The following is a 54,440-nucleotide window of genomic DNA, read 5'->3' as shown; positions in this document are numbered from 1 at the left end:
GTGCCGCGCTACGCGCAGGCGCTCCAGGCGCTGGGCCCGGCAGCGATCAAGCTCGGCCAGACGCTGGCGACTCGTCCCGATCTGGTCGGCGAGGGTCCGGCGCACGACCTGCTCGCGCTGCAGGATGCGCTGCCGCCGCTGCCGTGGGGCGTGATCCGCCCGGCGATCGAAGCGGGCCTCGGCCGGCCCATCGAAAGCGTGTTCGCGTCCATCGAGGAAGTGCCGGTGGGCGCCGCCTCGATCGCGCAGGTCCATCGCGCCGTCACCACCGACGGCCGCACGGTTGCGGTCAAGGTGCTGCGCCCGGGCGTCGAGCAGGACTTCAACCAGGCGATCGACACCTATGAATGGGCCGCCGCCCAGCTCGAAGCCTATGGTGGCGAGCTGAAGCGGCTGCGTCCGCGCCTGGTCATCGAGACGATGAAGCGCTGGACCGCGCGCGAGCTCGACCTGCGGCGCGAGGCGGCATCGGCTTCCGAACTCGCCGAGGCGATGCAGGCGGAGCCGGACTTCACCGTACCCGCCATCGACTGGCAGCGCACCACCAGCCGCGTGCTCACCACCGAATGGATCGACGGCATCAAGCTGTCGAAGCGCGCCGAGCTGATCGCGGCGGGCCACGACCTGCCTGCAATGGCGAGGAAGCTGGTGCAGGCCTTCCTGCGCCAGGCGATCGCCGAGGGCTTCTTCCACGCGGACATGCACCAGGGCAACCTGTTCGCACTGCCGGACGGGCGGATCTGCGCGATCGACTTCGGCATCATGGGCCGCATCGACCGGCGCGCACGCGTGTGGCTGGCCGAAATCCTCTATGGCCTGATCACCGCCAATTACCGCCGCGTCGCCGAGATCCATTTCGAAGCCGGCTATGTGCCCGCGCACCACAATGTCGCGGAGTTCGCGACGGCGCTGCGCGCGGTGGGCGAGCCGATGCGCGGGCTGGCGGTCAAGGACATGTCGGTCGGCATGATGCTGGAGAGCCTCTTCAACATCACGCGCGACTTCGACATGCAGACCCAGCCGCACCTGCTGCTGCTGCAAAAGACGATGGTGATGGTGGAGGGCGTGGCCACTGCGCTCGATCCCGACATCAACCTGTGGGAAACGGCGGCGCCGTTCGTGCGCAACTGGATCCGCGACGAGCTTGGACCGGAGGCGGCGATCGCCGATCGTATCGTCACCGACCTACGCACCTTTGCCCGGCTGCCGCAGCTGATCCGCAACCTGGAAGCACGCTATCCGACGCCGGGTGGCGCCCCCCCCGCCCCGCCGCTGCGCGAGATCGAGGTCATCCGGGTCGGCGGCGGCTGGCGCTACCTGGTGGTGGCAGCGGGCAGCGCCGCGGTCGCGGTAGCGGCGACGCTGCTCGCCAGCTGATGGCGCGGCCCGCCCGCCCGCTGTGGCTGGTCCGTCCGAGCCGCATCACCGGCCTGTCGGCCAATCAGGCGGTGGCGGTCGTGCTGTTCCTGCTGCTGATCCTGGCCGGCGCGCTTGCAGGCGTCGGCGGCGGCGCAGCCCCTGGCCCGCGGGCGGCGATCGAGCAGAGCGACGTCAACGTCCATGACGGCGTGGTCGGCGCGCTAAGGGGTAGCGAGGCCTATTATCCGGCCACGGCGCGGATCCTGCGCGCAGGCGACTATCCGCTCAAACCCTTTCTGGCGTTTCGCCTGCCGACGCTTCCGGTGATCCTCGCCCCGCTGCCCGACGTGCTGCCGATCCTGCTGCTCCTCTTGCTGGCGGTGGGTACTGCCTATGCGTGGTGGCGTCGGCTGCGGGATGCGCTCGCCCGCCCGCTGCCGGTCGTCGGCGGCATGCTGCTGCTGAGCGGGGGCATGGTCTCGCTGCTGGCGCCCGACGTCGCTTTCTTTCCCGAGAGCTGGGCCGGCATGCTGATCGCGCTGTCGCTGGCGGTCCGGCGCGACGATCGCTGGGTGGAGGCGGTCGCGATCGCCACCGCCGCCATGCTGATCCGCGAGACGGCTGCCTTCTACGCCGTCGCAATGGCGCTGCTCGCGCTTGCCGAGGGGCGCCGCCGCGAGGCGCTGGGCTGGGCCGCAGGGCTGGCCGTGTTCGTCGTGGTGCTGGTATTCCACGCCCAGGCCGTGGCGCAGGTGGTCGGCCCGCTCGATCCGGCCGCGAGCGATGCCGCCGGCCTGCACGGCTTCGGCTTCTTCGTGCGCGGGGTGCTCACCGCCACTGCGCTTCACCTTCTGCCCCTTGCATTGGGGACAGGGCTTGTGGCGCTTGCCCTGTTCGGCTGGGCGATGTGGGACGATGGCGTGGCGCTGCGCGTGACGGTGACGCTGGCCGTCTATGCCGCTGCGACATCCGTATTCGCGCGGGCGGACAGCTTCTACTGGGCGTTTCTCGTCTCGCCGCTGCTGCTGGTCGGCCTTGCCTTTGTGCCCGATGGGCTGCGCGACCTCGCGCGGGCGCTGCTCGACAGGCGACGCGTTCGGGTGCAGAGAATCACGCGATGAAGCGCGTCCTGCTGATCGTGGGTGGCGGCATCGCGGCCTACAAGGCATGCGAGCTGATCCGCCTGTGCCGCAAGGCCGGGATCGCGGTGCGCTGCGTGCTGACCGATGGCGGCGCGCATTTCGTGACGCCCATGACCCTTGCTGCGCTGTCCGAGGCGCCGGTCCACACCAGCCTGTGGGACCTGAAGGACGAGGCAGAGATGGGCCATATCCAGCTCAGCCGAGAGGCGGACCTGGTGGTGGTCGCCCCCGCCACGGCGGACCTGCTGGCCAGGATGGCGGCCGGCATGGCCAATGATCTGGCAACCACGCTGCTGCTCGCTACCGACAAGCCCGTGCTGGCCGCGCCCGCCATGAACGTCCGCATGTGGCAGCATGCCGCAACCGTCCGCAACGTCGCCCAGCTCCGGCGCGACGGCGTGACGGTGCTGGAGCCCGACGAGGGCAGCATGGCCTGCGGGGAATACGGCCCCGGCCGCTTGCCCGAGCCTGCGGCGATCCTGGCCGCCATCCATCGCGCGCTGGCCCCCGCCTCCACCCCGCTCGCCGGCCGCCATGTGCTGGTGACCGCGGGTCCGACGCATGAGGCGATCGACCCCGTGCGCTACATCGCCAACCGCTCCTCGGGGCGGCAGGGCTATGCGATCGCCGGCGCGCTGGCGAAGCTGGGGGCGCGGGTGACGCTGGTATCCGGACCGACCGCGCTTGGCAGCCCGGCCGGCGTCACCAGGGTCGATGTGGAAAGCGCGCAGCAGATGGCCGATGCGGTCGAGGCTGCGCTGCCCGCGGACGCGGCAGTGATGGTCGCAGCGGTTGCGGACTGGCGCGTAGACCCGGCGCCTCGCAAGCGTGCCAAGGCGGAGATGGGCGACCGGCTGATGCTCGTCCCCAACCCGGATATTCTTGCCACGCTGGGCCACAGCGCGCGCCGTCCGCGGCTGCTGGTCGGGTTTGCGGCGGAAACGCACGACATACTCGAACATGCCGCCGACAAGCGCGCACGGAAGGGCGCAGACTGGATTGTCGCCAATGATGTATCGGGGGACGTGATGGGCGGGACCGCCAATGCGATCCATCTGGTGACGGGAGACGGCGTGGAAAGCTGGGAGCGAATGGACAAGGACTTGGTAGCCGAGCGGCTCGCGGAGCGGATCGCACATGCACTGGCGTAAGCTGCTCCCGGTCGCGCTGGGGCTTGCGGTGGCAGGCTGCGCCGGCAACGGCGCGCGGCCGGCATCCGACAGTGCCGCCGCCGCGCAGATCCGCGAGCAGGCGTTCGGCAGCAAGGGTCGGCGTTCCGTCAAGGCGCTCGTCTATGTGCTGCACCGGGACGAGCGCACGGCGGAAGCGGACGACAACCACCGCTTTGCGCGAGATCTGGTGGCGGCTGCCCCCGGCGTGCGTGTCGTCGCCCTTACCCAGCCGTTTCCGCAAGATGACGTCGGCACTGCCGGCCGCGGCTTCGGCCGGGATCGTGTTGCCAGCTTTGCCGACCGCATCGAGGCCGGTCGCCGGCGGTATCCGGACGTGCCGACCCTGGTGGTCGGTGACGGTGTCGGGGCGGCGTTGGCGGCAGATCTCACCGGACTTCGCCCCAAGCTGGTCGACGGCATGGTACTCGCCGCCTGCCCCTGCATGCTGCCCGAATGGCGCAAGCACATGGAAAAGCAGACCGCGGCGACATGGCGGACCCCCGCGTCCGACAGCCTGGACCCGTTGATGACCGTCGGCGGCGTACGGCCGCAGACCAAGGCGGCGTTGCTTGTCGGCTCCGACGATCCGATCACCCCGCCGAAATTCTCGCGCGGCTATGCCGAGGCGCTGGTGCTGCGCGGCATCGCGACCGATTTCCGCGTCCTGCCCGGCCGCGGCAACGATATCCTGAGCGATCCGGAGGTGCTGTCGGCCACCACCCGGATGCTCACCGCGTTGCAGGCACCCCGGTGAGCGCCGGATCGATCCGGATCGCGGTCCTGCGCCTGGACCATGGGCGCGACTTGCCGCTGCCCGCCTATGCCACGGCCGGTGCCGCGGGCATGGACGTCGTCGCGGCAGAGGATTGCACGCTGGCACCGGGAACGCGCCATGCGGTGGCCACCGGTTTCGCCCTCGCCATTCCGGAGGGGTATGAGGTGCAGGTGCGCCCCCGCTCGGGCCTGGCGCTCAAGCATGGCATTACCTGCCTCAACACGCCGGGCACCATCGACAGCGATTATCGCGGCGAGGTGAAGGTCATCCTCGCCAACCTGGGCCGGGAGCCCTTTGCGGTCCGCCGTGGCGAGCGGATCGCGCAGCTGGTGCCCGCGCCGGTGCTGCGCGCCACTCTCGACGAGGTCGCGAGCCTGGACGAAACCGCGCGTGGCAGCGGCGGCTTCGGGTCGACGGGACGATGACCGCGCTCGGCGCCCTGCTGCTGGCGCTCGCGCCCCAGTTCGTGGCCGCGCCGCCCCCGGCCGAGCCGGACCGGCTGCGGGCATCGCCGATCGATTGGGAGGCGCTGGATCCCCTGCCCTACCGCATCCAGCCGCAGGTGACGCCCCAAATGGCGAGCTTTGTCGCGGACGAGATGCGCGAGGGCCGCTGCACGCCGCCCGCCCCGCTCGGCGGCAAGCGCCGCGTGCACGCCGATGTGGCGGTCTTGGTAGGGGCTGCGGCCAGCGTGCGCGCGACCATCCCGCGGGCGATCAACTGCCCCACCGTCGAGCAATATGCTGCTGGGCTGGTGATGGGTTTCGCGCGCGACAACCTCAGCCGGCGCTTCGCCGTCGAAGGCACGTGGTACCGCGCCAGCATGACCTTCGACCTGCCCGAATGATGCTCTCCGACGCGGAGCTGGAGCGCTATGCGCGCCACATCGTGCTGAAGGAAGTCGGCGGTGCCGGACAGGCCAGGCTCGCCCAGGCCCAGGTCTGCATCGTCGGCGCAGGCGGGATCGGCTCCCCGGTAATCCAGTATCTCGCGGCGGCCGGCGTCGGTCGCCTGACCCTGATCGACGATGACCACATCGAACTGTCGAACCTTCAGCGCCAGACGCTGTTCGGAACCGGGGACGTGGGGCGCCCCAAGGCAGAAGTCGCGCGCGACGCGGTGGCCCGGCTCAACCCACATGTGACCGTCACCGTACACCGCACCCGGATCGGTCCGGGCAACGCGTCGTCGCTGGTCGCCGGCTCGGACGTGGTGGTCGACGGCACCGATAATTTCGCAACTCGCCTTGCCGTCGCCGATGCGGCACTTGCCGCCCGCGTGCCGCTGGTGGCGGCCGCGGTCGGCGAGTTCGAGGGCCAATTGGGCGTCTTCCGCGGCTGGGAGGCGGACAAGCCCTGCTACCGCTGCTTCGTCGGCGCCGATCCCGAACGCCCGGATCGCAGCTGTGCGGACACTGGCGTGCTGGGGGCGCTGACCGGCATCGTCGGCAGCCTGGCCGCGATGGAGGCAATCCGCGCCATCACCCGCTTCGGGGAAGACAGCGCAGGCAAGCTGCTGCTGATCGACACGCTGGCGCTGCGTTTCCGGACGCTGCAGCTGCCCAAGGACCCCGGATGCCCGGCATGCGCGGGCTGACAATCCTCGTCGCGACCGACGACACCGCCAGATTTCGTGCCGCACTTGCGACTGCCGCCGCAGCCGCCGCGCTGGGGGCGCGAGCCCGCGTGTTCCTGCACGAGGCGGCGGCAGACCTGTTGGTGGCCAGGCCGGACGCAGACGCGGCGCGGCTGGCGGCCGCCGGCGTACCGACGCAGGAGCAGTTGCTGGAAATCGCGCGCGAAAGCGGCGTGGCGCTGATCGTCTGCCAGACCGGCCTGGCGCGCGCCGGCCTGTCGATGGAGACGCTTTCCGCGGGCGCGGAGGCCGGCGGGCTTGTCAGCCTCCTGGGAACCCTCGGCGAGGATCGCCTGCTGGCGTTCTAGGTCGTGAACCGATGAACGACGGCTTCTGGAGCGAGCGCTGAATGTCCGAGTTTGATGGGAAGCGGACGTTGCTATCACATAGTGCGAGGACAGCGACTAGCGTCTTCGCTGTAAGCGCAGACATGGCTCTGCACGACCTGCACCTTTGCTTCGCGCAAGCTTAGGGCCTTCCCAGCCGCAAATCTTAGTTTCGAAGCCTTGGCTGCAAGGTCGTCGCAACCGTGTGCAAAACGCTCGGCCTCGTCAAAGGTCGGCCGCCTGCCAAGCTGAACTGCTTGGTCTCGCATACAATGGCGGAATGCTACTTCGGGGGGCTCTGGCGCGCGCTCGCAACCTGTAGCGACGCATGATGCGAACATGATGATTATAGCAGGCTGTTTGCGCATCACTCAACAATACGGCCAACGCGGGTGTCCGCAACTGGGGCGTTTCCTGCCGGTCCGCTCCTGGCGTCCGCTTTCGGCCCAGCCAACGGCGACAAGTGGTGGAAAGCGGACTGGCGGCTTTCGGCGGAGCCTAGATGTATAGGGACGTTCCCGGTGTGCAGCGCAGGCGTCAGATCGTGGTTCAAATCAATCGCGGTTGCAGGTGCCGCCAGTTAAGGCTCAGCCATACACTGGCTGACAATAAGCCGCAAAGAGCGCCTAGGATTAGACTCAACCAGGCAAGCAGAGCGGCTCCAAACAGCACTCCGGCGGTCAATACAGCTGCAACCTTGCCGGTGATTGACCACGGGCGCTGCCGAACTGCTTCTATTATCGGCATGAGAGCCAAGAGGCCTATCGCCGAGATCGGGAGAACCGCAACAGCGAAAACTGTTACTCCCGAGAACAGATCGAGGTGCACTCCTCCCGCGATAATGGTCAAGCAAAGCACCAACGTTAACGCGCCTGCGGCTAGGACAGCGGGTAAAAGGTAGTGGCGTACCATCGGACGGTCGTCGCACCGAAGTCATCAGCGATCAAGGTCCGCTTTTCGGCTCAGGAGGTAAGCCGGTTGATGATCGACTCTGGGCGATAACGGTCGATTCAGTCCGCGTGCCGTCCTGCCGCCCATCGGATCACCGCCCAGGTCGCGGCGCCGAGGTAGACAGTCGCGTACAGACCGCCGCAGGCAACTAGCGCCAGCGTTAATGCAAGCTGCATGGTCTGCGCTCCGGGAGCGCCAACGAGCCAGACGCAACCCGCTGCCAGTCCGATGAAAGCGACGGACCAGACTAGGCCGCCAAACACCCTAGCACGGCAAAGGCGGCTGCGAGCTGCTGCGATACGAGAAGCGTCCATCCCTATAGAGTAGCCTGGTGAACAAGGTCCGCAATTGGGAAGAGGCTCGATCGTCCGCGATGGCTCACATTGGGCGTTCCCTGCCGGACCGCTTTTGGGATCTCTTGCGCTGGCGAACGGCTGAGATTGATGGAAGCGGACTACGATCCGAGAGGCCGAACGAAAACTATCTCGGCCTTCTGCCACTCGGCACTTAGACGCTTGAAGCGATGAAGCTCGGCTAAACGGTCGACAACCACGAAGTGCTCGCGATCTTTGGTTCCAATTGGAACGGCACCCAACTCCGCAGCAGCTCTAAGAGCTTCCTCAACCTGCTTCGAGGGTGCCGACGCGGAGAACAGTAAGGCGTATGCTACCGGGCTCATGATGACCGACTAGCCGGACCTTAGATGTCCGCAAGCAGGCGCTTGCGCCAGCCTGACCTTACGAGCCTACGACTTCGGCGCCCGGCCTCGCGGCCGGGCACCGCGAATCAGGCGAGCAGGTCCTGCGCAAAGGCGCGCACTGCTGGTCCGACGTCCTCGCGCGACAAGGCGGTCGCGAGATTGGCCTGGAGGAAGCCGGCCTTGTCGCCGCAGTCGTAGCGCACGCCCTGGAAGGTGACGCCGTGGAACGGCTGGTTGCCGATCATCCGCGCCATCGCGTCGGTCAGCTGGATCTCGCCGCCGGCACCGGTCTCCTGCGTTTCCAGGATGCGCATCACCTCGGGCTGGAGCACATAGCGGCCGATCACCGCCAGGTTCGACGGCGCAGTCCCGGCCTTGGGCTTTTCGACCAGGCCCTTCACTTCCGTCAGCGTGCCATCGCGCGTGCCCGGCGTGATGACGCCATATTTGTCGGTCTGGTCGTCCGCGACTTCCTGCGCACAGATCAGGTTGCCGCCCACCTTGTTATACGCCTCGACCATCTGCTTGAGGCAGCCGGGTTGGCCGACCATGAAGTCGTCGGCGAGCAGCACCGCAAACGGCTCGTCGCCGACGATGTCGCGCGCGCACCAGACGGCGTGGCCCAGGCCCATCGGCTCCTGCTGGCGCACATAGGCAACGCGGCCAGGCTTCAGCCGCGTGGCGTCGAGCACCTGCAGCGACTTGCCGCGGCCGGACATGGTGGCTTCGAGTTCATAGGCGATGTCAAAATGATCTTCGATCGCCGACTTGCCGCGACCGGTGACAAAGATCATCTGCTCGATGCCCGCCTCGATCGCCTCGTCCACCGCATATTGAATCAGCGGACGGTCGACGACGGGGAGCATTTCCTTCGGCATGGCCTTGGTCGCCGGCAGGAACCGGGTGCCGAGGCCCCCGACCGGAAACACTGCCTTGCGAAGTGGCTTGATGGTCATGCTTGCTCCCTGTGATTACTTCGGCCGGACGGCCACTGGACGGTCGGGCCCCCCAGCCCATAGTCTCGCGGAATTAGCACTCCCTAAACATCCGCGATAGGAGGCTGCCATGCCACCGCACCCAAATCGACGCATTCTGGTCGTATTCGGCACACGTCCCGAAGCGATCAAGCTGTTCCCGGTCCTGCACGCCCTGTCCGCGCGGCCGGAACTGGAGGTGCGCAGCTGCGTGACTGCCCAGCATCGCGGGCTGCTCGACCAGGTACTCTCGATCGCGGGAGTGGTACCCGACATCGATCTGGATCTGATGGAGCCCGGCCAGTCGCTCGACCGGCTGACCGCCCGGCTGCTGCTGGCGCTGGGCGAAGTGATGGATCGCGAGCGGCCGGACCGGGTAATCGTGCAGGGGGACACCGCCACCGCGATGGTCGGGGCCCTGGCCGCGTACTACCGCAAGATCCCGGTGGCGCATGTCGAGGCGGGGCTCCGCTCCCGGAACATCTACCAGCCCTGGCCCGAGGAGGTGAACCGGCGGATCGTCGCGCCGATCGCCGACCTCCACTTCGCGCCGACCGAGACGGCCGCGGCTGCGCTTCGTGCAGAGACGATCGATCCTGCGACCATCCACGTCACCGGCAACACCGTGATCGACGCGCTGCACGCCACGCGCGACCGCATCGCGCGCGAGCCTGCGCTGGCGGCCGAAATCGCGCCCATCGCCGAACGCTTCGCGGGCAAGCGCATCGTCCTCGTCACCACCCACCGGCGGGAGAATTTCGGCGATGGCATGGGGGCGATCGCACGCGCGGTGGGGCGCGTTGCCGACCGGCCGGATGTGGCGGTGATCTTCCCCGTTCACCCGAACCCCAATGTGGTGGCGGCGATGGACGTGGTGCTCGGCGACCGGCCGAACGTCGCGAGGATCGCGCCGCTCGATTATCCCAACTTCATCCGCGCGCTCGAACTCGCGCAGATCGTCCTCACCGACTCCGGCGGGGTGCAGGAGGAAGCGCCGGCGCTTGGCAAGCCGGTGCTGGTGATGCGCGAGACGACCGAACGCCCGGAAGGCGTCGCGGCGGGGACGGCACGGCTGGTCGGCCCGCACGAAGATCGTATCGTTTCGGGAATCTCGGCGCTGCTCGACGACCCGCAAGCCTATGCGGCCATGGCGCGCGCGCATAACCCGTTTGGCGACGGCCGGGCATCGGCAAGGATCGCGGAGATCGTGGCACGTGGTTTCGAACACTGAAGTGAAGGTTTGCATGGTGGGTCTGGGCTATATCGGCCTGCCCACCGCCGCGGTGATCGCGCGCTCGGGCGCATCGGTGCTCGGCGTCGATATCGACCGGGACGTGGTCGAGACGGTGAACTCGGGAAAGGTCCATATCGAGGAGATCGACCTCGATGGCCTCGTCTCGGGCGTTGTCGCGCGCGGACTGCTGCGGGCCTCGACGACGATCGAGCCGGCGGACGTGTTCGTGATCGCGGTGCCGACGCCGTTCGGGCCGGAGCATGAGCCAGACATCACCTATGTGCTGGAAGCCGCGGCCGGGATCGCGGCGGTGCTGAAGGCCGGGGACACGGTGATCCTGGAGTCCACCTCCCCGATCGGGACGACCGAGCGCGTCGCTGCCCTGCTGATGGAGCGCCGGCCCGACCTCGCAATTCCGGGCCACTGCGCCGGCACCGCCGATGTTGCGATCGCCTATTGCCCGGAACGCGTGCTGCCCGGGCGGATCCTGGTCGAGCTGATCGACAACGATCGGGTCATCGGCGGTATCACGCCGCGGTGCGCGCGCAAGGCGCTGCACTTCTATCGCCGCTTCGTGCGGGGCGCCTGTGTCACCACGACTGCGCGCGCGGCGGAGATGACGAAACTCACGGAAAACGCGTTCCGTGACGTCAACATCGCCTTTGCCAACGAGCTGTCGGTGGTGGCGGACACCATGGGCATCGACGTCTGGGAGGTGATCCGCCTCGCCAACCGCCATCCGCGCGTCAACATCCTGTCGCCTGGGCCCGGCGTCGGCGGCCATTGCATCGCCGTCGACCCCTGGTTCCTGGTGCATGGCGACCCGGAGAACACCCGCCTGATCCGCACCGCGCGCGAGGTCAACGACGCCAAGATCGCCCACACCATCGCCCGTGCCGAGGCGTTGGCGGAAGCAATGCCCGAGGCGCCGATCGCGTGCCTGGGCCTGGCCTTCAAGGCGAACATCGACGATTTCCGCGAAAGCCCGGCCCTCAAGGTGGCGCTGCACCTCGCCCGCCGCTTCGGTCCACGGGTGCGAGTCGTTGAGCCTTACGCCACCTCCCTTCCCGCAGCCTTCGCGGACACAGGGGCCGAGCTAGTTGACCTGGACACGGCGCTGGAAAGCTGCCCGGCCTTCGTCGTGCTCGTCGACCACGACATCTTCCGCTCGGTGCCGCTGGAGGAGCGGGCGGACAAGCGGGTGCACGACGCCCGCGGCATTTGGCCCGATCAACCCCATATCGCGCCCAGCGACTTGCCGCTGCAGGCAGCCGTGGGGGGCGTGCACGGGCGCTGATCGGGAGGTCAGCCGGGCAGCCTGAGTTCTGTTGGATCCGAGCTGCGGACGGGCCCCTCCGTCTGGCGCGGGCAAAAAGGGTGGCGTCTGCCAGGCGGAAATCCGCGCCACCCGGAGTACGCGCGACCTGCGCAGAACCTTGCGCGTCCGATCCGCGACGCGCGCGGTGATCCGCCGTTCTCCGGCCGCTCGCTCGATCAGCGCAGTGCCGCGTCCGTCAACTTGCCGCTCCAGACCGCGGGTCGGAGGGTCGCCGGGCTAGCAATGGGGAAGCGGCCAGCGATGCACAGCCCTGGTCTTCATCGCCGGCAACTTCGATCCGCGATGGTCCTACTCGCGTCCGGCTCTGGTGCCGCTCAGAAGGCGTTGCGATGGACCAGGACGCGGAAGGTCTGGATGACGATCAGCATGTCGCGCCAGATCGTCCAGCCATGTAGATATTCGAGATCACATTGGAGGCGATTGACCAGGTCGCTCTCGTGATGGGTAGCGCCGCGATACCCCCGCACCTGCGCCAGTCCGGTAAGGCCGGGCTTGGCCGCGTGTCGGTGCCAGTAGCGGTCGTCCACCTCCCAGAACAGCTGATCCCCGGCCCGCGAACCCAAGGCGTGGGGCCGCGGCCCCACGATTGACATGGTCCCGGCCAGGACATTCACCAGTTGCGGGAGTTCGTCCAGGCTGGTGCGGCGCAGCAGCCTGCCGACGCGAGTGATGCGATCATCGTCACGCGCTGCGGAAGTATGGCCGTCGCCGTCGCAGCGTTCGACCCGCATGCTGCGGAACTTCAGCATGTGGAACATGCGATTCCCCTGGCCGATCCGACGCTGGACGAAGAACACGGGCCCGGCCGACTCAAGTCGGATCGCCAGCGCTGTCACCGCAAACAGGGGTGCAAGCAGCACGAGCGCCACCGCTGCCACCGCAACGTCGAACAGGCGCTTCATCGCTCGCTCGCCGACCCCAAGCGGTCCCTCGGCAACGATAAAGGTGCGCTCGTCGCCGAACCGCGCGATCCCAAGCGGCCCAAGGTGGGCGAGCTCGGGGATCAGTATCTCGCCCTGGACATTCGCCCCCTGGAGCGCATGGACCCACGCATCCCGACGTTCGGCCGCGCACGCGACCACGACGCGATCGGCGTTCTGCAGCGCCACCGCGAGGCGATCATACATCATGGGGTCGCGCCCCGATGGATCGAAGCCGGACGCTGCCAAAACGGTCGAAAACTCTCCCGCTCCGGTACGCGGCAAGGCGCCTCCGTCGGACAGTACAACCACGTTGTAGGGGTTGCCGCCGATGATCCGGCGGGCGTGCCGCAGGAACAATGTGCGGGCGATCGTCAGGGTGGCCAGCGTCACAATGGTGCCGGCCGCGAAGACCGCACGGGAGAAGTCGGCGCTGGCGCGCAGGTAGAAGGCGAGAAACAGGATCGTCCCGGCCGCGAACACCATTGCCCGCAACGCGCCTCCAACACCCGCGCTCCGGTTGTCGATGACGGAGACCGAATAGGCGCCGTTCTTCAGCGCAGAGACCAGGTAGATCGGCAGGATCGCCGATCCGACGACCAGCCCGTGCTCTTCCCCTCCAGGTGCGTAGGCTCCCCCTGCGGCAAGGAAGCTCACGATGATCGCCGCCACGTCGAGCGCGAGAAGATACAGCAGCAGCCGGGTCCGCAGCACGCCGCGGGAGGGTTGCCAACGCGTCGCCGGGTGACGCGTCGCGAGCAAGGATGCCGAGGGCATCGACCAGCCGTTCGCCTCTCCGCGCATCGTTCCTCCAGCCACAAGCGTGCCGGAGATATACGCAAGGAGGCTTGGTCAACTCAACCGAGATGCCGGAAAGCTTGTTCCGATTCGGCGGCACTAGGTAGTCTCCGGTGCCCCAACCGGCTCCGCCAATTGCCAAAAAGCAAAGGCCCGGCACACCGTTGCGGCATGCCGGGCCTTTGCTGAAAAGCCGGGGCTGAGCGTTAGCGGCCCGGAGCCCCCGGGATCGCGCTGCCAGGACCCGCTGGGCCACCCTGCCCGCCGCCCTGCATCATCTGCTGCATCATCTGCTGGCGCAGCACCGCTTCCGGGATGAAGTCGAGCATCTCGACGTCGAACTGCAGCGTGATCTTCGCCAGTTCCGCCGGCTCGCCGGTGAGCGGCGGCGCACCCGCCGGGCGCGGCGCGCCATAGCCCAGGTGCGGCGGGATCCAGAAGCGGTACTTCGACCCCTTCGGCATCATCTTGAGCGCCTCGGCAAAGCCCGGAACGACACCGCGAACCGGCATCGGCGTCTGCTTGTTCTCGTCAAACACGCTGCCGTCCGGACGCTTGCCGACATAGTTGATCAGCGCGACATCGTCATCGGTCGGCGTGGGGCCGGAGCCAGCCTCGATCACCTCATAGCGCAGGCCCGACGGCGTGCTCTCGCCATGGGTGGTTCCCGCCCAGGCCAGCGCGGCAGCCGCCGCAACGATCAGGGCGATCCCCAGCCAAAGCCAGACGAGATAACGACGCTTCACAGGCTGGAGCGGGACGGCGGTGACGGACATGAACGGCGATCCCGCTTTCGTCAGGCGCTCGAACCGGCGCCGGGACGGCGATGAGGAAGAAGGCACTGCCGCCGAAACGGCAGCATCCGGCACCTGCATTCAGGCGCCGGATGCAAGAAACTTACCGCGCGTTGTCGCGCTCTGCACGCTTGCGCTCGAGCTTGCGAGCGCGGCGCACGGCAGCCGCACGCTCGCGAGCGCGCTTCTCGCTCGGCTTCTCATAGTGGCGGCGAAGCTTCATCTCGCGATACACGCCTTCGCGCTGCAGCTTCTTCTTGAGCGCGCGCAGAGCCTGGTCGACGTTGTTGTCGCGGACGATGATTTGCATGAGGCCGTCTAACTCCGATTCGTTCGTGCAATAGCAAGAGATCGCCGGAGCACAGCCCGCGGCGGGATGCGCTGCCCCTACCAGCGCGAACCGCGCCATTCAACCTTTTTCCCTCGTTTCCACAACGGCGTTGCGCACGGGATAAAGGAGGCAAATCCGCAGCGTTGCCGGGGGCTTGCTCAAGCGGGGCACCACAGGCTGGCCTGTGCCAGGTGGCGGTGCGATGTTGCGCACCGGCGCCCCTGGTCAGAACAGGATCGTGTCTTCGCCGGACTTGCTGGCCACGATGCGGCCGATCGCATCGAACAACGCTTCCATTGCCACCGGCTTGAACAGCACCTCGTCCGCGCCCGCCGCAAGGCAGCGCTCGCGCAGGTCGAGCGCGGTATCGGCCGTTACGACGATCAACGGCAGGTTGCGCTTGGCATCTTCGCGGGCGCGGATGTGGCCGATCGCCTCCAGCCCGTCCATGCCGGGCATGCGCAGGTCCACCAGCACCACGTCGAAATTCTCTTCATCGATCCGGCGGAGCCCTTCCTCCGCGCGATCCGCCTCTGCCATCGTGGCGCCTGCAACGTCGAGCATGTCGCGCACGACACGACGGTTCATCGCATCGTCTTCGACAAACAGGATGTTCATCGCCCCCGGATCCCGGAGGTTGTGGTGAAGGGCGGCAGATGCAGCATGGCTCCCGAGGCTATTGCGCTATGCCGCTTGCGAAACAAGGGCGGAATTCTCCTGATTCTCGCGATTCGTCGAGAACAGCGCCTTCAGCAGATTTGCGCCGGACACCGGTTTGGCGATTACCTCGTCGATCCCTGCCGCCAAAAGGGAGGCGCGGGTGTGTTCATCGAGCTCAGGCCACAGAACGACCGTGGCCGCCCCGCTCGCTCTGGCCGCGGCGACCAGGGGTGCCACCCGCCCTGCCGTGTCCGATGGCTCCGGGCTTAGGGCCGCCTCGTCCACAACGACCCGCGCGATCCCGCCCCCGGCGAGTTCCACCAGCGCCTCGTCCACCGTCGCGGCAAAGCGCAGGTCCGGGACATGGGGCTGGAAAAGCGTCTTCATCATGCCGCGCACGATCGGGTTCCGGTCGACGACCAGCATGCCCGTGGCGCCGCCCTGCGGGGTTCCGGACGCAGCCGGTGCCGCTACTTCGACGAGCGGCAGGTCGACGGTGAAGGTAGCGCCCTCCCCCTCGGCGCTGGTGACGTGGATTTCGCCGCCCAGCGCGATGGCGAGGTTCCGGCAGATGGTAAGGCCCAGGCCCGTGCCGCCATAATGCCGCGTGGTCCCCGCATCCACCTGGCGAAAGGACTCGAAGATCTGCGCGTGCTTGTCAGGCGGGATGCCGATGCCCGTGTCGCATACCGCGATTCGCAGGCGCCGCGCTTCCGGCTCGCCAGCGCCGGACACGCGGAGGGAAACGCTGCCCTGGTGGGTGAACTTGAAGGCGTTCGACAGGAGGTTGAACACGATCTGCCGCAGTCGGCTGGGATCGCTCTCGATCCAGCGGGGAACGTCGTCGAACGCGACCGTGAACCCGATCTCCCGCGCCTGAGCCTGTGCCCTCCACAACTCAGTCGCATCCGCGATCGTTGCGCGGAGATCGACGGCGGTCACGTCGATGGTGAAGTTCCCGTTCTCCATCTTTGCCACGTCGAGGATGTCATCGACCATGCCGCGCATCCGCATGCCCGCCCCGTGCACGATGTCGACCCGCTCGCGCGTGGCAGGCTCCAGCGCGGGGTCCGCAAGCATGACCTGCGTCATGCCAAGGATGCCGTTCAGCGGCGTGCGAATCTCATGGCTGGTGGTGGCGAGGAACTCAGTCTTGGCGGCAAGCGCCTTTTCCAGCGACGCGTTGGCGACACCCAGGTCCACGTTCGCAGCCCGCGCCTCGTTGCGGCTGCGCCGTATCGTGATGAGGCCGAAGGTCAGCAGGCTGATGAGGATCGCGACAGCACCCGCAATTCCGCCGAACAGGATCTGTTGGAACTGCGTCTTTGATTGCTCGAATGCGACGTTGCGGCGCAGTTCCTCGGCCTTGAGCCGCGCGATCCGCAATTCCTGGTTCTGGAAATCGAACCGCGCCCCCATCAGCGCCGCCTTTGCGGACGTCGCGATCACGAGCGCCTGCTCGTCCAGCCGCCGCAACGCCGTCAGATGCTCGAGCGCCTTCTCCGGCTCGCCGGCTTGGCGGTAGATCTGGGCCGCGACAAGATGGTTGTCGCGCATGGCGAGAACAGTTTGCTCCGGGGAAATGCCCTCGAAGCTGCGCTCGATGAGCATCCGCGCTTTGCGGACTTCGCCCTGTTCCAGCGCCACCCGCGCCGCTACGCTGTACACCTGCGACGTAAGTTCCGGATTTTGTATGCGATTGGCCAAGCGCACGCCCTCATCGATCGTTGCGCGCGCCGATGCCACGTCGCCGGAATTTAGTTGTGCTCGTCCAAGATTGGAGAGGATCCGGGCGCGAGCTCCGAGATTGTCCAGCGGCACATTCTTCAGGGCCTGGGTGAATGCGCCCGACGCCTCCTGGAAGCGGTTCATCTCCGTCAACACGTTCCCGCGGCCATTGAAGATCGAGAGCAACAAGATCGGATCGCGGTGGGAAGCCTCCTCGGCTTCGCGGTAATACCTTAGCGCGCCCCTGTAGTCGCCGCCCTCACGATACAAGGAGGCGAGACAAGCTAGCGCAAGAGCTTGGCCACGCAGGTCCTTCGCTGTAACAAAGCGCCGGTGCGCCTGCTGGAAGTCCGCAAGTGCTGCGGAAACTCTTCCCTCCGCAGCGTTTGCGGCGCCCCGTGTGAGGAGTAGATCCCCCTCGAATTTACGATCCGTTCCCGGCCTGACCTCCTCCATAGCCAGTTCCACCAGCCGCCGCCCGCGCTCGACTTGTCCTAACCGGACTGCCGCATCGCCTTGCAGCCAGTGGGCTCGTGCTAATTCCTGAGTGTGATCGCCGTTTATTGCGCGCGCTTGCCGCTCTGCGCGCTGCGCGATGACGATAGCATCTTCGGGATTCGCCACCATCTTGGCTGCGGCGGCAGCACTCAATGTTTGAAACTGCCGAACCGCAGCATGCAGAGGTGGCGGCCGCAAAAAGATAATGCAGCCGCAAAGCGTCAACAGACCCGTGATCCACCCAGGATTATAGAGCCGTGCTCGTGCGGCGAGTGGCGTCAAATCACGCACTCTTCCACAGGCGATCGGACCTGAGGAAGGAGAACCTCGGACCGTTCAGTGCCTGGAGATGCGCCTCCTCTTCAAGAAACAGACGGAAGGCGTCGATCTCGACAGGACGGCTAATAAGGTAACCCTGGATCATGTCGCAACCCATCACGCTCAACAACGCCATTGCGGCTGGCGTCTCGACCCCTTCGGCCGTAACTTCCATGTCGAGCGCATGAGCGAGATCGATGGTTGATCGTACGATCAATGGGTCACGATTGCTGCTGGTAAGCTGCGTGACGAACAGCTTGTCGATCTTGAGCTCGCGGGCAGGCAGTTGTTTCAGATAGGCAAGGGAAGACAGACCCGCACCATAGTCGTCGATCGCGATCGCAACACCGATGCTGGCAAAGCGCTGCAAGTGTTGGATGGCACTTTGTGGGTCACGGATGACGGCCGTTTCGGTGATTTCGAAACCTAGCTTTGCGCCTTCGTCGCCCAGGATCTGACAAGCCTTTTCGACGAATGCCGCATCGGCCAGCAGCACTCCTGATATATTTACAAAGATCGGAATGTCGTGACCTGAGCGGGCCAACGCCCGCTGATCCTCAAGCACCCGCCCCAGCGTCCAGAGTGTCAGGTCGCAGATTGCGCGGCTCTGCTCAGCAGCCTGGATGAATTCGCCCGGCAAGACCAGCCCGCGGGTGGGATGGCGCCAGCGCACCAGCGCCTCGGCACTGGCCACCTGCTGCTGACGAACATGCACCTTGGGCTGATACTGGAGAAAAATCTCTCCCGCCCGGATTGCACGGGGCAGTTCATGTATGAGTTCGACGGGGTCAATCCCAGGATCGCCCTGCGCGACATCGCGCACTACGTCGCGTCCTTGCTCCCGTGCTTCTGCAAGCGCCCTCTCGGCGCCCTCATACAGCCGCACCTCATCTTTGTCGCAATTGCGTCCTGCTGCGCCGCCGATCCGGAGATGCACCTGATGAAGTTCACCGTCGAAGTCGAACGGGTGCGCAAAGCCGTCCTGCAGTCTGCAAGCCGACACCTCCGCGTCCTCCAGCCCGCCTGCTTCAAATTCCAGCAACACGAGCCGATTGGACATCGCGCGCACCCGGGCATCGGGGATTGTCACTGCGCATCGAGCCATGATTTCGCCCGCGGCAGTCTCTGCGCGTGCGACGCCAAGATGCCGGCGTAAAGTCCTGAAATTTTCGACTTCCGCCAGGAGCTGCACACGGAGTGTCTCCGGCATGGCGATCTGATTCGATGCGCCGCGCCTTATGGCCGCAGCCGCTCTTGCCGGCGTCTTCCGCGGCTCAACGCCCGAGGCGCCACTCAACGCCTTGGGAGGGCCCAAAAACAAGGCTGGTGGCAAGGGCGGGCGCGTCATGTGCCTTCCTTGGCATTCAGGCCTGAAAGTCCGGTTAATAGCGCCCCGCCGACTGGTTAAGCTTGCGTTAGGGTTAATTTGGTGTTAATACACCCACGGACCAGCAGAGGAGCCTACTATGTTGTTCGAAATCTTCGCTTTCTTCCGGAAGAGCTACGGCAGCGACATTCGCCCTTTCTAACTAAGTAGGCCGCTTGCGGCTGTTGATCGAAAAGGCCGCTCGGTATCCCCGGGCGGCCTTTTTCTGTTTGTTGATTGCAGCCAGCGCATCATGGGAGGCTCTTCGCTCGTTCCGGCAGCATCCGAGCTAATCCCGCCTTCCCAGCAGTGGCGTTCCTCCATATGTGCTGGGTTGATTGACAGGGACCGGCGCGACCGGAGCAGCCTGTGGCAGTAAGGAAGAGCACGCGATGCGCATTGTGATGATCGGATCGGGATATGTCGGGCTGGTATCGGGAGCCTGCTTCGCCGACTTCGGTCACGACGTGGTGTGCGTCGACAAGGACGAGGGCAAGATCGCCAAGCTTCGCGCTGGCGGCATCCCCATCTACGAGCCTGGGCTGGACGATCTGGTGGCGCGCAACGTCGCGGCCGGCCGCCTGTCGTTCACCACCGAACTGGCCGGCCCCGTTGCGGAGGCGGACGTGGTCTTCATCGGCGTCGGCACGCCGTCGCGCCGCGGCGATGGCCATGCAGATCTCTCCTATGTCTATGCCGCCGCGCGCGAGATTGGCGCCGCAATCCAGGGCTTCACCGTGGTCGTGACCAAGTCCACGGTTCCGGTCGGAACCGGTGACGAGGTCGAGCGCATCATTGCCGAGGTGAACCCGACCGCCGAGTTCGCGGTTGCCTCCAACCCCGAGTTCCTGCGCGAGGGTGCGGCGATCGAGGATTTCAAGCGCCCCGACCGCATCGTCGTGGGCATCGAGGACGAGCGTGCGCGCGCGCCGATGGAAGAGGTCTACCGCCCGCTGTTCCTCAACCGCTCGCCGGTGCTGTTCACCGCCCGGCGCACGAGCGAGCTGATCAAATATGCCGCCAATGCATTCCTTGCGATGAAGATCACCTTCATCAACGAGATCGCGGACCTTTGCGAAAAGGTCGGTGCCGACGTGAAGGATGTGTCGCGCGGCATCGGTCTCGACAACCGCATCGGCTCGAAGTTCCTGCACGCAGGGCCCGGCTATGGCGGCTCCTGCTTCCCCAAGGACACGCTGGCACTGGTCAAGACGGCGCAGGATTATGAGGCACCGATCCGGCTGATCGAGACCACGGTCGCGGTCAACGACACCCGCAAGCGGGCGATGGCACGCAAGGTGATCGCGGCACTGGGCGGCGACGTCCGCGGCAAGTCGATCGCGCTGCTGGGCCTCACCTTCAAGCCGAACACCGACGACATGCGCGATTCGCCTGCGCTCGCGATCGTGCAGGTGCTCGAGGACGCGGGCGCCACCGTGCGCGCCTATGATCCCGAGGGCATGGAGGCGGCGCGGGCGCTGATGCCGAATATCACCTACACCGACTCGGCTTACGCGGCGGCGGAGGGCGCCTGCGCCGTGGTGATCGCGACCGAATGGGATGCATTCCGCGCGCTTGATCTCAAGCGGCTCGACCGCATCATGGCGCAGCCGGTGCTGGTAGACCTGCGCAACATCTATCGCCCCAAAGCGGTCGAAGCGGCAGGGTTCACCTATTGCGGCGTCGGGCGCCCGGGTCATGCGAAGCCCGCGTCGGCCAGCCAGGCGGCGCCGGCAGAGGCGATGGCCGACTGATGCGGTTCCTGATCACCGGCACCGCCGGGTTCATCGGGTTCCATCTCGCGCGTCGCCTGCTGGCAGAGGGGCATAGCGTCACCGGCTTCGACGGGATGACGCGCTACTATGATGTCCGGCTGAAGCAGGCGCGCAACGCGATCCTGGCGCAGTCGGATCGGTTCCGCATGGTCGAGGGGATGCTGGAAGACCGCTCGGCGCTCTACCAGGCGGCCGAGATTGCGGAGCCGGAGGTGATTATCCACCTCGCCGCCCAGGCGGGGGTGCGCTACTCGATCGAGGCGCCGGAGACCTATGTCGACAGCAACCTCACCGGCTCCTGGGCGGTGCTGGAACTCGCCCGCGCGCTCCAGCCGCAGCATCTGCTGATGGCGTCGACGTCCTCGATCTATGGCGCGAATCCGACCGTGCCGTTCAGCGAGACGCATCGCGCCGACGAGCCGCTCAGCCTCTATGCAGCGACCAAGAAGGGCATGGAAGCGATGGCGCACAGCTATGCGCATCTGTTCGGCGTGCCGAGCACCATGTTCCGTTTCTTCACCGTCTATGGCCCGTGGGGCCGCCCGGACATGGCGCTGTTCAAGTTCAGCGACGCGATCCTGAACGACCGGCCGATCGACGTGTACGGCCATGGCCAGATGGCGCGCGACTTCACCTATATCGACGATCTGGTGGAGGCGGTGATCCGCCTCGCCGCGGTGCCGCCGCACGAGGACAATCGCGTCACCGGCGACACGGTCGTCGACACGCTGTCTCATCAGGCGCCGTTCCGCACCGTCAACATCGGCGGCGGCCAGCCGACGCCGTTGATGGACTTCATCCGCACGATCGAGGCGGCGACTGGCCGCACCGCCCGGCTCAACATGATGGAGATGCAGGCCGGCGACGTGCCCCGCACCTATGCGGACCCCAGCCTGTTGCAGGCACTCACCGGCTACACGCCGGACACGCCCATCGATCGCGGCGTGTCCGCGTTCGTCGACTGGTTCCGCGAGTGGCGCGTCCAGGCCGCCCAGGCATAGGCCAGCGCGTCAGCTGAACACGTTTTCGCCCGCGGTCGGAAGCACCACTTCCCCCGCGCGGGAACGCGCGCGGAAGTAGCGGAAGCGGCGTGTGTCCTGAGGTACCCGCTCGAACGGCAGCCAACCGAAGTCCACGTCAGGTACCGCGACAGTCCGGATGAGCGGGACAACTGTAGGCACCAGCCGCATTGCCGCGGGAAAGTCGGACAGCCCCAGAAAGCCTTGCCGCGATGGCATGCGCCGCGCCTTGCGGATAAACATCGCCTCATGCGCCTCCACGCTGTCGCGCGGTCCCGTGCGCGAGGTGAGCTCGAAATTGAAGTCCAGCGCCCATCGCGGCTCCGCAATGGCCCGCACCGCCCCGCGCGGCACTTGCAGGTCCGTCATTTGCGGCGGCGCGAGCAGGTGAATGGTGTGGATGCGCCACCGGATTGCGGGCTTCCAATGTATTCCTTCAATCAGCCCAAGGGCGGCGATCGGCGTGATGATGTCGTAGGTGACAAACGAGTCGGAAAACTCCGGACGCGGAAAGCAGGCTAAGGCACCGGAAACGAGCAGCCTGAACTGCCTGCTCGAAGAATTCAAAAGGTCCATAGGCAGAGCTTTCGATCAGCTTGCGCGTGCTTGTACAGGCCGGCTCGTTCACATCAGCAACCAGATCGGTTGAACTTGCTCGGGGAAAGACGCCGTCAAGCAGATCGTGCTCCGGGTTGGATGATGCTCAAGGTGCACAAGCGGCAATTGCACGACACTGTCTCCGAACCGGAGTTCATTTTAGATCAAAAGAAGAACACCTCCGGGGTGGGTTCTAACCATGTGCATGGAGTGCAACATGTCCTGGAAAGCAATGTTCGAAATTCGGCTTCCGCTCGTCGTCACGTTCAAACTTCAGTTGGTCTGCTCAACAACCGCAGTACCCGCTGAAAGGACGCGAACGCGATCGTGATCGTCGCAGGCGGGCGTCTGATCGCGCGGGCACCGGCGTGCCGGCTTGCGTCGCTTGTGCAGCGCAGCACCTCCCCGTACAGCCGCGCGCATGCCCGGCGACACGATCCTCAAAGGCGTCGGCCTGCGGCTGCTCGCGATCTTCTTTCTCTCGACCATGTCGGCACTGGTGAAGCTCGCCGAAACGCGCGGGGCCACGTTGATCGAGACCATGTTCTGGCGGCAGTTTTGCGCGCTGCCGGTGGTGGTCGCCTTCGTCGCGGTTGGTCCAGGCCTCGCGACACTGCGAACGACGCGGTTCCGGGCGCACTTGGGCCGGTCTGCCGTGGGCCTGATGGGCATGGTGTTCACCTTCGGCTCGGTGCTGCTGCTGCCCTTGGCGGAAGCGACCGCGTTCCAGTTCACCGTGCCGATCTTTGCCACCCTCCTGGGGGCGCTCGTCCTGCGCGAGCCGACCGGCTGGCAGCGCTGGGGTGCCGTGCTCGTCGGCTTTGCGGGCGTGCTGGTGGTGGCGCAGCCGGGCGCGGGTCATGCGGTGTCCGGCTTTGGCGCCGCAGTAGGTCTGCTCGCGGCGCTGTTCGTCGCGATCGTGGCGATCCTGCTGCGGCAGCTCGGCCGTACCGAGAACAGCGGAACGACGGTCTTCTGGTTCTCGCTCCTGTCGATCCCGCCGCTAGGCGCTGCCTACGCCTTCCATCTCGCGCCCCATGATCCGGCCACCTGGGCGATCCTGGTCGGCATCGGACTGGTCGGAGGCATGGGCCAGATCGCGCTGACTGCGGCGCTGCGCCACGCCCCGGTGTCGGTGGTGGTGCCGATGGATTACTCCGGCCTGGTGTGGGCGACGCTGTATGGCTGGGCGCTGTTCGGCGTCCTGCCGAGCGCGATGACCTGGGCGGGTGCGCCGATCATCATCGCCAGCGGGCTGTTCATCGTCTGGCGCGAGCACCGGCTGGGGCGGCAGAAGCTTGCCGCCGCCAGTGCGCTGGAGGATGCCTAGTCGCCCGCGTACGCCACCAGGCTGCGAACGGCGATGCCATCTTCGCGCAGCGCGTCCGCGCCGCCCAGGTCGGGCAGGTCGATCACAAAGGCTGCCTGGGTGACGGTGGCGCCGGCCTTGCGCAGCAGGCGTACCGCTGCCCGCGCGGTTCCGCCGGTCGCGATCAGGTCATCGACCAGCAGTACCCGTGCCCCCGGCGCGCACGCGTCGGCATGGATGGTGATGCGATCGGTGCCATACTCCAGCGCATAATCTTCGGCGATGGTGGCGCCGGGCAGCTTGCCGTCCTTGCGGATCAGCAGCACTCCTGCCCCCAGTGCCAGTGCGACCGCGGGCGCAAAGACGAAGCCGCGCGCCTCGATCCCCGCCACCAGGTCGATCGGCCCCTCGACCGCCGCGACCATCTGCTCGACGGCGAGGCGAAGCCCCTCGGCATCGAGCAGCAGGGTTGTGATGTCCCGGAACTGGATCCCGGGCTTCGGGAAGTCCGGGATAGTCCGGATGCGCCGCCGGAGGAACTCGGCGGCGCCGGTGGGTTCGTTCAATGCTTCACGCCTCGCCAGATATTGCGATACGCGCCATAGGTCAGCAGCGAGAAGATCAGCAAGAACAGGATCGTCGCCAGTCCGGCCTGATGCCGCGTCTGCAGGTTCGGCTCGGCCGTCCAGACCAGGAACGCCGACACGTCCTTGGCCATCTGGTCGATCGTTGCGCGCGTACCGTCCTGATAGGTCACCTGGTCGTTGCTGGTGAGCGGCGGCGGCATCGCGATGTTGAGGTTCGGGAAATAGGGGTTGTAGTGCAGCCCCTCCGGCGTCTTGGCGCCCGGGAACTTGTGCACCAGCTCGGCGGGCTGGTTCTGATAGCCGGTCAGCAGCGAGTAGATATACGCCGCCCCACCCTCACGTGCCTTGGTGATCAGCGACAGGTCCGGCGGGATCGCGTTGTTGTTCGCCGCACGGGCCGCGATGTCGTTCGGGAACGAGAGCGGGAAGCGGTCCGACGCGATGTTGGCGCGGGTCGCGGGCTCACCCGTTTCCGGATTGATGCTCGGCTGCTGGATCGCCCATTGGGTGGCGATCGCCTTCACCTCAGCCTCGTTATAGCCAAGGTCCTCCAGGTTGCGGAACGCGACCAGGCGGAGCGAGTGACAGGCGGCGCACACTTCCTTGTAGACCTGGAAGCCGCGCTGCAGTTGCTGCTGGTCGAAGCGGCCAAAGGGACCGTCCGATGCCAGTTTGAGCGGCTTGTGCTCGCGGTGGAATTCATGCTCGGCAGTCGGCGCCGCCGGCTCCGTCACCAGGCCATAGATGGTGGTGACGAGCGCCAGCATCAGCACGCCTGCGAAGGCCAGTCCGACCAGGATGTTCAGGTTGCGCAACGCCACCCGGAAAAGGGAAGAGATCATGGTCGAAGCCCCTTATTCGGCGGCCGCCGGCGAACCGGTCACGGCAGTTTGGCGCATGCGGGCCCCGCTCTTCCCTTCCAGCACAGCCTCGGTGATCGAGTTGGGCAGCGGGCGCGGACGCTCCAGGGCGGAGACGATCGGCACCAGCACGAGGAAGTGGAGGAAGTAATAGGCCGCCGCGATCTGGCTGGCGATGATGTAGGCCGGTTCCGCCGGCGCACCGCCGCAGAAGCCGAGCACCAGCACGTCCGCCACCAGCACCCAGAACAGCGTGCGGTACATGGGGCGGAAGTTCGCCGAACGCACGGGCGAACGGTCGAGCCACGGCAGGAAGAACAGCAGCAGGATCGAGCCGAACATCGCCAGCACGCCCCACAGCTTCGCCGGGATGATGAAGTCCACGGTGAAGGCGCGCAGGATCGCGTAGAAGGGCCAGAAATACCATTCGGGCACGATGTGCGCAGGGGTCGAGAGCGGGTTTGCCGGGATATAGTTGTCGGCATGGCCCAGGTAATTGGGCGCAAAGAACAGCAGCGCGGCAAAGATGATCAGGAACACGCCCAGGCCGAAGCCGTCCTTGGCGGTGTAATAGGGGTGGAACGGCACCGTGTCCTGCTCGGCCTTCACCTCCACGCCGGTCGGGTTGCCCGAGCCCGGGATGTGTAGCGCCCAGATGTGGAGGATGATGACCCCAAGGATCACGAACGGCAGCAGATAGTGGAGCGAGAAGAAGCGGTTGAGCGCCGCGTTGTCCGGCGCATAGCCGCCCAGCAGCCAGATGCGGATCGTCTCGCCGATCCCGGGGATTGCCGAGAAGAAGCCGGTGATGACCTGCGCGCCCCAGAAGCTCATCTGACCCCAGGGGAGCACATAGCCCATGAAGGCGGTCGCCATCAGCAGCAGGAAGATGACGACGCCCAACAGCCACACCATCTCGCGCGGCGCCTTGTACGAGCCGTAATAGAGCCCGCGGAAGATGTGGATGTAGACCACCGCCAGGAACATCGACGCGCCGTTCGCATGCGCATAGCGCAGGAACCAGCCGGCGTTCACGTCGCGCATGATCGATTCAACCGAATCGAACGCGACCTGGCCGTTGGCCGCGTAATGCATGGCGAGAACGATGCCGGTCACGATCTGGATCATCAGGGCGGCGCCCGCCATGATGCCGAAGTTCCAGAAATAGTTGAGGTTGCGCGGCACGGGATAGCCGCCGCCGATCGCGTTGTAGACGAAGCGCGGCAGCGGCAGGCGGCTGTCCACCCACTGCATCAGCGGGTGCTTTGGCGCATAATGCTGGGCCCAGGGAAAGCTCATCGCGTGTCTCTCCTCAGCCGACCAGGATCGTGGTGTCGGACGTGAACGAATAGTCGGGAACCGCCAGGTTCAGCGGTGCCGGCCCCTGCCGGATGCGGCCGGCCGTGTCATAGGCCGAGCCATGGCACGGGCAGAAATAGCCGCCGAACGGCCCCTTGTTCTCGCCCTCGCCGGCGCCCAGCGGCACGCAGCCCAGGTGGGTGCACACGCCCAGCGTCACCAGCCAGTTGGCCTTGCCCTCCTTGGTCCGCTCAGCAAGCGACTGCGGGTCGCGCAGGTCCGACAGCGGCACCTTGTTGGCGGCCTCGATCTCCTGCGGGGTAAGGTTGCGGACAAACAGCGGCTGCTTGCGGAACGACGCCTTGATCGCCTGCCCCGGCTCGATCGCCGAAAGGTCCAGCTCGGTCGTCGACTGCGCCAGCACGTCGGCCGAAGGGCTCATCTGGTTGATGAGCGGCAAGGCGATCACACCCACGCCCACCCCTGCAAATGCCACTGCGCCAATGGATAGATAATCGCGTCGGCGGGGATTCTCGATGACATCTTCGTGCGAGCCGGTCGCTCCGCCGGGGGGAACCTCGTCTATTGTCGCCATGCGCTATTTGCCCCTGCACCCAAACCATTCGGCGCGAACGCGCCTCAGAGAATTACAGGCAGCCTTGCCATCTATTCGGCTGCGTCAAGTGGCCTTGAACTCCGGCGCCTGCGCAACGTGATAGACGTGGGGGTGTGACTTTGCCAACTGCCCCCAAGCTACTGCCTGCGTGCCGCCCCTACACGGCTTTGTTGCGCAAGAGTTTGAGGCAGGGCAAAGCCGTGCAGTGCGAATTGCAATGTTTCAGCCCGACATCGCAGGAAACGTCGGCACGGTGCTTCGGCTCGGCGCCTGCATGGGCGTGGGCGTCGACCTGATCGAGCCGATGGGCTTTCCGTGGAGCGATCGGGCGCTGGCGCGGGCCGGCATGGACTATGCCGCGCAGGCGTCCGTGGTACGCCACGTCGACTGGGAGGCGTTCCACGCTGCGCTTCCCGGCCGGCTGGTGTTGCTCACCACCCGCGGCGCCGTTCCCCTGCCGCAGGCGCGATTCGAACCCGGCGACACGCTGCTGCTCGGCTCCGAGGGATCGGGCGTGCCGGCCGAAGTCCGTGCTGCGGCGGACCTGGCGGTCGCCATCCCGATGCGCCCGGCCATGCGCTCGCTCAACGTCGCCGTCTCGGCCGCGCTGGTGCTGGGCGAAGCTCTGCGCCAGACCCATGGCTGGCCGACCGGCGCCTGACACTCTCGACTTCGCAAGCCCCGCGAAGCTAAGCGGTTCCCATGGAACCCCTCGACCCCCAACAGCTTGCCGCGCGAACCTGGTTCGAGAGCTTGCGCGACCGCATCTGTGCCGAGTTCGAGGCGATCGAGCGCGAGGCCGGGTCGAGCGCAGTGTTCGACTACAGCCCGTGGGACCGGGTCGATTCGGCCGGCGGTCACGGCGGCGGCGGCGTCCGCGGGCTGATGAAGGGCCGCGTGTTCGAGAAGGTCGGCGTCAACGTCTCGACGGTCGCGGGAACGCTGGAGGGCGGCTTTGCCCAGTCGATCCACGGCGCGGGCGAGAACCCGGCTTTTTTCGCGACGGGCATCAGCCTGGTTGCGCACATGGCCAATCCGCACGTGCCGGCCGTGCACATGAACACCCGCTTCCTGGTCACCACCAAGCGCTGGTTCGGCGGCGGCGCCGACCTCAACCCGCCGATCCCCTATGCGGAGGACACCGCCGCCTTTCACGCGACGCTGGCAGCAGCGTGCGATGCCCATGACCCGGCCTATTACCCGCGCTTCAAGCAATGGGCCGACGACTATTTCTTCATCCCCCACCGCAACGTCCATCGTGGCGTCGGCGGCATCTTCTTCGACCATCTGGAGGGGGATTTCGACGCGAACTTCGCCTTCACCCGCGACGTGGGCGAAGCGTTTCTGGCCGCCTATCCGCCGCTGGTCCGCCGGCGCATGCACCAGCCGTTCGAGGAGGCCGACACGCGGCGCCAGTTGGAATGGCGCGGGCGCTATGCCGAGTTCAACCTGGTGTGCGATCGCGGCACGCTGTTCGGCCTGAAGACCGGCGGCAACATCGACGCGATCCTGATGAGCCTGCCGCCGATGGCGAGCTGGAGCTGAGGCGATGGGGCTGATCCCGGTCCGCGCCGACGAGGTCGCGACGATCGTCACCTCGCTCGAGATGCGCAGCCGGCCGCCGCTGCGGCCGCTGCCCGACGCGCCGCTGCGACTCGTCCACTGGCCGCAGCCGGACCTGGGGAACTACCGCGCGCTGTTCCGGCGCGTGGGCGAGCCCTGGCTGTGGTTCTCGCGGCTGGTGATGGACGACGATCGGCTGCGCGCAATCGTCCATGATCCCGGCATCTCCGTCTATGCCGCTGTCGATCGCCACGGCATTGAGGTGGGGATGCTGGAGCTGGACCACCGCCGTCCCGGCGAATGCGAATTGTCCTATTTCGCGCTGGTGCCCGAACTGGTCGGACGTGGGCTCGGCCGCTGGCTGATGGCGCAGGCGCTGACGCTGGGCTGGCGCAAGGGCGTCGAACGCATGTGGGTGCATACCTGCACGCTCGACCACCCGCGCGCGCTCGGCTTCTATCGAGCGAGCGGCTTTGTGCCGTTCAAGCGGACGGTTGAGACCTTCGCCGACCCGCGCACATTGGGCATCCTCTCGCCCGACGCCGCGCCGCACTATCCGCGGCTGCCGGTCGCCTGACGATAGGCGGTGACGCGCAGCAGCGCATAGGCGAGCGCCATGCCGCCGTTCGCCAACCCGACCATTAGGACGCCGATGGTGACCGGCACAGGGTTGCTCGCGCCCGCCGTCAGGAAACCTGTGCCCAGCATCACCAGCAGCTGCCCGACAAAGTAGAAGATGGCTTGCAGCCCCAGCAGGGCGAAGCCGTTGCCCGCCGTCAGCTGGATACCGCGCGCGATCGCATCCATCGCGCCGCGCCGCGGCTCCGCAAGAATCGCTGCGGGGATCAGGAAGCTGCGGCCGATCGCGTAGAGACCCGGCAGTGCAAACGCCAGCAGGCCCAGCACCACGGCGAACTGAATGCCGATTTGCGCAAGCAGCAACGCCGGAAACCGCCGCAGTGCGCTGCCCATCGCGCCCGCCACGGTCGGATGCGCAGGATCGAGGTACAGCGCCAGGATCGCGCCGGTGCCGAACAGGCCCAGCAGCGTCTGCAGCAACAACCAGGGGAGGTTGGCCGAGACATAGCGCTGCATCGTCTCCACCATGGTCGCCAGGTCGGCAGGCGCACCCGGATCGCCGGGCGCGGGCGCCGCCATCCAGATCGTCGCGGCCATCGTCGGCAGCATCAGGAAGATCCCGGCAATCGGCACGAGCACGGCGCGGTCACGCCGCCACAAGCTCCACGCGCCGCTGACCACGGCGCCCAAATCCAGCTTCATCGATGCGCCGCCGTTCCGTCCTGTCGTTGGCATGCTTCGAGGTAAAGCTTGCCGGTAAAGGCCCACAGCAGCACCGCCAGCGCGGTTTCCACCAAGCCCGTCGACACCCGCGTCAGGATCGACGCGATGCCCAGCCCATCGTCGCTGCCGAACGCGATCGCGAACACGGTGCCGGCCGCGAACCGCACCGCGCTTGTCAGCACCAGCCTGACGACGCCGTACAGCAGCAGCACGCCGATGATCCGGGCGGCGAGACCGCGGGTGAGCGCAAAGGAGCGCGCAAAGGCGCGGAGTCCGCGCCGCTCCGCCAGCACGACCGGTGCCAGCAGGCTGAGCCGCGCCCCGACCCACAGCAGCAGCGGCAGCAGAACCAGGCCATAGAGCGCGATCCAGGCAGCCGCGGCGGCGGAGGGCATCACCTCCTCGCCGACGGCGGCCGCCGTGAAGTCAAAACCATAGCCCGCCAGGATCCCGATCACGGGCACCCCCAGCAGCAGCAAGGCGAGGGTCAGCAACAGCGCGAAGCCGATCACCACCGCCAGGCGCAGCCCCGCCTGGCGCATCGCCGGACCCAACGCACCGGGCAGGATCGCCAGCGCGACCACGGCAAGCTCCGCCCACAGCATCAGCAGCGAACCGGCGATCTGCACCACCGACAGAAGACCGCGCGTCGCCCCGTCGGCGCCGTCAACAGCCGCTTCGGCGATGGCCAGTGCAACCGTCGGCGCGAACAGCGCCAGGCCGCCAAGCGCGAACAGTGCGACCGCATGGCCGCGGATAAACGCAGCGGTGCGGTCCCACACCCGCTCCATTTCGACCGTGGCGACCATCGGCGCCGCATTGCCCACTGCCTGCATGACGCGTCGCTGTACCCATGCTACCGGGCGTTGCCAATGCTTAGCCCCGATCCCTCCCCCGCGCCCGCCGCCCCGGAATGGCGCATCGAGCCCGGTCTGACCGACTATCCGCAAGCGCTTGCCGCGATGGAGGCGCGCGCCGCCGTGATCGCCGACGGACAGGCGTCCGAGCTCGTCTGGCTGGTCGAGCACCCGCCCCTCTACACCGCCGGCACCAGCGCGGATCCTGCCGAGCTGCTCGACCCGCGCTTCCCGGTGTTTCCGGCCGGACGCGGCGGGCGCTACACCTATCACGGCCCTGGGCAGCGCGTCGGCTATCTGATGCTGAACCTGGCGCAGCGCGGGCGCGACGTGCGCCGCTTCGTCCATGGCGTGGAGCAATGGGTGATCCGCGCGCTCGCCCGGCTGGAGGTGGAAGCGTTTGCGGTGCCCGAGCGGATCGGCATCTGGACCCGCGACGGCGGACAGGAGGCGAAGATCGGCGCCATCGGCGTCCGCGTGCGCCGCTGGGTGACGTTTCACGGCTTCTCCGTGAACCTTTCGCCGGACCTGACCCACTTCGGTGGAATCGTTCCCTGCGGCCTTCCCGAATTCCCAGTCACCAGTCTAGAACAGCTCGGTCGGGACGCCCGGCAGGAGAGTTTCGACGCCGCACTTCTCCTCGAATTTCCGACTTTGCTGACGTCACTCACCGCATCCAGTGAAAACCCGCTTGAGGGGCGCTCGGGAACCGACTAATGTCCATCCCCGGTTGGGTATTAAACGGCAGATAAGCCGCCAAACCACTAGTTTAGGGAGCTCTACATGCGCGCAATCATTTCCAAGATCGTTACCAGCTCGATGGTCGCCGGCGCGGCGCTGATGGTCGCAGCTTGCGGCGATTCGACCGAGACGACCAACGACAACACCATCGTCACCGACCTGAACTCGACCGACACGTCGATGGACGGCACGATGACCGACAACATGACCGCCGTTGACGGCGCGATGGGCAACGACGCGATGCTCGCGAACGACACCACGCTCGCGAACGACACCACGCTGTCGAACGACACCGCGACCACCAACGCGATGTAATCAGACGTTTCGACGTCTGAGTGGCGAGGGCCGTCCGGGCGACCGGGCGGCCTTTGCTTTTACCGGTACGTGCGCGCCGTCTCGCACGGCCCGACGCCTGCCGCGGTGCAGCACGCACAGGCCGGAGAATCACAGGGATTCCAATCGACTGCGTTCCGACGGAACGATGCCGACATCGGGAAAAAAGGTCTTGGCGAGAAACGTCAAAACCCCGTAACCCCCTCAGCGTGGCGCCGCATCGGCGTTTGAGAGGATCCCATGAAGTCAGTGCGAACCCTGATCGCCGGTGCCGCCCTTGCGGTCGCGACCTATGCCGCCCCTGCGTCGGCCCAGTTTTTCTTCAAATCGCCTGACCTCTCCGGCCCGGCGGTGACCGGCGCGGAGCCCGGCATCGTCGTCCAGGCGCTGCCTGGTGCCACCGGGGAGGAGCTGCGCGCGGCACTCGCCTGGAACCTGCGCGCCGGCCTCAACGTCGCCGCGCTCCAGTGCCAGTTCGAACCGACGCTGCTGACGCTCAACAACTACAACGACCTGCTCGACACCCATTCGGTCGAGCTCAAGCGCAGCTACGACGTGCTGGCGAAATATTTTGAGCGCAACGCCAAGACCAAGAAGGAAGGGCAGACCGCGCTCGACCAGTTCGGCACCCGCGTCTATTCCAGCTTCTCGACCGTGTCGGCGCAGATCAACTTCTGCCAGGCGGCGGGCGAGATCGGCCAGGAAGCGGTGTTCACGCCCAAGGGCCAGTTCGGCGCCCTCGCGGAGCAGCGCATGCGCAAGCTGCGCAACAGCCTGCGCCCCGCCAGCGAGCAGCAGTTCCCCGGCGGCTTCTACCAGCGCCCGCTCAGCAATGTCGAACCGCTCACCCGGCCCAAGTGCTGGAAGAAGGGCGAGTGGCTGGCCAAGCGTTGCGGCGCCTATCCGCTGATCGGCTGATGCCGTTCGGGCTGCACCGCGGTGCAGCCCAAGCCGGGAGACCTGCGCCTCAGCGCAGCCCCAACAGCTTGTGGGTCTGGAGCGACAGCCGCCATTTCGGCCGGGCGAGCACCAGATCCACGCACATCTCGCGATTGGCGTCGGCTTGGCGGTCGTCGAGCGGCTGCGCCAGGAAATTCGCGAAGTCCCAGCGTTCGATCGTATCCAGGTCCAGCCCGGCCTGGGGCCAGACCAGCTTCAGTTCATCCCCGCGCTGCTGCACCACGGTGCTGCCGGCCTTAGGGCTGATGCACACCCAGTCGATGCCCGGATGCGCCGCGATGGTCCCGTTGCTCTCGATCGCGATGGTAAAGCCCGCCGCGTGCAGCGCCTCCACCAGCGCATCGTCGATCTGGAGCATGGGCTCGCCGCCGGTCAGCACGACGAAGCGACGCTCGGTGCCAGTGCCCCAGAAGCCCTCCACCGCTGCCACCAGCGCACTGGCATCGGCGAACTTGCCCCCGCCCTCGCCATCGGTGCCGACGAAATCCGTGTCACAGAAGCGGCAGACGGCGGTCGCACGATCAATCTCACGCCCGCTCCACAGGTTGCAGCCGGCGAAACGCACGAACACCGCGCGGCGGCCGGCGTGCACGCCCTCCCCCTGCAGCGTCAGGAACATCTCCTTGACGGCGTAGCTCATCGCAGGCGCGTCCCTCAGGCCGCCGTGGTGGCGTAGCGGGTCGGATCGGGCACGCCCGCTTCCTCGAACCCCTTCGACCGCAGCCGGCAGCTGTCACACAGCCCGCAATGCAGGTCGCCCTGCGGATCATAGCAGGACCAGCTGATGCCCAGATCCAGCCCCAGCCGCGTGCCTTCGCGCACGATGTCCGCCTTGGTCATGTGCTGGAGCGGGGCGTGAATCTTGAACCCCTCGCCCTCGACCCCGGCCTTGGTCGCAAGCGCCGCCAGATGCTCGAACCCGGCAATGAACTCCGGGCGGCAATCGGGGTAGCCCGAATAGTCCAGCGCGTTGACGCCGATGAACAGGTCGCGTGCACCGGCCGCCTCTGCCCAGCCGAGCGACAGGCTCAGGAAGATGGTGTTGCGCGCCGGCACATAGGTGATGGGAATGCCGGGGGCGACGCCGTCCTTCGGCACCGCGATGTCCGCGGTCAGCGCCGATCCGCCAAATGCCGACAGGTCCAGCGACAGCGTGACGTGACGCTCGGCACCCAGCGCCTGTGCGACCCGCGCGGCGGCGGCAAGCTCGATCTGGTGGCGCTGGTTATAGTCCACCGACAGGGCGAGCAGGCGGTATCCGGCCTCCCGCGCCATGGCAGCGGAAACCATCGAGTCGAGGCCGCCCGAAAGAAGGGCGACGGCAAAAGGCTGATCGGTCATGATGCCGAATCCGCTAGGCCCAGATGCGCCGCATCGCAACCGCCTGGGCGAGCAACGCTTTGTTGCAGAGGGCAAAGTACCGCTCGGCCGTCTGTTCAAGCGCCGTTATGAAAAAGGGCCCGCCGGTCCGGCGAGCCCCTTTCCTCACAACCGCGTGTGCGGGTGCTTACATGCCGCCGGCAGCGCCACCGGCCTGGACGTGCGCCAGGTGCTTTTCGATGATCGGCACGGCCGAGTCCGCGACCGCCTTCAGCGCCGGGTCCTGGCCATCGGTCGAGTAGCCCTTGTGCAGCGACCAGGCCATTTTGTGCGCCTCAGCCTGCTGCTGCATGTACAGCGCGTCGAAGCTGTCGGCATCCGCTTCCTTGAGCGCCGCGATCTTGGCCGCATTCGGCTCGGACAGCGCGCTCGGCGGACGCTTCACCTTCGGCTCAGTCTTCGGCAGGGCGGCCATCAGCGTCTTGGTGGTGGTCGTGTGATCCGCGATCATCTCACGGGCGAACGCCTTGGTGGCGTCGCTCTTGGACTTCGACAGCGCGATCTTGCTGGACTGAATCTCATACTTGTCGCTGTCGGCGGCCCAGGCCACATAATTCTCGGACGGCGTACCGGTCATCGGCGCGGCGCCGACCTGTTCCGGGGTCATCGTCTGCGCGATGCCGGCCGCCGGCATGGCGCCCAGAGCAATCGCACTCATCGTGATCAGCAACTTCCGCATGGTAGTCTCCCTGTTTCGCGAAGGGCCAAACGGACGATGTCGCGGCGTGTTCCCGGCAGGCCGACTGAATAGTCGCCAATGTTCGGAAGAGATCACCCCCAAACGGGTGATTAAGATGGTAGCGGAGGAGGGACTTGAACCCCCGACACGCGGATTATGATTCCGCTGCTCTAACCAACTGAGCTACTCCGCCCCATGGGCACTCGCCGTGGCGAGGGCGCGCCTATACGAAGGCGTTTGGCGTCGGTCAAGCGAACTTGTGACGGGAAAGTTGCTCCCAGGGTCCGCCCCGGTACCACCAGCTCGCCAGCCCGGCGATGGCGAGCGGCCGCGGGCGGAAATCGGCCTCCAGGCTGGCCAGCAGCGCGCGGGCTTGCGCCGGCTCGACCTTGTTCTGGATGGTCACATGCGGGCGCCAGCCGGCGCGATCCTGCGGCGTGAGCATGGTCGCGAACGCTTCGGCAAGCTCGGCGCGGATCGCCTCCAGTTCCGGCGATTCGATGCGCAGCGCCACGCCGCGTCCCAGGTTCATCAGCCCAGCGATCCGCGCGCGGGGCGGTGCCACGCCGCGGGTCGTCGAAGCCAGCCGCTGGCGCAGCTCCGCTGCCAGCTGCGGCGGCAAATGGTGGAACAGCGTCAGATGCGCGGCCAGCTGGTTGCGCTCGGGCGGGAAATGGCGGCGCCGCAGGCCGTCGAGCAAAGCATGGTCCTCCGCCCCGAACAGCGCCGATACGATGATCGGCGCAGCCTCGGGCGATGCGGAGGCCCCGAGGTCCGTCAAATCTCGACCTGGCTGCCGAGCTCCACCACCCGGTTGGTGGGCAGGCGGAAGAACTCCATCGCGCTTTCGGCGTTGCGCAGCATCCAGGCGAAGAGCTTTTCGCGCCAGATCATCATGCCCGGCCGGGCCGACGGCAGCAGCGTCTGGCGGGCCAGGAAGAAGCTCGTCTCCATCATCCGGAAATCGCCGCCCGCGATCTGCACCTGGCGCAGCGCGGCGGGGACGTCCGCGTCCTGCATGAAGCCATAGCGCAGGACCAGCCGGTGAAAGCCCTGGCCCAGGTCGTCCGCCTTTACCCGGTTCTCCTCCGCCACAAAGGGCTCGTCGGTGATCTTCACCGTCAGCAGGACCACGCGCTCGTGCAGCACCTTGTTGTGCTTGAGGTTGTGGAGCAGCGCGTGCGGCACGCCGTCGGGCGTAGAGGTCATGAACACCGCAGTGCCGGGCACGCGGCTCGCCGAATTGGCGGCGGAGTGGATGAACACCTTGATCGGCATCGCAGCCTCCCGCAGCCGGTCGATCATCAGCTTGCGCCCCTTTGCCCAGGTGGTGAGCAGCACGAAGATGACGATGCCGATCATCAGCGGGAACCAGCCGCCGTCGGGCACCTTGGTCAGGTTGGCCGCGAAATAGGCGCCGTCGACCAGGAAGAAGACCGCCAGCAACGGCAGCGCATAATAGACCGGCCAGCGCCACAGCGCGAACAGCAGCACCGCCAGCAGGCAGGTGTCGATCAGCATCGCGCCCGTGACCGCGATGCCGTAGGCGGCAGTCAGGTTGGACGAAGTGCGGAAGGTCAGCACCAGCAGGATCACCATCACCATCAGCGCCCAGTTGATGAGCGGGATGTAGATCTGCCCCGCGGTCGCGGCACTGGTGTGGTCGATGCGCAGGCGGGGAATGAAGCCCAACTGGATCGCCTGCTGCGTGACCGAAAACGCACCCGAGATCACCGCCTGGCTGGCGATGATCGCGGCGGCCGTCGCCAGGAACACCATCGGCAGCTGGAAGCCCTCGGGCGCCAGCATGTAGAAGGGGCTCTCCAGCGCTGCGGCGCCTTCGCGCATCAGCAGCGCGCCCTGCCCCATGTAATTGGCCATCAGCGCCGGCAGCACGACCCACAGCCAGGAAAAGGCGATCGGCTTTCGCCCGAAATGGCCCATGTCGGCATAGAGCGCCTCGGCACCGGTCACCGCCAGCACCACCGAGCCCAGCGCCAGGAACGCCGCCAGCGGATCGTGGACAAAGAAGGCGATCGCATAGGTCGGTAGGAACGCGTGCAGGATGGTCGGCGTCTGGACGATGCTGACGATGCCCAGCCCTGCGATGACCGTGAAATAGCAGACCATGATCGGGCCGAAAAAGGCGCCGACGCGCGACGTGCCGCCCCGCTGGATCGAGAAGAGGCCGACCAGGATCAGCACCGCGATCGGCAGGACCAAGCCACCGAAGGCCGGCGCAGCGATGGCGACGCCCTCCACCGCCGAAAGCACGGAAACCGCCGGCGTGATCATGCTGTCGCCATAGAAAAGCGCAGTCGCAAACACGCCCAGCAGCACGATGCCGCTGGTCCAGCGCTTGCCCTGGGTTCGGCCGGACACGAGCGCGAGCAGGGCCAGGCTGCCGCCCTCCCCCTTGTTGTCGGCGCGCATGATGATCGTGACGTACTTCAACGTCACCACGATCATCATCGACCAGAACATCAGGCTGACGACGCCCATGATGTGGAGCGAATCGAGCGCCAGCTTGTGGTGGCCGTCGAACGTCTCACGAAAGGCGTAGAGCGGGCTGGTACCGATGTCGCCGAAGACGATGCCGACCGCGCCCAGCATCAGCTTCCAGGTCGCCTGTTCGCGAGCATGGGCATGGCCGCCCTCGAGCCGCTCGGACGGCAGGAGCGCCGTCTCTGGCGACGGAATGGCTGCGGGGCTCACCGGTGCGGCAATCGCTGGATCGGGTAGATCATGACCATTGCCTGAACCGCTACTCGTTTCATCGTGAAAGCGCGCGCAGTTAGCATGCGCAACATGCGCTCGCAACGGGACACGCCCTGCCCCACCGGCTATAGCAGCCGCATCCACGCATTCGGAGAGGTTTATGCGCGTCGGTGTTCCCAAGGAAATCAAGAACCATGAGTATCGCGTCGGTCTGACGCCCCCTTCAGTGGCGGAATTGACAGCGGCCGGCCACGAAGTCGTCGTCGAGACCGGCGCCGGACTCGGCATCGACTTCACCGATGCCGATTATGTCTCGGCCGGGGCCCGCATCGTCACGGACGCGGCGGCCGTGTTCGCGCAAAGCGATATGATCGTGAAGGTGAAGGAGCCGCAGCCGTCGGAGATTGCGCTGCTGGAACCGCGGCACACGCTGTTCACCTATCTCCACCTCGCCGCAGACAAGCCCCAGGCAGAAGGGCTGATGCAGTCGGGGGCGACCTGCATCGCCTATGAGACGGTGACGTCGAACAGCGGCTCGCTGCCGCTGCTGAAGCCGATGTCGGAAGTCGCCGGGCGCATGTCGATCCAGGTCGGCGCCCATTATCTGGAGAAGGAACAGGGCGGCCGCGGCGTGCTGCTGGGCGGCGTCCCCGGCGTCGCGCCCGCACGAGTCGCGATCCTGGGCGGCGGCGTCTCGGGCATCAACGCCGCGCAGATGGCGGTCGGCTTGCGCGCGGACGTGACCATTTACGACATCAGCAACGAGCGGCTGGCGGAACTGGACCTGCATTTCGGCAGCCAGATCAAGACCGCCTATGCGTCGCGTTCCGCCATCGCGGCGGCGGTGGCGCGCGCGCATCTGGTGATCGGCGCGGTGCTGGTACCGGGCGCTGCCGCCCCGAAGCTGGTGACGCGCGAGATGCTGCGGACCATGAAGCGCGGCAGCGTGCTGGTCGACATCGCGATCGACCAGGGCGGCTGCTTCGAAACCTCGCGCGCGACGACCCACGACGATCCCGTGTTCGTCGAGGAGGACGTGATCCATTACTGCGTCGCCAACATGCCGGGCGCGGTTGCCCGCACCTCTGCCTTTGCCCTCAACAACGCGACGCTGCCGTTCGCGATGCGGATCGCGAACCTGGGCGCAGAGGCGGCGATGCGTGCCGACCGGCATCTGGCGGCGGGCCTGAACGTGTCGGGCGGCAAGATTCGGCACGCGGCCGTAGCCGAGGCACTGTCGCTGCCGTTGGAGGCGTGGCCCGGAACGGAATGAGAACACGCACGTTGTCGCGGGGAAGGAGAAACCCGATGACGACCGAGCACAACCCCAAGACCGAACCCTTCTCCAATGCCGAGAAGGACCCGGACGACTGGACCACCGGCGACGAGCCGATGACCGGCGCCCAGGCATCCTATCTCAAGACGCTGAGCGAAGAGGCTGGCGAAGGGTTCGACGAAAACCTGTCCAAGGCCGACGCCTCCAAGCGCATCGACGCGCTGCAGGAAAAGACCGGCCGGGGCGCGCACTGACAGGAACGCCGCTGCCCTTCAGGGCGGCGGCGCCTTTTTCCGGCAGCACCCGCGCGTTGCGTGCATCCCGGCGAGTAAATTAGACTGAGGCCTCCTCAACGGGAGGCCTGCGATGCCCAGCCTGATTGTTTCGGTGCTTGCCGCGTTTTCGCTGACAGCCGCCGCCGCGGATGCGCCGAAGAAGTCGCCGGAGGTCGACGGGCGCTTCGACATCGGCGGCCGTTCGATCCGACTCGCCTGTTCGGGAGCCGGTACGCCGACCGTGGTGGTGGACGCGGGCATGGGCACCGGTCCGGTGGAGGATGCCGGCTGGCAGCGTATCGCGGCCCGGATCGCCCCCACCACCCGCATCTGCCTGTACGATCGAGCCGGGTTGGGCAGCAGCGACCCGGCGCCACAGGCGGTGCGGACCAGTCTCGACGCCGCGAATGACCTGCACGCCGCCCTGCAACAAGCGAAGCTAACAGGGCCTTATCTGCTCGTCGCCCACTCGATCGGCGGCCTGCACGCGCAGGTGTTCGCCAACCGGTACCCGCACGACGTCGCAGGGCTGGTGCTCGTCTCCTCGAGCCACCCGGACCAGATGACGACCTGGCGCTCGCTGCTGCCGCCGGCCTCAGCGGGCGAGGAGAAGCCGCTGACCGAGGCGCGCGCCTTTCTTACCAGGATGATCGAGGATCCGAGCGGCAACGAGGAACGCCTCGACTGGCGCGTCAGCGCGGCCCAGGCGCGCCAGCTGACATCGCTCGGCAGCAAGCCGGTGATCGTGGCGACTCACAGCCCGCGCTTCCGGATGGTGCCCGGCCTTTCCCAGCCGCTCGCCGATCGGCTGGAAGACGCGACCCAGCGCATGCAGAAGCAGTTCCTCTCGCTCTCTTCCAACGCGCGGCAGAATATCGCCGCTACGGCCGGCCACGGGCTTCCCCATGAGGCGCCCGAGTTCGTCGTCGCGAACATCCTGCAGGGCGTGGCCGCCGTCCGCGCTGCTCAGCCGACCCGGTAGAGCCCCGCGCCATGTGACGGGATGCGGCGGGTGAGCCGGTCCGTGACCGGCGGCAGCGCCGTCCCCTCCCACAGGTCGCGCACCGGCTGGCTGCCGTTCAGCCCGAGCTCGCGAAGCGGCAGCGCAATGTCCCGCGCCTCCTTGCCCGTGTTGAACAGCGCCACATAGCGGCCGCGCCCGTCCGCCGGACGCGCGGACCAGATGCGCACGTCGTCGGCGAGGAAATGCGGCCGATTGTCGCTGCTCGCCTGGTTGACCGCCAGCACCTCGCGATTGGTGAGCAGCGCCAGCGTCGCATCGTCGAGGTGGCGGAGGTCGCCGCCCATGATCAGGGGCGAGCGGGCGATCGACCACAGCGTCATCAAGGTGCGCTGCTCGTCGGGCGTGAACTTGGTGTCGCGCTCGCCGAGCGCCAGCCGGCCAAGCGGCAGCATGTCCGCATCCGGCCAGCCGCCGGGTTGCCGCCACGGGTTCCAATTCTCCAGCCGCGTGAACTGCGCCTCCAGCAGCGGCCACTCGTCCCAAAAATCGTCGCTGATCCGCCACATCTGCGCAAAGCGGCGGACATGCTCGCCGCGGGTCACAGGCGTCTCTCCCGGCGACAGGCTCAGGATCATCGGCCGCCCGCTCGCGGCAATCGCCTTGTGCGCAGCCTCGATCTCCGGCGCGTGGGCGTCATAGGGCCGGCTCATGTCGTCCATCTTCACGAAGTCGACGCCCCAGGAGGCGAGCAGGCGGAAGACGCTGTCGTAGTACGCCTGGGCACCCGGCTTCCCCATGTCGACGCCGTACATGTCCGGGTTCCACGGGCAGATGCTGCCGGTATCGGCAATGTCCGCCGCACGCACCCTGGTCCCCAGCACCGGCAGGTTCCGCTCGACAGCCAGCCGCGGGATTCCGCGCATCAGGTGGACGCCGAACTTGAGCCCCAGCTTGTGCACCTCGGCGGCGAGCGGCGCAAAGCCGCGCCCGTCGGCGCTGGAAGGGAAGCGATTGGGCGCCGGCAGCAACCGGCCGTTGCCGTCCATCGCCGGCACGGGCTTGGCATTATAGGTGTAGCTCGACGCGTTCGGTTCATACCACTGGATGTCGACCGTGAAGACGTCGTAGCCGAAGGGCAGCAGCTTGTCGGCCATGATGCGCGCGGTTTCCCGCGCCTGCGCTTCCGTGATCGTGGTGGCAAAGCTGTTCCAACTGTTCCAGCCCATCGGCGGCGTCGGCGCGAGCATCGGCACCGAACCGGGCGCGGACGTACCGGCGCGAACGGTGCCCGGCAATGCCGCGACCGCCGCACCTGCCGCGCTTGCAGTCAATACGTCCCTGCGGCCGATCAGCATCGCTCTCCCCTTTTGATTGTTTCTGGCGCTCCACCGCTACCAGCGATGGAGTGCCAGAGCTACGCCCGCCAGGGGAGACCCGCCCGTCAGATCACATCACTCGCCGTCGGTCGCACAATGATCTCGCTGACGTCGACGTCGGCCGGCTGGCTCACCGCGAACAGGATCGCACGCGCGATAGCCTCGGCCTTCAGCATGGACGCGCGGAACGCCTCCATGGCCTGGGCGGTCTCCGCATGGCTGATGGTGTCGGCCAGCTCGGATTCGACGACGCCCGGCGAGATGATCGTGGCACGGATGTTGTCGTGCTCGCGCCGGATGCCGTCGGTGATCGCCCAGACCGCGAACTTGGTCGCGCAATAGACCGCACCGGTCGGCACCACATAGTGCGCGCCCAGCGACGCCACGTTGACGAACTGGCCCGAACCCTGGCGGACGAAGCCCGGCAGCGCGGCGGCGACGCCGTTCAGGACCCCGCGAATGTTGACGTCGATCATCCGCTCCCACTCGTCGGTCTTGAGCGCGGCCAGCGGGGACAGCGGCATGATGCCGGCGTTGTTCACCAGCACGTCGACCCGGCCGTAGCGATCGGCCGCGGCCTCCACGAAGCTGGCGACGCTGGCCGCATCGGTAACGTCGAGCCGCTGCCACGCGACCGTGCCGCCAGCCGCTTCGATCTCGGCGGCGAGCCGCTCCAGGCGATCGGTGCGGCGGGCGCCCAACATCAGGCGGGCGCCGGCCCCCGCGAGCAGCCGCGCGGTCGCCTCCCCGATGCCGCTGCTGGCGCCGGTGATCAGGATGATCTTCTCGTTGGTATCGGACATCGTGCTTTCTCCGTGCGCCAGCGACCACCGCTGGCCCCGGAACCTTTTGCGCCGCTCGGGGCAGCAGGCGGTAGGCGTCGAGTCCTCGATGCTTGCACGATCCTCCATCGGGACATCGTGCGGCTTGCGCACGCGCGTGCCGCATGGAAGCAAGGCGGACATGAACCGCATCACCGATCTCGCCGGGCGGATCGCCTGCCACGCTGCGACGGACGGCATCCATGCCACCGCGCTTCCGTCGGTCACGCTTGTACGATCCGCCGCCGTGACGACGCCGACACCGACCGTCTATGCGCCTTCGCTGTGCATGGTCGCGCAAGGTGCCAAGGAAGCGCAGCTGGGCGAGAGCCGGTTCACCTATGATCCCGGCACCTACCTGCTCGCCGGGGTCGACCTGCCAGTGGTGGGTGCCGTCACGCACGCGAGCGCCGACGCGCCGTACCTGTGCCTCGTCCTGCACCTGGATGGCGCGCGTGTCGCCGAGATGGTGGCCGAGCACCCGGCGGCGGGCGAGCCGGCGGACCGGCCGATCCGGGGCCTCATCCTGGGCGAAACCACGGCCGAGATGGTGGATGCGGCCTGCCGGCTGCTGGCCTTGCTCGATGCCTCCGAAGACCGCGATGCCCTCGCCCCCCTGCTCGAGCGCGAGTTGCTCTGGCGGCTCTTGCGCAGCCCGGCCGGGCCGTTGCTGCGGCAGATGGCCGGGGGGCCGCAAAGCGACCGGCTTCACCGCGTGCTGCAGTGGCTGCGCAACCATTATGCCGAACCCGTGTCGATCGACGCGCTGGCGGACGTGGCGGGCATGAGCCCCTCTGCCCTCCACCAGCATTTCCGGACCGTGACCGGGCTCAGCCCGCTGCGCTACCGTGCCCAGCTTCGCATCCACGAGGCACGCCGGCTGATGATCGCACAGGGGCTCGACGCTGCGAGCGCCGGATTTCAGGTCGGCTATGGCAGCCCGTCGCAGTTCAGTCGCGAATATGCCCGCACCATGGGCCTGCCCCCCAGCCGCGATGTCGAGCGGCTGCGGGCATCGCCCGACTATCTGCTTGCCTGACTTCTACTGCGGCTCGCCTGCGCCCGCGCGACGCTCCTGCGCCTGCATTTCGAGCAGCCGGTCGACCAGCACCAGCCGCACGGCGATGTCCTGTCGGAAGGACGCGTCCCTGGGGGTCAGCGTCAGGGCGCGCAGCCACAGTTCGCGAGTACGGGCGAAGTCGTTGGTACGCGCAAGCGCCAGACCATAGAAAAAGACAGGCCCCGGGTGCTTTGGCGCCAGCCGCATGCCCTGTTCGAACGCAAGCTTGGCGGCCGGAGACAGGGTCCCGCCGTCCTTCTCCACCAGCATCATGCCCAGCCAGGTCCACAGCGCCGCGCTCTTTGGCGCCTTGTAGACGCCGCCCAGCATCACCTGCGCGGCAGGGGCAACTGCGCCGGAGGACAGAAGCGCATCGGCAGCGACGAAATAGCTTTCCTCGAAGTTGAAGCGGCCGAACATCGCCTGGCGCAGCTCCTTCAGGCTTGGGTCGATGGTGCGGCGTTCGCGCTGCTCCTGTGCCGACACGCCGGCGAGCCCGGGGCGGCCCTGGATCGAATAGCCGATTGCGCCCAGCATCATCGCCGCGCCGACCAGCGACCACAGCGCGGGCGCCACGCGCATGCGCCACAAGACCAGTCCGGAAGCGAGCGCCAGCAGGCCCAACACCACCCAGCCCATCAGTTCTTCCCCCGCCGGCGAAAGCTGCGGCGTGCAATCAGGATGCCGGCGGCAAGCAACACCAGCGGCGCGATCCACAGCGGCAGCGTCGCCGCATCGAGCGGCGGGTCATAGCTGACATAGCTGCCATAGCGTTCGATCAGCCAGTCGCGCACCGCCTCCGGCTTTTCGCCCTGCTGGATACGCTGGCGCACCAGCGCGCGCATGTCGCCCGCCATCTCGGCATCGCTGTCGGCGATCGACTGGCCCTGGCACACCAGGCAACGCAGCGTGCTCATCAGCGCTTTGGCCTGCGCCTCCTGGGCCGGATCGGGCAGCTGGGCATAGGCGAGCGGCGCCGGCGGCAAGTCGGACTGCGCCAGCGCGGGTGCGGCGAGCAGCAGTGCCAGGGCGGCGGCGGCGGCGCGGCTCATCGTGCAGCCTCCAGCGCGGCAAGCAGTTCGGGCACGTCGCTGTCGCGGATGTCGCCAATATGCTGCGCGCGAATGATCCCCTTGCCATCGATCACGAACGTCTCGGGCACGCCGGACGAGCCGAGCGCAAGCTGCACCTGGCTGGCAGGATCGTCGCCGATCGCGGCATAGGGATCGCCGTTGTCGGCCAGGAAGCGCTGCACGTCCGCCGACCGGTCGCGGATCGCGATCGCGCGGATGTCGGCACCCGCCTTTTGGAGCTGAAGCAGCTTGGGCGCCTCGGCCAGGCAGGGCACGCACCAGCTGGCGAAGACGTTGAGCAGCTTTGGCTTGCCGTCGCGGAACGCCGCGTCGGACAGGCCGGGCTTGCCGGGAACCGACGCCGGCAGGCTGAACGCCGGCAAGGGCTTGCCGACCAGCCGCGAGCGCACGGCCGTGTCGGTCGGGCGCAGGTTGAGCGCAATCAGCAGCGCGACCGCGACAAAGGCCGCGAGCGGCACCCAAAGCAGCCAGCGCTTCATGCCAGCGCCTCCTGGCGGATCGGACGGCGCTCGCGCCACAGCCGTCCGACCAGCGACAGCAGGCCGCCGATCGCGATCAGCGCGCCGCCCGCCCAGATCAGCGTCACGAACGGCTTCCACCACAGGCGCAACTGGCGGCGGCCGCCCTCACTCGCCTGCCCCAGCACGACATAAAGCTGACCATCGAGTGCGCTGGTGATCGCCGCCTCGCTCGTCTCGGTCGGCGGTGCCGAGAAATAGCGCTGCTGGGGCGCGATCCAGAAGCGCTGGCTGCCGCGCTCGACGCGCATCCGCCCCTCGATCGCGGTCCAGTTGGGTCCGATCACCGGGCGCACGCCTTCCAGCGTGACGCGATACGGCCCGACCTGCTGGGTCTCACCGACGCCGGCTGCGACGAGCACTTCGCGGGTAAAGGCGCTCTCGCTCGCCATGCCGGCGAGGCTGACGGCGACGCCCAGGTGGGAGATCACCATGCCCCAGGTGAACAGCGGCGTGCGGCGCAGCTTGCGACCCCACAACGGCGCGACGCTCGCGACCGCCAGCCCGGCCGACAGCGCGAGCCCGAGCAGTGATAGCAGGCTGGTGCCGGGCGCGAACATCAGCACCGCGGCAAGGGCAGCGCCTGTGACGATCGCCGGCACCAGCATCCGCCTGCCCAGGGCGCGCGCTTCGTCCCGCCGCCAGCGCAACAGCGGCCCGGCGGCAAGCGCCACGACCAGCAGCAGCGCGATCGGGCCGGCGGTCTTGTTGAAGAAGGGCGGCCCGACGGAAAGCTGCACATCCATCGCCTGCGCGACGAGCGGATAGAGCGTGCCGATCAGCACGATGCCCAGGATCACCGACAGCAGCAGGTTGTTGAGGACCAGCCCAGCCTCACGGCTGACCGGCTCGAAGGTGGAACCCTGGCGGACGGTGCCGATGCGCAGGCCGAACAGCGTCAGCGCGCCGCCGATGTAGAGCACCAGCAGCGCCAGGATGAGGCTGCCGCGGGTGGGGTCGACTGCAAAGGCATGGACGCTGGTGAGGATGCCGGAGCGGACCAGGAAGGTGCCAACCATCGACATGGAAAAGGCCACCACCGCCAGCATCACCGTCCAGGCGCGCAGGCCGTCGCGGGTGGCAAGCACCGTCACCGAATGGAGCAGCGCGGTCGCGGCCAGCCACGGCATCAGCGAGGCATTCTCGACCGGGTCCCAGAACCACCAGCCGCCCCAGCCGAGCTCATAATAGGCCCAGTAGCTGCCCGCAGTGATGCCCAGCGTCAGGAACACCCATGCGCCGAGCACCCAGGGCCGCATCGCGCGGGCGAACTGCGGCCCGACGTCACGGGTCACCAGCGCGCCGATTGCAAAGGAGAAGGCGACCGACAGGCCGACATAGCCGAAGTAGAGGGTCGGCGGGTGGAACGCCAAGCCGGGGTCCTGAAGCAGCGGGTTGAGCCCCAGCCCCTCCACCGGTGCCGGGTCGAGGCGCGCGAACGGATTGGACGCGATCAGGAGAAAGGCGAAGAAGCCGAGTGCGATCGCCGCCTGCCCGCCCAGCGTCGCCACCAGCGTGCGCGAGTCGAGCCGTTTCTCGAGCAGCGCGATCGCCGCCCCGGCAAGGCCGAGCACCGTGACCCACAAGAGCATCGAGCCCTCGTGATTGCCCCACGCCGCCGACACCTTGTAGAGCATCGGCTTGGCCGAGTGGCTGTTCTGCGCGACCAGCTGAACCGACAGGTCGGTGCGGACAAAGACCAGCACCAGCGCGCCGAAGGCGAACGCGGTGAGCAGCCCCTGCACCACCGCGACCGGCCGCACCGCCTGGACCAGCTGGACGCCGCCCGGCTCCGGCGTGGCGGTGCGCGTCATGCGCAGGCCCAGCGTCGCCGCCACCAGCTGCAGCAGCGCCAACGCGGCGGCGAGCCACAGCGCGGCAAGCCCGGCTTCGGCGATCATTGCTCCAGTGTCTCGCTCTTGTGCATCTTGCCCGCGACTTCGGGCGGCATGTAGCGCTCGTCGTGCTTGGCCAGCAGATTGTCCGCCACAAAGCTGCCGTCGGGCCGGAAGCGGCCTTCGGCGACCACGCCCGAATTCTCCTTGAACAGATCGGGCGCGATCCCGCTGAACCGCACCGGCACCTGCGCGGCGCCATCGGTGACGGTGAAGGCGATGGTGACGCCGTCCGGCTGCCGCTTGATCGAACCGGCCTCGACCATTCCGCCCAGGCGAACGGCGCGGTCGACCGGCGGTGCCGCCTTGGCCACGTCGGAGGGCGCGTAGAAGAACGCCGCCTCCCCCTGCAGCGCCGACAGCGCGAGGGCGCTTGCGCCAAGGACGGCGGCGACGGCGAGTCCCACCAGAGTCAGGCGTTGATGCTTGGGCTTCACTTCTTCCTCTGGCGCTCGGCCTGGGCTTCGGCGCGTCGCATCGCGATCCAGGCGGCCGCAGCCATCGCCGCAGTCCCGCCAAGCGTCAGCGCATAGGCGCCGATGACGAAGGGCCAGGGGTTCATGCGGCGGCCATCCGGCGCAACCGCGCCTCGACCTTGATGCGCGCCAGATCGGCCCGCATCCGCATCAGCACGATGGCGACGAACAGCAGCGAAAAGCCGGCAAGCGTGAAGCCCAGCGGCCACAGGATCGCATTGTCGACGCTCGACTTGGTCAACGTGATGCTCGGCCCCTGGTGCAGCGTACGCCACCAGATGACGGAATAGCGGATGATCGGCAGCAGCGCAGTGCCGGCGATGCCGAACAGCGCGGGAATGCGCCCGTCGCCGTCGCGCTCCGCATCGGCGCGCGAAAGCGCCAGATAGGCGAGGTAGACGAAGAACAGCAGCAGCATCGACGTCAGCCGCCCGTCCCACTGCCACCAGGTGCCCCAGGTCGGCCGCCCCCAGATCGAGCCGGTGGCAAGGCACAGCCCCGCGAACACGGCGCCCGGCAGCGCCACCGCGCGCGCGGCGATCGCCGCCAGCGGATGCCGCCACACCAGATAGGTGATGCTGGAGATCGCGATGCCGGTCCATCCGCCCATGCCAAGCCAGGCGGTGGGGACATGGATGTAGAGGATGCGAACCGTTTCGCCCTGCAGATAGTCGGGCGGCGTCTGCGTCAGCCCCGCCCAGCTGCCGAACAGCAGCAACGCCACGCCCAGCGCCAGCAGCACCGGCGTCAGCGGACGGGCGATCGACAGGAAGCGCGTCGGATTGGCAAAGGCGTGAAGGGTCGGCACGATCAGCCACAAGGGTTAAGCGAAATTGCCCGGGGCGTCACCCCGATGCGGCGCTTATTCGGCGAGAAGCCGCCCTGCAACATTGCGCGCGGTCAAATTGGAGGGGGTGTCACAGTGATCGCCCTATCCCACACCGCTCGCCAGGATGGCGGTAGGCGCGATGCCGTTGCGTGTCCCGGTTTGTCCTGAGTAGCCGTTGAGCGAAGTCGAAACGGCGTATCGAAGGACCGCCAACCGTGCTTTGATACGGGGGCTTCGACAAGCTCAGCCCCTACTCAGCACAAACGGTTCCACCTCGATGCACTTGGCGTTGAAGCTCCAGCGGCGCTCAGCGGCCGATGCGGCGCTGCGCGATTCGGTCTGCGACTTCTGCATGCGACGCGCCGGTGCGGTCCGCCTCGTCCCACACTTCGACCAGCCGCTCCGGGATCTGACCGATGCGCGCGTCGACTTCGGCGCGGTCGCCCTGCCCCAGATACTCCAGCGCCACGTTGATGATGCCGCCGGCGTTGATGACATAGTCGGGCGCATAGAGGATGCCGCGCTCGTGCAGGCGCGTACCGTCGGCATGTGCCGCAAGCTGGTTGTTGGCGCCGCCGGCAACCGCCTTGCAGCGGAGCGCGTCGATCGTCGCCGCATCCAGGATTGCGCCCAGCGCGTTCGGGCTGACGATGTCGACCTCGCTGGTGAGGACCACGTCGGGCGCCACAACCGTCGCGCCATGCTGGTCGGCGAAGCGCTGTGCGCGGGCGGCATCGACGTCGGCGACGGTCAGCACCGCGCCATCGGCTGCCAGCATCTGCGCCAGACGACCGCCGACGCTGCCCAGGCCCTGGATGGCGACGCGAACGCCCTGCATGTCGCTGGCGCCCAGCGCTCGCTCGGCCGCGGCGCGAACGCCGAGGTAGATACCCTTTGCCGTGTACGGACCCGGATCGCCGCCGACATTCTCGCCCTTGGCCGGCAGGCCCGAGACGTAGCGAGTCGCCTTGGCGATCGCGGTCATGTCCGCTTCGGAGATGCCGACGTCCTCGGCGGTGATGTAGCGGCCGCCCAGCGACTCGACCGCGCGGCCGAATGCCTGGAGCATCTCCGGCGTCTTGGTGCGCGCCGCATCGGCCAGCACCACGCCCTTGCCCCCGCCCAGCGGCAGGCCTGCCATCGCGTTCTTGTAGCTCATGCCGCGCGACAGGCGCAGCGCATCCGTCACTGCCGCGGCGCTGTCGGCGTAATGCCAGAAGCGCACCCCGCCGGCGGCCGGTCCCAGCTTCGTCGAGTGGACAGCAACCACGGCCTGAAGCCCGGTTTCCCGATCCGAGAAGAGATGCACGCCTTCGTGATCGTCGAAATCGGGGAAGCCCCAGTCGGTCTGCACTGGCTGAATATCCGCGGGTCAGGGAAGGGAGTGGGGCGACCGACGGGACTTGAACCCGCAACTTCCGGCATCACAAGCCGGCGCTCTGACCAATTGAACTACGGTCGCCGCGAAGACCGGCCGCTTAGACGCGGCAGGCGAGTTTCGTCAAGCTGGTGTCGCACATCGGACGCAGATTCTGCCCGCCCCCCCGCTCCTCGCGCGCGTGCGCGTCTGGCGCCAGACCTCCGATTCTGGCAGGGGACGCGCCATGCAGACGCTGGCAACTTCCTCGCTAGGCTCCGGCTTTCCGGCCGAACCAGTCATCGACCGCATCCTTTCGCAGCCGGGCGTGCAACGGGTGCCCAGCCCCAAGCTCACGCTGTTCATGGTGCGCGATTTCCTGCCGCCGGAGCTTTGTGCGGCAATGATCGCGCGGATCGACACCAACCGGCGGCCGTCGACCATTTCCGATTCGAACGGCGACGCCGCCTTCCGGACCAGCGAGACCTGCGATCTCGACAGCGCCGACGCGCAGGTCGCCGAAGTGGAGGCGCGCCTCCACGCCTTTTGCGGGATCGACCCGGCGCATGGCGAACCGCTACAGGGCCAGCGCTATGCCGTGGGCCAGGAGTTCAAGGCGCACACCGACTATTTCGAACCGAGCGGCGTCGATTTCCAGAAGTTCTGCTCGGTGGCTGGCAATCGCACCTGGACGCTGATGCTCTACCTCAACGAGCCGGAGGCAGGCGGGGCCACCCGGTTCAAGGCGATCGACAAGATCGTGCAGCCGGAGACCGGCAAGCTGCTCGCGTGGAACAACAAGCGGCCGGACGGGAGCTGCAATCCGTCCACCATCCACCATGGGATGAAGGTGCGGGCGGGCACCAAATATGTGCTCACCAAATGGTTTCGCGAGCGGCCCTGGGGCTGGTGAGCCGATCGACCGGCGGCGCCGGTCAGTTGCGGAAGATCGGCGACAACATGCCGCGCAGGCGCTCTCCGCCGGAGCCCGTGCGGCGCCGCAACTGATCCGCCTGCTGCGCGATCGCCTGAGCCTCGGCCAGCGAGCCTGCAGCCAGGGCGCGACGCTCCAGCTCTTCCGGAGTGGGTCCCGGCTTAGCGGCCATGATGGTCCGTCAGGCACCGATCGGAGCCCTGTGCCAGGTAACAATCGGCAAGCCGGTAATGTGCCTTCGAGGCAGCAGGATCGGTCGCGCGCTGGGCGCGGTTGAGCTCCAGCTGCGCGCGCCCGTAGAAATATCGAAGGTCGTCGTCCCTCTGCATCGCTCTCTCCGTCCGCGGCATGGGCCTAAACCCCTACCTTGGCAGCATGACACTCGGACGCAACGGCTGCTTTACTCTAGGTTGTTCTACCGACCTGTCGCGTGGAGTTCCGCCAGCTTGGGGCGGTTACATGGAGATTAGATGACAGATTGGTCGCGGAAATAAGTCGATCCGCCAATTCCGTCCGTCTCGAAGCCTTCGACAACGATCAAGCGGCAGGGAACCGCACCGGTCCCCTGCCGCTCCGCACGTCGCTCTGGCATCAGAAGGTGATGCTGGCTCCCAGCGAGAAGATGCGGCCGAGCTTGTAGTTGTTGAAATAGACGCGCTCGCCATTCTCGAACGTCTGGAACTCGCGATAGCGCGTGCCGGTCAGGTTGCGCGCTTCCGCCTTCAGCTCGATGGTCTTGCCCAGCACATCGATGCCCTGGCGCGCGACCACATCCAGGCGGATGCCGGGCCGCTCGATCAGGTCGGGCAGCCGCACACCGCCGCCGCCGCTCACCGGCCCGCGGTTGGTCACGCGATCGCTCGCATAGTTGAAGAGCACCGTCAGCTGCGACAGCCGCTCGGTATCCTCGATGCCGAACTGCAGGTTCACCAGATGGTCCGACTGGCCGGTCAGCGACGCGCCGTCCTGGAACAGCACATTGGCAGCCCGCAGCGTCGCTTCGGTGCCGGTCTGGAGCGGGCTGGCGATCAGCGAGTCGTCCGCTTTGATCTCGGAGTCCGTGTAGGTGTAGTTCGCGATGAGCACGAGACGGCGCGTCGAGAAGAAGTCGCCGCCCAGCCCGGCAAGCGGCACATATTTCTGGAACTCGACTTCGCCACCGAACAGCCGTGCCGACGGCGCGTTGGCAAAGCCCGTCTGGAGCGTGTCGGTACCGGCCGGGAAGAAGGCCACCGCCTCGATCGGGTCCTCGATCTTCTTGAAGAACCCGGCGAACGACAGGCGCTGGTCGCGCGCGAAATACCATTCGTAGCGCGCTTCGGCGTTGTAGAGTTGCGAGTCCTTCAGGAATACGTTGCCGAAGAACAGGCGGTCGCTCTCGAAGTCCTGGTACAGCTGCGGCGCCAGCTCGCGGAACTGCGGCCGTGCCAGCGTCTTGGAGCCGTGCAGGCGCAGCTGCATGTCCTCGGCGAAGTTCCAGGTGATGGTAGCGGCCGGCAGCCAGTAATCATTGCCAAGACGCGTGCCCGCGGCGCCGCCGGACGGCAGCACCTCTTCGACCGCGTCCTCATAGCGCACGCCCAGGGTCGCGCGCAGCCCGTCGGCGAGTTCCGCTTCCGCCTGCGCATAGCCCGCGTGGACGCGAAGGCTGGCGCTGTACGCGGCCGCACCCTGGCCGGTCGAGGTGTTGCGCAGATAGATGCCGTTGGTCAGCACCGTGTAGTCGGACAGCAGATAGTCCGGGCGCAGCTGCGACAGCACCGAATCCAGCGCCGCGTTGTTGGCGGCGGAATATTGGAAGGTGTAGCGCGTCGAGTCGCGGTCGGTGTCGTTATAGGCATAGCCTGCCGACAGCACGATCTCGCGCGCGCCCGGCACGTGCCAGCTCAGGTTCGCCTGACCAGACCACAGGTCCTCGTCGAGCTCGCTGAACGCCACGCTTGCCGACTGCAGGCCCGACAGCGCGTTGGTGTAGCGCTCCAGCCCCTCGTTATATTGGTAGGTGAAGGCGCGCTCATAGGGGGCGTTGCGCTGGGTGTTGGCATAGGCGCCGCGCAGGTCCAGCGAGAGGTCGCCCAGCTTGAACTCGCCGACCAGCTGGCTGTCGATCAGCTGGCGCTCGAACCAGCTCGTGTTCTGGGTGATGAAGGGGTCGATGCCGCCTTCCAGCGTGCCGATGTTCGCGGTCGAACCGCGCGACAGCCGCGCCTGCTTCAACGTGTCGTGCACATAAAGGTTGGTGAAGCGGATGCGGTTCTCCCCGAACTCGGCACCGAAGCCGAGCAAGCCGTTGGCGATCGCGCGATTGTCGGTCAGCACGGTGTGGAAGTCGCGAAGCAGGATCGCGTCGGGGCTGTCGGTCACCTGCTGGATGGTGTCGCGGGTCCGCCAGGTGTTGCTGAACCCTGCCGCGGCGATCACACCGAGCTGGGTGCCACCCAGGTCGGTGGAGGTGCCGAAGCTCAGCTCGCCGGAGTAGTTGGCCGGAAGATGCGCGTTTTCCTGCAACAGCGTCGTCGGCGCGTTGGACATCTCGGCCAGCTGCTCGGAGGTGACGGAGCTGCCCTGCGCACCCGCGGTGCGGATGAAGCCGGGGGTCTTGCGCTCGCCGCTGTCGAAACCGGTCCAGTCGTAGCGGCCGCCATCATAGACATAGCCGAGTTCGCTGCTGGTGACCGTGTCGGCGCTGACGGATGCGCCGATCTGGAGGAACGTTTCCTTGGGGACCGCACGGGTCGTCAGGTTGATGACGCCGCCGCCGAACTCGCCGGGATAGTTCGCCGAATAGCTCTTCTGCACCAGCGCAGAGGCGATGACGTTGGTCGGAAAGATGTCGAGCGGCACCACGCGGCGCAGCGGCTCGGGGCTGGGCAAGGGCGAGCCGTTGAGCAGCGAGGAGGAATAGCGGTCGCCGAGGCCGCGAACATAGACAAAGCCGTTGCCGACCACCGAGAGGCCAGTCACGCGTTGCAGCGCGCCGGCGATGTCGCCTTCGCCCGTGCGGGCGATGTCGGCGGTCGAAAGCACGTTCACCACCTGGGGCGTCGCGCGCACCGCATCGGGGATGTTGCGGCCGACGACGACGATGTCGCTGCCCGCATCCGCGCCCGGCGTCGAAAGCTCGACATCCCCCTCTTCGGCCGCGCCCGCGGCGTCGGGCGCCACGGTGGTGCCGGCCGGCGGGGTCGCCGGGGCGGTGGTGGTGGTCTGCGCAAGTCCCGGCAGCGCCCAGGCTGTCGAGGCGAGCAGAGTGGTCAGGAAAACGGTGTTCTTCATGGCTGCCCCGGCGATCTGGTCGGAAGGATGCGCAGGCGGGGGACGCGTCAGGCGGCCCCCGCCCCCACGCCTTAGTTCGGAAGCGCGGTGCAGCTGGCGCTGTTCGCGAAGCTCGCGCGGTTCGAGCTGCACGACCAGCCCTGGTACCAGGTGTCGCTGGAGCCGTTGACCGCACCGACATAGCTGGTCTTGACCATGAAGCTGGTGCCCGACGGGTTCAGCGTGGATGCGTCGAACGGCGTCGCCGTCAGCGCGGCCCCTGCCGGGAAGTAGGTGTTGGACAGCAGCCCGGAACCCGCTTCCAGGTTGTTGGTGCCGGCCGTGAACGCGGCCTTCTGCTCGGCGCTGGTGACGGTGATGCCGTTCACCGTGGTCTCCGCATAGGGAGTGTTGCAGGCGAACAGCACCGAGTCGAACATCGGCGGACCCTGATCGTCGAGCGCGCTGTTGGCCGGACGAACCGTCGTCTTGCCGCTGGCGTCAGCGCCGGCGACGATGTTGAGGCAGGCGACCGGGCTCACCACAATGCCGTTCGCGAAGTGCGCGTCGGCACCGCCGCGGATACGGATCGCGGCGTTCACGCCCGTCGAGGTGTGGACAAAGGTGAAGTTGGCGAGGTTGTAGCGCTGACGCGGCAGCACGTCCTCGTTGCCGTTCGAGTCGATCTCGGTCGC

At 67.2% G+C, this 54,440-nt stretch carries 57 protein-coding genes and 2 tRNA genes (2 of these 59 only partly in view); 24 read left to right on the top strand and 35 right to left on the bottom strand.

What is annotated here, in order from left to right; genetic code table 11:
- The 8 genes in view from ubiB to LK533_RS06470 are tightly spaced (each overlapping or abutting the next) and all read left to right on the top strand, a layout consistent with a single transcriptional unit that may run on beyond the window.
- Positions 1-1,377, top strand: partial view of a 2-polyprenylphenol 6-hydroxylase gene (gene ubiB, locus LK533_RS06505; protein ID WP_229361968.1) — the 3' portion only. Its footprint begins 156 nt before the window's first position; only the last 1,377 of its 1,533 coding nucleotides appear in the window; the start codon falls outside the window, past its left edge; it ends in the stop codon at positions 1,375-1,377.
- A complete protein-coding gene (locus LK533_RS06500; protein WP_229361967.1) occupies positions 1,377-2,480 on the top strand; it encodes a hypothetical protein in 1,104 nt (367 codons plus the stop codon). Before ubiB ends, LK533_RS06500 begins: the two co-directional genes overlap by 1 nt.
- Positions 2,477-3,652, top strand: a complete 1,176-nt coding sequence (gene coaBC / locus LK533_RS06495; RefSeq protein ID WP_229361966.1) for a bifunctional phosphopantothenoylcysteine decarboxylase/phosphopantothenate--cysteine ligase CoaBC — start codon at positions 2,477-2,479, stop codon at positions 3,650-3,652. Before LK533_RS06500 ends, coaBC begins: the two co-directional genes overlap by 4 nt.
- A complete protein-coding gene (locus tag LK533_RS06490) occupies positions 3,639-4,427 on the top strand; it encodes an alpha/beta hydrolase (protein WP_229361965.1) in 789 nt (262 codons plus the stop codon). The genes coaBC and LK533_RS06490 overlap by 14 nt, the downstream gene beginning before the upstream one ends.
- Positions 4,424-4,873 (top strand): dUTP diphosphatase, encoded by a 450-nt coding sequence (gene dut, locus LK533_RS06485; RefSeq protein ID WP_229361964.1) that lies wholly within the window; start codon positions 4,424-4,426, stop codon positions 4,871-4,873. The genes LK533_RS06490 and dut overlap by 4 nt, the downstream gene beginning before the upstream one ends.
- Entirely contained in the window at positions 4,870-5,295 is a 426-nt protein-coding gene (locus LK533_RS06480; RefSeq protein WP_229361963.1) for a hypothetical protein, read from the top strand. Before dut ends, LK533_RS06480 begins: the two co-directional genes overlap by 4 nt.
- On the top strand, positions 5,292-6,044 hold the full coding sequence (locus LK533_RS06475) for a HesA/MoeB/ThiF family protein (RefSeq protein WP_229361962.1): 753 nt from the start codon (positions 5,292-5,294) through the stop codon (positions 6,042-6,044). The genes LK533_RS06480 and LK533_RS06475 overlap by 4 nt, the downstream gene beginning before the upstream one ends.
- On the top strand, positions 6,032-6,391 hold the full coding sequence (locus LK533_RS06470) for a DsrE family protein (RefSeq protein WP_229361961.1): 360 nt from the start codon (positions 6,032-6,034) through the stop codon (positions 6,389-6,391). The genes LK533_RS06475 and LK533_RS06470 overlap by 13 nt, the downstream gene beginning before the upstream one ends.
- A 1,755-nt stretch (positions 6,392-8,146) precedes the next feature.
- On the opposite strand, the gene galU is transcribed toward LK533_RS06470, so the two are convergent.
- Entirely contained in the window at positions 8,147-9,016 is an 870-nt protein-coding gene (galU, locus tag LK533_RS06465) for a UTP--glucose-1-phosphate uridylyltransferase GalU (protein ID WP_229361960.1), read from the bottom strand.
- Positions 9,017-9,125: 109 nt separating this feature from the next.
- Here galU and wecB point away from each other — a divergent pair, with 109 nt between their 5' ends.
- Together wecB and wecC are read left to right on the top strand one after the other, a co-directional pair.
- Positions 9,126-10,265, top strand: coding sequence for a non-hydrolyzing UDP-N-acetylglucosamine 2-epimerase (gene wecB, locus LK533_RS06460; protein WP_229361959.1), 1,140 nt, complete (start codon positions 9,126-9,128; stop codon positions 10,263-10,265).
- Between the two features lie 13 nt (positions 10,266-10,278).
- The gene (gene wecC, locus LK533_RS06455) at positions 10,279-11,565 is read left to right on the top strand and encodes a UDP-N-acetyl-D-mannosamine dehydrogenase (RefSeq protein ID WP_229361958.1); all 1,287 of its coding nucleotides are present in this window, start codon (positions 10,279-10,281) and stop codon (positions 11,563-11,565) included.
- Positions 11,566-11,921: 356 nt separating this feature from the next.
- Here wecC and LK533_RS06450 read toward each other — a convergent pair whose 3' ends face one another.
- The 6 genes from LK533_RS06450 to LK533_RS06425 form a co-directional block, all read right to left on the bottom strand.
- A complete protein-coding gene (locus tag LK533_RS06450; protein ID WP_229361957.1) occupies positions 11,922-13,331 on the bottom strand; it encodes an exopolysaccharide biosynthesis polyprenyl glycosylphosphotransferase in 1,410 nt (469 codons plus the stop codon).
- 200 nt (positions 13,332-13,531) lie between these two features.
- Positions 13,532-14,101, bottom strand: a complete 570-nt coding sequence (locus LK533_RS06445) for an FKBP-type peptidyl-prolyl cis-trans isomerase (RefSeq protein WP_229361956.1) — start codon at positions 14,099-14,101, stop codon at positions 13,532-13,534.
- A 121-nt stretch (positions 14,102-14,222) separates the two neighbouring features.
- Positions 14,223-14,429: a 30S ribosomal protein S21 gene (rpsU, locus tag LK533_RS06440; protein WP_125961043.1), complete on the bottom strand. Its 207-nt coding sequence runs from the start codon at positions 14,427-14,429 to the stop codon at positions 14,223-14,225.
- 246 nt (positions 14,430-14,675) lie between these two features.
- Positions 14,676-15,068, bottom strand: a complete 393-nt coding sequence (locus tag LK533_RS06435) for a response regulator (protein ID WP_229361955.1) — start codon at positions 15,066-15,068, stop codon at positions 14,676-14,678.
- Between the two features lie 66 nt (positions 15,069-15,134).
- The gene (locus LK533_RS06430; RefSeq protein WP_229361954.1) at positions 15,135-17,618 is read right to left on the bottom strand and encodes an ATP-binding protein; all 2,484 of its coding nucleotides are present in this window, start codon (positions 17,616-17,618) and stop codon (positions 15,135-15,137) included.
- Between the two features lies 1 nt (position 17,619).
- Positions 17,620-19,002, bottom strand: a complete 1,383-nt coding sequence (locus tag LK533_RS06425; RefSeq protein WP_229361953.1) for a GGDEF domain-containing phosphodiesterase — start codon at positions 19,000-19,002, stop codon at positions 17,620-17,622.
- A gap of 410 nt (positions 19,003-19,412) precedes the next feature.
- Between LK533_RS06425 and LK533_RS06420 the strand changes: the two genes are divergently transcribed.
- Positions 19,413-20,774: a UDP-glucose dehydrogenase family protein gene (locus tag LK533_RS06420; RefSeq protein ID WP_229361952.1), complete on the top strand. Its 1,362-nt coding sequence runs from the start codon at positions 19,413-19,415 to the stop codon at positions 20,772-20,774.
- Entirely contained in the window at positions 20,774-21,796 is a 1,023-nt protein-coding gene (locus LK533_RS06415) for an NAD-dependent epimerase (protein ID WP_229361951.1), read from the top strand. The genes LK533_RS06420 and LK533_RS06415 overlap by 1 nt, the downstream gene beginning before the upstream one ends.
- Before the next feature lie 9 nt (positions 21,797-21,805).
- Here LK533_RS06415 and cas5 read toward each other — a convergent pair whose 3' ends face one another.
- Positions 21,806-22,390, bottom strand: a complete 585-nt coding sequence (gene cas5 / locus LK533_RS06410) for a CRISPR-associated protein Cas5 (RefSeq protein ID WP_229361950.1) — start codon at positions 22,388-22,390, stop codon at positions 21,806-21,808.
- 442 nt (positions 22,391-22,832) lie between these two features.
- Between cas5 and LK533_RS06405 the strand changes: the two genes are divergently transcribed.
- On the top strand, positions 22,833-23,741 hold the full coding sequence (locus tag LK533_RS06405; protein ID WP_229361949.1) for a DMT family transporter: 909 nt from the start codon (positions 22,833-22,835) through the stop codon (positions 23,739-23,741).
- Here LK533_RS06405 and LK533_RS06400 read toward each other — a convergent pair.
- The 4 genes from LK533_RS06400 to petA are packed head-to-tail and all read right to left on the bottom strand — an operon-like array spanning position 23,738 to position 27,061.
- A complete protein-coding gene (locus tag LK533_RS06400; RefSeq protein WP_229361948.1) occupies positions 23,738-24,286 on the bottom strand; it encodes an adenine phosphoribosyltransferase in 549 nt (182 codons plus the stop codon). The two genes, LK533_RS06405 and LK533_RS06400, sit on opposite strands and share 4 nt — an antisense overlap.
- Positions 24,283-25,149 (bottom strand): cytochrome c1, encoded by an 867-nt coding sequence (locus tag LK533_RS06395; RefSeq protein ID WP_229361947.1) that lies wholly within the window; start codon positions 25,147-25,149, stop codon positions 24,283-24,285. Before LK533_RS06395 ends, LK533_RS06400 begins: the two co-directional genes overlap by 4 nt.
- Before the next feature lie 12 nt (positions 25,150-25,161).
- Complete coding sequence (locus tag LK533_RS06390) at positions 25,162-26,466, bottom strand: cytochrome b (protein WP_229361946.1); 1,305 nt, start codon at positions 26,464-26,466, stop codon at positions 25,162-25,164.
- A 13-nt stretch (positions 26,467-26,479) separates the two neighbouring features.
- The gene (petA, locus tag LK533_RS06385) at positions 26,480-27,061 is read right to left on the bottom strand and encodes a ubiquinol-cytochrome c reductase iron-sulfur subunit (RefSeq protein ID WP_229361945.1); all 582 of its coding nucleotides are present in this window, start codon (positions 27,059-27,061) and stop codon (positions 26,480-26,482) included.
- A 226-nt stretch (positions 27,062-27,287) separates the two neighbouring features.
- Between petA and LK533_RS06380 the strand changes: the two genes are divergently transcribed.
- The 3 genes from LK533_RS06380 to LK533_RS06370 are packed head-to-tail and all read left to right on the top strand — an operon-like array spanning position 27,288 to position 29,222.
- Positions 27,288-27,743, top strand: coding sequence for a tRNA (cytidine(34)-2'-O)-methyltransferase (locus LK533_RS06380; protein ID WP_229361944.1), 456 nt, complete (start codon positions 27,288-27,290; stop codon positions 27,741-27,743).
- A 41-nt stretch (positions 27,744-27,784) separates the two neighbouring features.
- Positions 27,785-28,627 (top strand): oxygen-dependent coproporphyrinogen oxidase, encoded by an 843-nt coding sequence (gene hemF / locus LK533_RS06375; protein ID WP_229361943.1) that lies wholly within the window; start codon positions 27,785-27,787, stop codon positions 28,625-28,627.
- Positions 28,628-28,631: 4 nt separating this feature from the next.
- Complete coding sequence (locus LK533_RS06370) at positions 28,632-29,222, top strand: GNAT family N-acetyltransferase (RefSeq protein ID WP_229361942.1); 591 nt, start codon at positions 28,632-28,634, stop codon at positions 29,220-29,222.
- On the opposite strand, the gene LK533_RS06365 is transcribed toward LK533_RS06370, so the two are convergent.
- A complete protein-coding gene (locus LK533_RS06365) occupies positions 29,198-29,926 on the bottom strand; it encodes a hypothetical protein (RefSeq protein ID WP_229361941.1) in 729 nt (242 codons plus the stop codon). The two genes, LK533_RS06370 and LK533_RS06365, sit on opposite strands and share 25 nt — an antisense overlap.
- Positions 29,923-30,783 (bottom strand): hypothetical protein, encoded by an 861-nt coding sequence (locus LK533_RS06360; protein WP_229361940.1) that lies wholly within the window; start codon positions 30,781-30,783, stop codon positions 29,923-29,925. The genes LK533_RS06365 and LK533_RS06360 overlap by 4 nt, the downstream gene beginning before the upstream one ends.
- A 36-nt stretch (positions 30,784-30,819) precedes the next feature.
- Here LK533_RS06360 and lipB point away from each other — a divergent pair, with 36 nt between their 5' ends.
- The 3 genes from lipB (at position 30,820) to LK533_RS06345 (ending at position 32,796) form a co-directional block, all read left to right on the top strand.
- Positions 30,820-31,521, top strand: a complete 702-nt coding sequence (lipB, locus tag LK533_RS06355) for a lipoyl(octanoyl) transferase LipB (protein ID WP_229361939.1) — start codon at positions 30,820-30,822, stop codon at positions 31,519-31,521.
- 66 nt (positions 31,522-31,587) lie between these two features.
- Positions 31,588-31,860: a hypothetical protein gene (locus LK533_RS06350; RefSeq protein WP_229361938.1), complete on the top strand. Its 273-nt coding sequence runs from the start codon at positions 31,588-31,590 to the stop codon at positions 31,858-31,860.
- 258 nt (positions 31,861-32,118) lie between these two features.
- Positions 32,119-32,796, top strand: a complete 678-nt coding sequence (locus tag LK533_RS06345) for a hypothetical protein (protein WP_229361937.1) — start codon at positions 32,119-32,121, stop codon at positions 32,794-32,796.
- Positions 32,797-32,845: 49 nt separating this feature from the next.
- On the opposite strand, the gene queE is transcribed toward LK533_RS06345, so the two are convergent.
- The 6 genes from queE to LK533_RS06315 all read right to left on the bottom strand — a co-directional run bounded on the left by queE (position 32,846) and on the right by LK533_RS06315 (position 37,573).
- Positions 32,846-33,478 (bottom strand): 7-carboxy-7-deazaguanine synthase, encoded by a 633-nt coding sequence (gene queE, locus LK533_RS06340; RefSeq protein WP_229361936.1) that lies wholly within the window; start codon positions 33,476-33,478, stop codon positions 32,846-32,848.
- Between the two features lie 14 nt (positions 33,479-33,492).
- Positions 33,493-34,179, bottom strand: a complete 687-nt coding sequence (gene queC, locus LK533_RS06335) for a 7-cyano-7-deazaguanine synthase QueC (protein WP_229361935.1) — start codon at positions 34,177-34,179, stop codon at positions 33,493-33,495.
- Between the two features lie 166 nt (positions 34,180-34,345).
- Positions 34,346-34,897 (bottom strand): DUF4142 domain-containing protein, encoded by a 552-nt coding sequence (locus LK533_RS06330; protein WP_229361934.1) that lies wholly within the window; start codon positions 34,895-34,897, stop codon positions 34,346-34,348.
- Positions 34,898-35,013: 116 nt separating this feature from the next.
- Positions 35,014-35,090: transfer RNA gene (locus tag LK533_RS06325), tRNA-Met, on the bottom strand.
- A gap of 54 nt (positions 35,091-35,144) precedes the next feature.
- On the bottom strand, positions 35,145-35,678 hold the full coding sequence (locus LK533_RS06320; RefSeq protein ID WP_229361933.1) for a 2'-5' RNA ligase family protein: 534 nt from the start codon (positions 35,676-35,678) through the stop codon (positions 35,145-35,147).
- Positions 35,675-37,573 (bottom strand): potassium transporter Kup, encoded by a 1,899-nt coding sequence (locus LK533_RS06315; protein WP_229362167.1) that lies wholly within the window; start codon positions 37,571-37,573, stop codon positions 35,675-35,677. The genes LK533_RS06320 and LK533_RS06315 overlap by 4 nt, the downstream gene beginning before the upstream one ends.
- A 202-nt stretch (positions 37,574-37,775) precedes the next feature.
- On the opposite strand from LK533_RS06315, the gene ald reads away from it, so the two are divergent.
- The 3 genes from ald (at position 37,776) to LK533_RS06300 (ending at position 40,148) form a co-directional block, all read left to right on the top strand.
- Entirely contained in the window at positions 37,776-38,888 is a 1,113-nt protein-coding gene (gene ald / locus LK533_RS06310) for an alanine dehydrogenase (protein WP_229361932.1), read from the top strand.
- 35 nt (positions 38,889-38,923) lie between these two features.
- The gene (locus LK533_RS06305; protein ID WP_229361931.1) at positions 38,924-39,145 is read left to right on the top strand and encodes a DUF3072 domain-containing protein; all 222 of its coding nucleotides are present in this window, start codon (positions 38,924-38,926) and stop codon (positions 39,143-39,145) included.
- A 112-nt stretch (positions 39,146-39,257) separates the two neighbouring features.
- Complete coding sequence (locus LK533_RS06300) at positions 39,258-40,148, top strand: alpha/beta fold hydrolase (RefSeq protein WP_229361930.1); 891 nt, start codon at positions 39,258-39,260, stop codon at positions 40,146-40,148.
- Here LK533_RS06300 and LK533_RS06295 read toward each other — a convergent pair.
- Together LK533_RS06295 and LK533_RS06290 are read right to left on the bottom strand one after the other, a co-directional pair.
- Positions 40,133-41,485 (bottom strand): glycoside hydrolase family 27 protein, encoded by a 1,353-nt coding sequence (locus tag LK533_RS06295; RefSeq protein WP_324255266.1) that lies wholly within the window; start codon positions 41,483-41,485, stop codon positions 40,133-40,135. The genes LK533_RS06300 and LK533_RS06295 overlap by 16 nt on opposite strands.
- 86 nt (positions 41,486-41,571) lie before the next feature.
- Entirely contained in the window at positions 41,572-42,309 is a 738-nt protein-coding gene (locus tag LK533_RS06290; protein ID WP_229361929.1) for an SDR family oxidoreductase, read from the bottom strand.
- A gap of 160 nt (positions 42,310-42,469) precedes the next feature.
- Between LK533_RS06290 and LK533_RS06285 the strand changes: the two genes are divergently transcribed.
- Positions 42,470-43,366: an AraC family transcriptional regulator gene (locus LK533_RS06285; RefSeq protein WP_229361928.1), complete on the top strand. Its 897-nt coding sequence runs from the start codon at positions 42,470-42,472 to the stop codon at positions 43,364-43,366.
- Between the two features lie 3 nt (positions 43,367-43,369).
- On the opposite strand, the gene LK533_RS06280 is transcribed toward LK533_RS06285, so the two are convergent.
- The 9 genes from LK533_RS06280 to LK533_RS06245 all read right to left on the bottom strand — a co-directional run bounded on the left by LK533_RS06280 (position 43,370) and on the right by LK533_RS06245 (position 49,661).
- On the bottom strand, positions 43,370-44,026 hold the full coding sequence (locus tag LK533_RS06280) for a tetratricopeptide repeat protein (RefSeq protein WP_229361927.1): 657 nt from the start codon (positions 44,024-44,026) through the stop codon (positions 43,370-43,372).
- Complete coding sequence (locus LK533_RS06275; RefSeq protein WP_229361926.1) at positions 44,026-44,439, bottom strand: cytochrome c-type biogenesis protein; 414 nt, start codon at positions 44,437-44,439, stop codon at positions 44,026-44,028. The genes LK533_RS06280 and LK533_RS06275 overlap by 1 nt, the downstream gene beginning before the upstream one ends.
- Positions 44,436-44,960: a DsbE family thiol:disulfide interchange protein gene (locus LK533_RS06270; RefSeq protein WP_229361925.1), complete on the bottom strand. Its 525-nt coding sequence runs from the start codon at positions 44,958-44,960 to the stop codon at positions 44,436-44,438. Before LK533_RS06270 ends, LK533_RS06275 begins: the two co-directional genes overlap by 4 nt.
- Entirely contained in the window at positions 44,957-46,900 is a 1,944-nt protein-coding gene (locus tag LK533_RS06265) for a heme lyase CcmF/NrfE family subunit (protein ID WP_229361924.1), read from the bottom strand. The genes LK533_RS06270 and LK533_RS06265 overlap by 4 nt, the downstream gene beginning before the upstream one ends.
- The gene (gene ccmE, locus LK533_RS06260) at positions 46,897-47,331 is read right to left on the bottom strand and encodes a cytochrome c maturation protein CcmE (RefSeq protein ID WP_229361923.1); all 435 of its coding nucleotides are present in this window, start codon (positions 47,329-47,331) and stop codon (positions 46,897-46,899) included. Before ccmE ends, LK533_RS06265 begins: the two co-directional genes overlap by 4 nt.
- On the bottom strand, positions 47,328-47,456 hold the full coding sequence (locus LK533_RS17790) for a hypothetical protein (RefSeq protein WP_267495222.1): 129 nt from the start codon (positions 47,454-47,456) through the stop codon (positions 47,328-47,330). Before LK533_RS17790 ends, ccmE begins: the two co-directional genes overlap by 4 nt.
- Positions 47,453-48,178, bottom strand: coding sequence for a heme ABC transporter permease CcmC (ccmC, locus tag LK533_RS06255; RefSeq protein ID WP_229362165.1), 726 nt, complete (start codon positions 48,176-48,178; stop codon positions 47,453-47,455). The genes LK533_RS17790 and ccmC overlap by 4 nt, the downstream gene beginning before the upstream one ends.
- 328 nt (positions 48,179-48,506) lie before the next feature.
- The gene (locus LK533_RS06250; RefSeq protein ID WP_229361922.1) at positions 48,507-49,553 is read right to left on the bottom strand and encodes a Glu/Leu/Phe/Val family dehydrogenase; all 1,047 of its coding nucleotides are present in this window, start codon (positions 49,551-49,553) and stop codon (positions 48,507-48,509) included.
- A gap of 31 nt (positions 49,554-49,584) precedes the next feature.
- Positions 49,585-49,661: transfer RNA gene (locus LK533_RS06245), tRNA-His, on the bottom strand.
- Between the two features lie 142 nt (positions 49,662-49,803).
- Here LK533_RS06245 and LK533_RS06240 point away from each other — a divergent pair.
- On the top strand, positions 49,804-50,469 hold the full coding sequence (locus tag LK533_RS06240) for a prolyl hydroxylase family protein (RefSeq protein WP_229361921.1): 666 nt from the start codon (positions 49,804-49,806) through the stop codon (positions 50,467-50,469).
- 22 nt (positions 50,470-50,491) lie between these two features.
- Here LK533_RS06240 and LK533_RS06235 read toward each other — a convergent pair whose 3' ends face one another.
- The 4 genes from LK533_RS06235 to LK533_RS06220 form a co-directional block, all read right to left on the bottom strand.
- On the bottom strand, positions 50,492-50,662 hold the full coding sequence (locus LK533_RS06235) for a hypothetical protein (protein ID WP_229361920.1): 171 nt from the start codon (positions 50,660-50,662) through the stop codon (positions 50,492-50,494).
- Positions 50,652-50,819, bottom strand: a complete 168-nt coding sequence (locus LK533_RS06230) for a hypothetical protein (protein ID WP_229361919.1) — start codon at positions 50,817-50,819, stop codon at positions 50,652-50,654. Before LK533_RS06230 ends, LK533_RS06235 begins: the two co-directional genes overlap by 11 nt.
- Before the next feature lie 262 nt (positions 50,820-51,081).
- Positions 51,082-53,766, bottom strand: coding sequence for a TonB-dependent receptor domain-containing protein (locus LK533_RS06225; RefSeq protein WP_229361918.1), 2,685 nt, complete (start codon positions 53,764-53,766; stop codon positions 51,082-51,084).
- A gap of 71 nt (positions 53,767-53,837) precedes the next feature.
- On the bottom strand, positions 53,838-54,440 hold the end of the coding sequence (locus LK533_RS06220; RefSeq protein ID WP_229361917.1) for a hypothetical protein. The gene runs 981 nt beyond the window's last position; only the last 603 of its 1,584 coding nucleotides appear in the window; its start codon lies off the right edge, out of view — the gene reads right to left on this strand; it ends in the stop codon at positions 53,838-53,840.

Source organism: Sphingomonas sp. PL-96 (genome assembly GCF_020707215.1).
GTDB lineage: Bacteria > Pseudomonadota > Alphaproteobacteria > Sphingomonadales > Sphingomonadaceae > Sphingomonas.
Note: the sequence above shows the minus strand (reverse complement) of the source record. Positions and strands in the feature narration are given on the sequence as shown.

Excerpts from the sequence above, each read along its gene's own strand:
- LK533_RS06295 (WP_324255266.1), bottom strand. The coding sequence starts at position 41,485 with ATGCTGATCGGCCGCAGGGACGTATTGACTGCAAGCGCGGCAGGTGCG.
- LK533_RS06350 (WP_229361938.1), top strand. The coding sequence starts at position 31,588 with ATGCGCGCAATCATTTCCAAGATCGTTACCAGCTCGATGGTCGCCGGC.
- LK533_RS06425 (WP_229361953.1), bottom strand. The coding sequence starts at position 19,002 with ATGACGCGCCCGCCCTTGCCACCAGCCTTGTTTTTGGGCCCTCCCAAG.
- ald (WP_229361932.1), top strand. The coding sequence starts at position 37,776 with ATGCGCGTCGGTGTTCCCAAGGAAATCAAGAACCATGAGTATCGCGTC.
- LK533_RS06305 (WP_229361931.1), top strand. The coding sequence starts at position 38,924 with ATGACGACCGAGCACAACCCCAAGACCGAACCCTTCTCCAATGCCGAG.
- LK533_RS06475 (WP_229361962.1), top strand. The coding sequence starts at position 5,292 with ATGATGCTCTCCGACGCGGAGCTGGAGCGCTATGCGCGCCACATCGTG.
- LK533_RS06345 (WP_229361937.1), top strand. The coding sequence starts at position 32,119 with ATGAAGTCAGTGCGAACCCTGATCGCCGGTGCCGCCCTTGCGGTCGCG.
- LK533_RS06450 (WP_229361957.1), bottom strand. The coding sequence starts at position 13,331 with ATGCGCGGAGAGGCGAACGGCTGGTCGATGCCCTCGGCATCCTTGCTC.
- LK533_RS06470 (WP_229361961.1), top strand. The coding sequence starts at position 6,032 with ATGCGCGGGCTGACAATCCTCGTCGCGACCGACGACACCGCCAGATTT.
- LK533_RS06365 (WP_229361941.1), bottom strand. The coding sequence starts at position 29,926 with ATGAAGCTGGATTTGGGCGCCGTGGTCAGCGGCGCGTGGAGCTTGTGG.
- LK533_RS06370 (WP_229361942.1), top strand. The coding sequence starts at position 28,632 with ATGGGGCTGATCCCGGTCCGCGCCGACGAGGTCGCGACGATCGTCACC.
- lipB (WP_229361939.1), top strand. The coding sequence starts at position 30,820 with ATGCTTAGCCCCGATCCCTCCCCCGCGCCCGCCGCCCCGGAATGGCGC.
- LK533_RS06280 (WP_229361927.1), bottom strand. The coding sequence starts at position 44,026 with ATGGGCTGGGTGGTGTTGGGCCTGCTGGCGCTCGCTTCCGGACTGGTC.
- coaBC (WP_229361966.1), top strand. The coding sequence starts at position 2,477 with ATGAAGCGCGTCCTGCTGATCGTGGGTGGCGGCATCGCGGCCTACAAG.
- LK533_RS06330 (WP_229361934.1), bottom strand. The coding sequence starts at position 34,897 with ATGCGGAAGTTGCTGATCACGATGAGTGCGATTGCTCTGGGCGCCATG.
- cas5 (WP_229361950.1), bottom strand. The coding sequence starts at position 22,390 with ATGGACCTTTTGAATTCTTCGAGCAGGCAGTTCAGGCTGCTCGTTTCC.
- LK533_RS06300 (WP_229361930.1), top strand. The coding sequence starts at position 39,258 with ATGCCCAGCCTGATTGTTTCGGTGCTTGCCGCGTTTTCGCTGACAGCC.
- queE (WP_229361936.1), bottom strand. The coding sequence starts at position 33,478 with ATGAGCTACGCCGTCAAGGAGATGTTCCTGACGCTGCAGGGGGAGGGC.
- rpsU (WP_125961043.1), bottom strand. The coding sequence starts at position 14,429 with ATGCAAATCATCGTCCGCGACAACAACGTCGACCAGGCTCTGCGCGCG.
- LK533_RS06435 (WP_229361955.1), bottom strand. The coding sequence starts at position 15,068 with ATGAACATCCTGTTTGTCGAAGACGATGCGATGAACCGTCGTGTCGTG.
- LK533_RS06420 (WP_229361952.1), top strand. The coding sequence starts at position 19,413 with ATGCGCATTGTGATGATCGGATCGGGATATGTCGGGCTGGTATCGGGA.
- queC (WP_229361935.1), bottom strand. The coding sequence starts at position 34,179 with ATGACCGATCAGCCTTTTGCCGTCGCCCTTCTTTCGGGCGGCCTCGAC.
- LK533_RS06225 (WP_229361918.1), bottom strand. The coding sequence starts at position 53,766 with ATGAAGAACACCGTTTTCCTGACCACTCTGCTCGCCTCGACAGCCTGG.
- LK533_RS06480 (WP_229361963.1), top strand. The coding sequence starts at position 4,870 with ATGACCGCGCTCGGCGCCCTGCTGCTGGCGCTCGCGCCCCAGTTCGTG.
- LK533_RS06445 (WP_229361956.1), bottom strand. The coding sequence starts at position 14,101 with ATGTCCGTCACCGCCGTCCCGCTCCAGCCTGTGAAGCGTCGTTATCTC.
- hemF (WP_229361943.1), top strand. The coding sequence starts at position 27,785 with ATGGAACCCCTCGACCCCCAACAGCTTGCCGCGCGAACCTGGTTCGAG.
- LK533_RS06290 (WP_229361929.1), bottom strand. The coding sequence starts at position 42,309 with ATGTCCGATACCAACGAGAAGATCATCCTGATCACCGGCGCCAGCAGC.
- LK533_RS06265 (WP_229361924.1), bottom strand. The coding sequence starts at position 46,900 with ATGATCGCCGAAGCCGGGCTTGCCGCGCTGTGGCTCGCCGCCGCGTTG.
- LK533_RS06230 (WP_229361919.1), bottom strand. The coding sequence starts at position 50,819 with ATGCAGAGGGACGACGACCTTCGATATTTCTACGGGCGCGCGCAGCTG.
- LK533_RS06415 (WP_229361951.1), top strand. The coding sequence starts at position 20,774 with ATGCGGTTCCTGATCACCGGCACCGCCGGGTTCATCGGGTTCCATCTC.
- wecB (WP_229361959.1), top strand. The coding sequence starts at position 9,126 with ATGCCACCGCACCCAAATCGACGCATTCTGGTCGTATTCGGCACACGT.
- petA (WP_229361945.1), bottom strand. The coding sequence starts at position 27,061 with ATGGCGACAATAGACGAGGTTCCCCCCGGCGGAGCGACCGGCTCGCAC.
- LK533_RS06285 (WP_229361928.1), top strand. The coding sequence starts at position 42,470 with ATGAACCGCATCACCGATCTCGCCGGGCGGATCGCCTGCCACGCTGCG.
- LK533_RS06395 (WP_229361947.1), bottom strand. The coding sequence starts at position 25,149 with ATGATCTCTTCCCTTTTCCGGGTGGCGTTGCGCAACCTGAACATCCTG.
- wecC (WP_229361958.1), top strand. The coding sequence starts at position 10,279 with ATGGTGGGTCTGGGCTATATCGGCCTGCCCACCGCCGCGGTGATCGCG.
- LK533_RS06390 (WP_229361946.1), bottom strand. The coding sequence starts at position 26,466 with ATGAGCTTTCCCTGGGCCCAGCATTATGCGCCAAAGCACCCGCTGATG.
- LK533_RS06360 (WP_229361940.1), bottom strand. The coding sequence starts at position 30,783 with ATGCAGGCAGTGGGCAATGCGGCGCCGATGGTCGCCACGGTCGAAATG.
- LK533_RS06235 (WP_229361920.1), bottom strand. The coding sequence starts at position 50,662 with ATGGCCGCTAAGCCGGGACCCACTCCGGAAGAGCTGGAGCGTCGCGCC.
- LK533_RS17790 (WP_267495222.1), bottom strand. The coding sequence starts at position 47,456 with ATGAACCCCTGGCCCTTCGTCATCGGCGCCTATGCGCTGACGCTTGGC.
- LK533_RS06240 (WP_229361921.1), top strand. The coding sequence starts at position 49,804 with ATGCAGACGCTGGCAACTTCCTCGCTAGGCTCCGGCTTTCCGGCCGAA.
- galU (WP_229361960.1), bottom strand. The coding sequence starts at position 9,016 with ATGACCATCAAGCCACTTCGCAAGGCAGTGTTTCCGGTCGGGGGCCTC.
- LK533_RS06490 (WP_229361965.1), top strand. The coding sequence starts at position 3,639 with ATGCACTGGCGTAAGCTGCTCCCGGTCGCGCTGGGGCTTGCGGTGGCA.
- LK533_RS06275 (WP_229361926.1), bottom strand. The coding sequence starts at position 44,439 with ATGAGCCGCGCCGCCGCCGCCGCCCTGGCACTGCTGCTCGCCGCACCC.
- LK533_RS06270 (WP_229361925.1), bottom strand. The coding sequence starts at position 44,960 with ATGAAGCGCTGGCTGCTTTGGGTGCCGCTCGCGGCCTTTGTCGCGGTC.
- LK533_RS06405 (WP_229361949.1), top strand. The coding sequence starts at position 22,833 with ATGCCCGGCGACACGATCCTCAAAGGCGTCGGCCTGCGGCTGCTCGCG.
- LK533_RS06500 (WP_229361967.1), top strand. The coding sequence starts at position 1,377 with ATGGCGCGGCCCGCCCGCCCGCTGTGGCTGGTCCGTCCGAGCCGCATC.